The sequence below is a fragment of the Quyinboa sediminis genome (genome assembly GCF_042219855.1).
Taxonomy (GTDB): Bacteria; Bacteroidota; Bacteroidia; order Bacteroidales; family UBA5342; genus JBHJHP01.
This window is the reverse complement of record NZ_JBHJHP010000008.1, coordinates 173,014-230,684: the sequence shown is the minus strand read 5'-3', so window position 1 is coordinate 230,684 and position 57,671 is coordinate 173,014. Positions and strand designations below refer to the sequence as shown.

48 protein-coding genes (1 of these 48 running past the window's edge) are annotated in these 57,671 nt (G+C 38.3%); 23 read left to right on the top strand and 25 right to left on the bottom strand.

Annotation, left to right across the window (positions count from 1 at the left end; translation table 11 throughout):
* Positions 1 to 633: 633 nt before the first annotated feature.
* The 3 genes from ACE1EF_RS17550 (at position 634) to ACE1EF_RS17540 (ending at position 3,438) form a co-directional block, all read left to right on the top strand.
* Positions 634 to 1,635: a bile acid:sodium symporter family protein gene (locus ACE1EF_RS17550; protein ID WP_375722003.1), complete on the top strand. Its 1,002-nt coding sequence runs from the start codon at positions 634 to 636 to the stop codon at positions 1,633 to 1,635.
* Positions 1,632 to 2,915, top strand: a complete 1,284-nt coding sequence (locus ACE1EF_RS17545) for a 1-acyl-sn-glycerol-3-phosphate acyltransferase (RefSeq protein ID WP_375722002.1) — start codon at positions 1,632 to 1,634, stop codon at positions 2,913 to 2,915. Before ACE1EF_RS17550 ends, ACE1EF_RS17545 begins: the two co-directional genes overlap by 4 nt.
* Before the next feature lie 70 nt (positions 2,916 to 2,985).
* Positions 2,986 to 3,438 (top strand): CoA-binding protein, encoded by a 453-nt coding sequence (locus ACE1EF_RS17540; protein ID WP_375722001.1) that lies wholly within the window; start codon positions 2,986 to 2,988, stop codon positions 3,436 to 3,438.
* On the opposite strand, the gene ACE1EF_RS17535 is transcribed toward ACE1EF_RS17540, so the two are convergent.
* From ACE1EF_RS17535 to ACE1EF_RS17495, 9 genes are all read right to left on the bottom strand, one after another.
* Complete coding sequence (locus ACE1EF_RS17535; protein WP_375722000.1) at positions 3,439 to 4,179, bottom strand: head GIN domain-containing protein; 741 nt, start codon at positions 4,177 to 4,179, stop codon at positions 3,439 to 3,441. It abuts the gene before it with no gap.
* 106 nt (positions 4,180 to 4,285) lie between these two features.
* The gene (gene queA / locus ACE1EF_RS17530) at positions 4,286 to 5,338 is read right to left on the bottom strand and encodes a tRNA preQ1(34) S-adenosylmethionine ribosyltransferase-isomerase QueA (protein ID WP_375721999.1); all 1,053 of its coding nucleotides are present in this window, start codon (positions 5,336 to 5,338) and stop codon (positions 4,286 to 4,288) included.
* A gap of 62 nt (positions 5,339 to 5,400) precedes the next feature.
* Entirely contained in the window at positions 5,401 to 6,093 is a 693-nt protein-coding gene (gene truB, locus ACE1EF_RS17525) for a tRNA pseudouridine(55) synthase TruB (protein WP_375721998.1), read from the bottom strand.
* The gene (locus tag ACE1EF_RS17520) at positions 6,093 to 6,875 is read right to left on the bottom strand and encodes an undecaprenyl-diphosphate phosphatase (RefSeq protein WP_375721997.1); all 783 of its coding nucleotides are present in this window, start codon (positions 6,873 to 6,875) and stop codon (positions 6,093 to 6,095) included. Before ACE1EF_RS17520 ends, truB begins: the two co-directional genes overlap by 1 nt.
* Before the next feature lie 12 nt (positions 6,876 to 6,887).
* Positions 6,888 to 7,145 (bottom strand): DUF3098 domain-containing protein, encoded by a 258-nt coding sequence (locus ACE1EF_RS17515; RefSeq protein WP_375721996.1) that lies wholly within the window; start codon positions 7,143 to 7,145, stop codon positions 6,888 to 6,890.
* A gap of 16 nt (positions 7,146 to 7,161) precedes the next feature.
* The gene (locus ACE1EF_RS17510) at positions 7,162 to 8,040 is read right to left on the bottom strand and encodes a cell division protein FtsX (protein ID WP_375721995.1); all 879 of its coding nucleotides are present in this window, start codon (positions 8,038 to 8,040) and stop codon (positions 7,162 to 7,164) included.
* A gap of 31 nt (positions 8,041 to 8,071) precedes the next feature.
* Complete coding sequence (locus ACE1EF_RS17505) at positions 8,072 to 10,549, bottom strand: YfhO family protein (protein ID WP_375721994.1); 2,478 nt, start codon at positions 10,547 to 10,549, stop codon at positions 8,072 to 8,074.
* A 150-nt stretch (positions 10,550 to 10,699) separates the two neighbouring features.
* A complete protein-coding gene (gene wecB, locus ACE1EF_RS17500) occupies positions 10,700 to 11,779 on the bottom strand; it encodes a non-hydrolyzing UDP-N-acetylglucosamine 2-epimerase (RefSeq protein ID WP_375721993.1) in 1,080 nt (359 codons plus the stop codon).
* Positions 11,776 to 13,071, bottom strand: a complete 1,296-nt coding sequence (locus ACE1EF_RS17495) for a glycosyltransferase (protein ID WP_375721992.1) — start codon at positions 13,069 to 13,071, stop codon at positions 11,776 to 11,778. The genes wecB and ACE1EF_RS17495 overlap by 4 nt, the downstream gene beginning before the upstream one ends.
* Positions 13,072 to 13,079: 8 nt before the next feature.
* Between ACE1EF_RS17495 and ACE1EF_RS17490 the strand changes: the two genes are divergently transcribed.
* From ACE1EF_RS17490 to ACE1EF_RS17445, 10 genes are all read left to right on the top strand, one after another.
* Positions 13,080 to 14,339 (top strand): glycosyltransferase family 4 protein, encoded by a 1,260-nt coding sequence (locus ACE1EF_RS17490; RefSeq protein ID WP_375721991.1) that lies wholly within the window; start codon positions 13,080 to 13,082, stop codon positions 14,337 to 14,339.
* 127 nt (positions 14,340 to 14,466) lie between these two features.
* On the top strand, positions 14,467 to 16,608 hold the full coding sequence (locus ACE1EF_RS17485) for a Gfo/Idh/MocA family oxidoreductase (RefSeq protein WP_375721990.1): 2,142 nt from the start codon (positions 14,467 to 14,469) through the stop codon (positions 16,606 to 16,608).
* Between the two features lie 443 nt (positions 16,609 to 17,051).
* Entirely contained in the window at positions 17,052 to 17,954 is a 903-nt protein-coding gene (locus ACE1EF_RS17480; protein ID WP_375721989.1) for a phenylacetate--CoA ligase family protein, read from the top strand.
* A gap of 323 nt (positions 17,955 to 18,277) precedes the next feature.
* Positions 18,278 to 19,057 (top strand): glycosyltransferase, encoded by a 780-nt coding sequence (locus ACE1EF_RS17475; RefSeq protein ID WP_375721988.1) that lies wholly within the window; start codon positions 18,278 to 18,280, stop codon positions 19,055 to 19,057.
* An 18-nt stretch (positions 19,058 to 19,075) separates the two neighbouring features.
* Positions 19,076 to 20,056 (top strand): NAD-dependent 4,6-dehydratase LegB, encoded by a 981-nt coding sequence (locus ACE1EF_RS17470; protein ID WP_375721987.1) that lies wholly within the window; start codon positions 19,076 to 19,078, stop codon positions 20,054 to 20,056.
* A gap of 1 nt (position 20,057) precedes the next feature.
* Positions 20,058 to 20,915: an NAD-dependent epimerase/dehydratase family protein gene (locus tag ACE1EF_RS17465; RefSeq protein ID WP_375721986.1), complete on the top strand. Its 858-nt coding sequence runs from the start codon at positions 20,058 to 20,060 to the stop codon at positions 20,913 to 20,915.
* Between the two features lie 38 nt (positions 20,916 to 20,953).
* Positions 20,954 to 22,024, top strand: coding sequence for a nucleotidyltransferase family protein (locus ACE1EF_RS17460; protein ID WP_375721985.1), 1,071 nt, complete (start codon positions 20,954 to 20,956; stop codon positions 22,022 to 22,024).
* Entirely contained in the window at positions 22,017 to 22,949 is a 933-nt protein-coding gene (locus tag ACE1EF_RS17455; protein ID WP_375721984.1) for a class I SAM-dependent methyltransferase, read from the top strand. Before ACE1EF_RS17460 ends, ACE1EF_RS17455 begins: the two co-directional genes overlap by 8 nt.
* Entirely contained in the window at positions 22,942 to 24,249 is a 1,308-nt protein-coding gene (locus tag ACE1EF_RS17450; RefSeq protein WP_375721983.1) for an oligosaccharide flippase family protein, read from the top strand. Before ACE1EF_RS17455 ends, ACE1EF_RS17450 begins: the two co-directional genes overlap by 8 nt.
* A gap of 44 nt (positions 24,250 to 24,293) precedes the next feature.
* On the top strand, positions 24,294 to 26,495 hold the full coding sequence (locus ACE1EF_RS17445) for a heparinase II/III family protein (protein ID WP_375721982.1): 2,202 nt from the start codon (positions 24,294 to 24,296) through the stop codon (positions 26,493 to 26,495).
* Positions 26,496 to 26,578: 83 nt separating this feature from the next.
* Here the strand turns inward: ACE1EF_RS17445 and ispG are convergent, their stop codons facing one another.
* Positions 26,579 to 28,309 (bottom strand): (E)-4-hydroxy-3-methylbut-2-enyl-diphosphate synthase, encoded by a 1,731-nt coding sequence (ispG, locus tag ACE1EF_RS17440; protein WP_375721981.1) that lies wholly within the window; start codon positions 28,307 to 28,309, stop codon positions 26,579 to 26,581.
* 53 nt (positions 28,310 to 28,362) lie between these two features.
* Entirely contained in the window at positions 28,363 to 30,606 is a 2,244-nt protein-coding gene (locus ACE1EF_RS17435; RefSeq protein ID WP_375721980.1) for a RelA/SpoT family protein, read from the bottom strand.
* A 746-nt stretch (positions 30,607 to 31,352) separates the two neighbouring features.
* Here ACE1EF_RS17435 and ACE1EF_RS17430 point away from each other — a divergent pair.
* Positions 31,353 to 31,856, top strand: a complete 504-nt coding sequence (locus ACE1EF_RS17430) for an RNA polymerase sigma factor (protein ID WP_375721979.1) — start codon at positions 31,353 to 31,355, stop codon at positions 31,854 to 31,856.
* Positions 31,857 to 31,859: 3 nt separating this feature from the next.
* Positions 31,860 to 33,716, top strand: a complete 1,857-nt coding sequence (locus ACE1EF_RS17425; RefSeq protein ID WP_375721978.1) for a T9SS type A sorting domain-containing protein — start codon at positions 31,860 to 31,862, stop codon at positions 33,714 to 33,716.
* A 75-nt stretch (positions 33,717 to 33,791) separates the two neighbouring features.
* Here the strand turns inward: ACE1EF_RS17425 and ACE1EF_RS17420 are convergent, their stop codons facing one another.
* From ACE1EF_RS17420 to ACE1EF_RS17385, 8 genes are all read right to left on the bottom strand, one after another.
* A complete protein-coding gene (locus tag ACE1EF_RS17420) occupies positions 33,792 to 35,072 on the bottom strand; it encodes an MFS transporter (RefSeq protein WP_375721977.1) in 1,281 nt (426 codons plus the stop codon).
* Positions 35,056 to 36,366: a SpoIID/LytB domain-containing protein gene (locus ACE1EF_RS17415; protein ID WP_375721976.1), complete on the bottom strand. Its 1,311-nt coding sequence runs from the start codon at positions 36,364 to 36,366 to the stop codon at positions 35,056 to 35,058. The genes ACE1EF_RS17420 and ACE1EF_RS17415 overlap by 17 nt, the downstream gene beginning before the upstream one ends.
* Complete coding sequence (locus ACE1EF_RS17410) at positions 36,363 to 37,376, bottom strand: DUF4922 domain-containing protein (RefSeq protein ID WP_375721975.1); 1,014 nt, start codon at positions 37,374 to 37,376, stop codon at positions 36,363 to 36,365. The genes ACE1EF_RS17415 and ACE1EF_RS17410 overlap by 4 nt, the downstream gene beginning before the upstream one ends.
* Positions 37,348 to 38,622 (bottom strand): glycosyltransferase family 2 protein, encoded by a 1,275-nt coding sequence (locus ACE1EF_RS17405; protein WP_375721974.1) that lies wholly within the window; start codon positions 38,620 to 38,622, stop codon positions 37,348 to 37,350. The genes ACE1EF_RS17410 and ACE1EF_RS17405 overlap by 29 nt, the downstream gene beginning before the upstream one ends.
* Before the next feature lie 187 nt (positions 38,623 to 38,809).
* The gene (locus ACE1EF_RS17400; protein ID WP_375721973.1) at positions 38,810 to 40,354 is read right to left on the bottom strand and encodes a glycoside hydrolase family 10-like protein; all 1,545 of its coding nucleotides are present in this window, start codon (positions 40,352 to 40,354) and stop codon (positions 38,810 to 38,812) included.
* Positions 40,355 to 40,456: 102 nt separating this feature from the next.
* Positions 40,457 to 42,469 (bottom strand): helix-hairpin-helix domain-containing protein, encoded by a 2,013-nt coding sequence (locus tag ACE1EF_RS17395; RefSeq protein ID WP_375721972.1) that lies wholly within the window; start codon positions 42,467 to 42,469, stop codon positions 40,457 to 40,459.
* Positions 42,439 to 43,248: a PorV/PorQ family protein gene (locus ACE1EF_RS17390; protein ID WP_375721971.1), complete on the bottom strand. Its 810-nt coding sequence runs from the start codon at positions 43,246 to 43,248 to the stop codon at positions 42,439 to 42,441. Before ACE1EF_RS17390 ends, ACE1EF_RS17395 begins: the two co-directional genes overlap by 31 nt.
* Before the next feature lie 13 nt (positions 43,249 to 43,261).
* On the bottom strand, positions 43,262 to 43,963 hold the full coding sequence (locus ACE1EF_RS17385) for a ComF family protein (RefSeq protein ID WP_375721970.1): 702 nt from the start codon (positions 43,961 to 43,963) through the stop codon (positions 43,262 to 43,264).
* A gap of 66 nt (positions 43,964 to 44,029) precedes the next feature.
* On the opposite strand from ACE1EF_RS17385, the gene ACE1EF_RS17380 reads away from it, so the two are divergent.
* The 4 genes from ACE1EF_RS17380 to mtnP are packed head-to-tail and all read left to right on the top strand — an operon-like array spanning position 44,030 to position 47,192.
* Positions 44,030 to 44,899: a metal ABC transporter solute-binding protein, Zn/Mn family gene (locus ACE1EF_RS17380; protein ID WP_375721969.1), complete on the top strand. Its 870-nt coding sequence runs from the start codon at positions 44,030 to 44,032 to the stop codon at positions 44,897 to 44,899.
* A 1-nt stretch (position 44,900) separates the two neighbouring features.
* Positions 44,901 to 45,653, top strand: coding sequence for a metal ABC transporter ATP-binding protein (locus tag ACE1EF_RS17375; protein ID WP_375721968.1), 753 nt, complete (start codon positions 44,901 to 44,903; stop codon positions 45,651 to 45,653).
* Positions 45,646 to 46,455, top strand: a complete 810-nt coding sequence (locus tag ACE1EF_RS17370) for a metal ABC transporter permease (RefSeq protein WP_375721967.1) — start codon at positions 45,646 to 45,648, stop codon at positions 46,453 to 46,455. The genes ACE1EF_RS17375 and ACE1EF_RS17370 overlap by 8 nt, the downstream gene beginning before the upstream one ends.
* Complete coding sequence (gene mtnP, locus ACE1EF_RS17365) at positions 46,452 to 47,192, top strand: S-methyl-5'-thioadenosine phosphorylase (RefSeq protein ID WP_375721966.1); 741 nt, start codon at positions 46,452 to 46,454, stop codon at positions 47,190 to 47,192. The genes ACE1EF_RS17370 and mtnP overlap by 4 nt, the downstream gene beginning before the upstream one ends.
* On the opposite strand, the gene ACE1EF_RS17360 is transcribed toward mtnP, so the two are convergent.
* Positions 47,189 to 47,773 (bottom strand): HNH endonuclease, encoded by a 585-nt coding sequence (locus ACE1EF_RS17360; protein WP_375721965.1) that lies wholly within the window; start codon positions 47,771 to 47,773, stop codon positions 47,189 to 47,191. The genes mtnP and ACE1EF_RS17360 overlap by 4 nt on opposite strands.
* Before the next feature lie 85 nt (positions 47,774 to 47,858).
* On the opposite strand from ACE1EF_RS17360, the gene ACE1EF_RS17355 reads away from it, so the two are divergent.
* Both ACE1EF_RS17355 and ACE1EF_RS17350 read left to right on the top strand, forming a co-directional pair.
* The gene (locus ACE1EF_RS17355) at positions 47,859 to 49,139 is read left to right on the top strand and encodes a DUF2851 family protein (protein WP_375721964.1); all 1,281 of its coding nucleotides are present in this window, start codon (positions 47,859 to 47,861) and stop codon (positions 49,137 to 49,139) included.
* Positions 49,136 to 50,161: a potassium channel family protein gene (locus tag ACE1EF_RS17350; protein ID WP_375721963.1), complete on the top strand. Its 1,026-nt coding sequence runs from the start codon at positions 49,136 to 49,138 to the stop codon at positions 50,159 to 50,161. Before ACE1EF_RS17355 ends, ACE1EF_RS17350 begins: the two co-directional genes overlap by 4 nt.
* Here ACE1EF_RS17350 and ACE1EF_RS17345 read toward each other — a convergent pair whose 3' ends face one another.
* From ACE1EF_RS17345 to ACE1EF_RS17335, 3 genes are all read right to left on the bottom strand, one after another.
* Positions 50,162 to 51,241, bottom strand: coding sequence for an LptF/LptG family permease (locus tag ACE1EF_RS17345; protein ID WP_375721962.1), 1,080 nt, complete (start codon positions 51,239 to 51,241; stop codon positions 50,162 to 50,164).
* 9 nt (positions 51,242 to 51,250) lie between these two features.
* Positions 51,251 to 52,381 carry a tRNA guanosine(34) transglycosylase Tgt gene (tgt, locus tag ACE1EF_RS17340; RefSeq protein WP_375721961.1) on the bottom strand — a complete coding sequence of 377 codons (1,131 nt, stop codon included), beginning with the start codon at positions 52,379 to 52,381 and terminating at the stop codon, positions 51,251 to 51,253.
* A gap of 123 nt (positions 52,382 to 52,504) precedes the next feature.
* Positions 52,505 to 53,512: an aspartate-semialdehyde dehydrogenase gene (locus ACE1EF_RS17335; RefSeq protein WP_375721960.1), complete on the bottom strand. Its 1,008-nt coding sequence runs from the start codon at positions 53,510 to 53,512 to the stop codon at positions 52,505 to 52,507.
* A 115-nt stretch (positions 53,513 to 53,627) separates the two neighbouring features.
* On the opposite strand from ACE1EF_RS17335, the gene ACE1EF_RS17330 reads away from it, so the two are divergent.
* The gene (locus tag ACE1EF_RS17330) at positions 53,628 to 56,357 is read left to right on the top strand and encodes a lamin tail domain-containing protein (protein ID WP_375721959.1); all 2,730 of its coding nucleotides are present in this window, start codon (positions 53,628 to 53,630) and stop codon (positions 56,355 to 56,357) included.
* Positions 56,358 to 56,411: 54 nt separating this feature from the next.
* On the opposite strand, the gene ACE1EF_RS17325 is transcribed toward ACE1EF_RS17330, so the two are convergent.
* Both ACE1EF_RS17325 and ACE1EF_RS17320 read right to left on the bottom strand, forming a co-directional pair.
* Positions 56,412 to 56,816: a HEPN domain-containing protein gene (locus tag ACE1EF_RS17325; RefSeq protein ID WP_375721958.1), complete on the bottom strand. Its 405-nt coding sequence runs from the start codon at positions 56,814 to 56,816 to the stop codon at positions 56,412 to 56,414.
* Positions 56,813 to 57,133, bottom strand: coding sequence for a nucleotidyltransferase domain-containing protein (locus ACE1EF_RS17320; protein WP_375721957.1), 321 nt, complete (start codon positions 57,131 to 57,133; stop codon positions 56,813 to 56,815). The genes ACE1EF_RS17325 and ACE1EF_RS17320 overlap by 4 nt, the downstream gene beginning before the upstream one ends.
* 260 nt (positions 57,134 to 57,393) lie before the next feature.
* Between ACE1EF_RS17320 and gpmI the strand changes: the two genes are divergently transcribed.
* Positions 57,394 to 57,671, top strand: the start of a protein-coding gene (gpmI, locus tag ACE1EF_RS17315) for a 2,3-bisphosphoglycerate-independent phosphoglycerate mutase (RefSeq protein ID WP_375721956.1). 1,246 nt of this gene lie beyond the right edge of the window; the window shows 278 of its 1,524 coding nt (coding positions 1-278); it begins with the start codon at positions 57,394 to 57,396; its stop codon lies off the right edge, out of view.

Here is a 57,671-nt window from a genome sequence, read left to right as displayed (position 1 = left end):
TGAAAGTTGTTAATAATTCGCACCTGAAAATAACCTATTCCATACCCCGCAAGGGGAGTCGTAAATTATTACCGAACTCACCAAACCTGAATATCTGCTTAATGAATATCAACTCTTCTTTTAACTGTTTTGTTCTCATCATAATACAAATAGGGTATACCTCCTATTATAACAAACCTCTTAAACAATCGAAAAGGCCATCCTGTTGAGAATGGCCCTATATTATTAAACATACATTATTCACCATCCTCAACTCTTATAACCTAGAATTAGAATATCAAGAAGAAGGTTGATAATGTTTGTTGTTTGTCTCATTGTTATATTTAATTTTAGCGATGCAAATATACGGATTGTAATAAAAAGACCAAATATTTTTAATAATTTATATCAATAAATATTGTTTTGATTATAATTTATAACATAATCCCCCATCAAATGTTTATATTTAACCTGTTTATGCATCATAAAAAACAAGATAATTCATAAACGGCAGAAAACAGAATCATTGTATAAATATCAATTCTCATCGCAGAACTCACATTAATCAACTATGCACCAACATAATAACAGAATATTTTTTAATGTTGATAATTTTTATGATTTTTGTTTATTGACTTTCACAAGATAAGAGGGATGGAAGAATCGTTACGCCAACTGGATAGTGTAGTTTTAAATTTTAATGCCAGATCTGTTGATATTATGAACATTGCACTGGCACTAATTATGTTCGGGGTTGCTCTCGGAATAAAATTCAAAGATTTTAAAGAACTGTTTTACACCCCAAAACAGGTAATCACAGGCATCATATCGCAGTTCATTGCGTTACCAGCATTTACATTCTTACTGGTCATATTACTTAAACCATCACCTACGGTGGCCCTGGGAATGATACTTGTTGCAGCATGTCCGGGCGGAAATATTTCTAATTTTATTTCTGCAATGGCAAAAGGCAATACTGCATTATCAGTCACGCTGACAGCCATCGCTACCCTGGCTGCTATTTTCATGACTCCGCTTAACTTTTCATTCTGGGGCAGTATGTATATCGATTATTACAGTAAGGTGGCAGCAGAAGGCATACTCAGGCCAATAGAGATTGATATCTTTCAGGTATTTAAAACAGTTTTTATTTTATTAGGGATTCCGTTAATATTGGGATTACTGTTTGCTCATTATCTACCTAAAATCACCAAAAAAATTAAGTCGCCATTGCGTATTATCAGCATAATTATTTTTCTTGGATTTGTAGCAGGAGCACTGATTGCCAATTTTAAACACTTTCAAAATTACATCCACCTGATTTTTCTCATTGTGTTGCTTCACAATGGCCTTGCACTGCTTACAGGGTTCAGCATCTCCACCATTGCCAAAATCAACAGACCGGGCAGAAGATCCATTACCATTGAAACCGGTATCCAGAACTCAGGACTGGCACTGGCACTGATATTTAATCCTAAGATATTTCCACCTGAACTTCAACTTGGAGGAATGGCAATGATAGCTGCCTGGTGGGGCATCTGGCATATCATATCCGGCCTGACCGTTGCATTTTTTCTATCCAGAAAAGATGTGGCAAATGAACCTTCAAAATGGACACTTTCTTCCCTTTATGTTTTCAAACCCAAAGGGAAATGATACATCAAACGTCAAAACCTTACGCATTTTTCAAGGGTTATGTAAAAATTATACACCGGCTCTTTTACAGGCGTGTTTATATTTCAGGCCTGGAAAACATTCCCGTTGGTGATCCTATAATATTCGGCCCAAATCATCAGAATGCATTAATGGATCCCCTGGCTGTACTGTTAACAACGCCTCTCCAGCCGGTCTTTCTGGCAAGAGCCGATATTTTCCGGAGTGCGATAAACAGGCCAGTCCTGCGATTTCTGAAAATACTTCCGGTATACCGGGTAAGAGATGGCATAAAATCACTGGGAAATAACGACTCAACATTTAATGAGTCCATTGGAGTTCTGGAAGCAAACAAGCAGCTCGCTCTGTTTCCGGAAGCAAGACATCACGGTCAGAATTTTCTCCTTCCGTTAAAAAAAGGTATTCCAAGAATTGCACTACTGGCAGAAGAAAAAAACAACTTCAAACTTAATCTTAAGATCGTTCCTGTAGGAATTCATTACAGCGATTACTATGGATTCAACGCTGACTTATGGGTAAACTTTGGCAAGTCAATAGATGTTGACGGATTCAGGGAGGAGTTTAATTCAAATCCTCAAAAAGCCCATATTACACTTCGCGATAAAATAGCTGAGGGCATTAAGCCTCTGATATTAGATATTAAGGATACAGAGCACTACGATGAAATTGTTTTGCTGCTTAATTTACATGATGACACTCAATCAATAAAGAATTCACGTAATTATCTGACCAAAGCACAGGCTTTCGTTAAACATATAACAAAAGTAAAGCCTGAGATTAAAACAGAGCTTTTTAACGCAGCACAAGACTTACACTCAAAGTTGAAACAAGCAAAGCTACATGCAGAAGACTTATCTATAGCCAACAGAATTAACTTAGCAGTGATGACAGAACTTCTCATAGGTCTTCCTCTGTTCCTGGCAGGTTTTTTACCAACCGGCCTATTCAGACTCCCGGCATGGTTTCTTTATCGCAATCTCAAAGACCGGCAGTTTGAAAGCTCCTACAAATTTATCTTCATGTTAATAGGCGCTCCGGTTTCATATGCACTATTTGCCTTTCTAATAATGCCATTCTTTTTATTATCCAATACATGGATTTCATTTGCAGTATTTATAGCGTTATTCCCACTTGGATCATATTCCCTGAGATATATACGAATATTTAAACAATCATGGCAAAATCTGGCCAATGGAGGAAAAAGAAATGCATTGAAAAAGGATATAGATACTTTAAAAGAAATGTTAAAAAAACACCTTTAAGTCCCAAAAAATATTTTGTAAAGTTATTTTAAAGTTTAAACTTTGTAATACACATAAGCCTTGAATTACAATGACTAAACTTGAATTAATTAAAGAATTTTTAAGCAAGGACTCACCTATTGCAGTTGCCGGAGTTTCTAGAAATCCCAAGAAATTCGGGAGACAGGTATATGACAAGCTATCAACGCTTGACTATCAATTAATTCCTATCAATAAGTTTTGTGACAAATTGAATAACACAACGTGTTACCCGAACGTCAAATCATTACCTTCGGGAATTGACAAGTTGCTTATTCTGACTCCGAAGGAATTCACAGACGATGTTGTAAAAGAAGCGCATAAAAACGGCATACAAACAATTTGGGTACAACAAATGTGTGATACTGACAACACATTAAATCTGGCCAGCGAACTTGGCCTTAAAATGATATTAAATGAATGCATTTTTATGTTTGCTGAACCCAAAGGAATTCACAGACTACACAAAACAATAAAAATGGTTTTCGGGACTTTGCCCAAATAGCTATTTATCATTTTCGTCTTTAATCAAATCTTTTCCAAAGGCAGGATTGGGTTTGATCTCCTTTATTTCACCTCCAAGAGATGTTTTGAAATCTTTTTCAGATGGATCGCCTTTAATATTTATAATACCACCTACCGAAGCTTTTGCCTGAATGCTATCAGATGAGTACACGTTTATTGTTGATCCTGAATTACTTTTAACCTTGACATTCCCTGTCTTAAGTGCAAAGGCATCAACTTTTCCTCCCAGGTTAGCATTGGCATCAAATTGTTTTGCTTTTCCATAAATTTCTATGGTTGATGCTCCACTAGTAACAGCTTCAACCTCGCTAACTGTTGATTCTGCCTTAATAACACCACCTGTAATAGCATACAACTTAACCTTCTCGCCCCACAAAGGTCTTACTGTTTCAATGTATGCACCGGTATTCGCTTCAATATACTTTACCTGCTTGTAAGAAACATCAACCATAACAGTAACGTCCTGTAAAAGTTTAGCTTTCATTCTCACCTTTAAAGTCATATCCTCAACTTCAGTAATGACATCTTCCAGCGGTGCACCTTTAACTTTTACATGTGCTTCTTCAAGGTCATTATAGATCAGTTTAACATTTATACCGTGAGCCGCAATAACCCTGTTAAACGGATCAAGATTCCGGGTTTCTTCCCTAATACTATCTACCTGTGCACTTAAACCTGAAACAATGGTCATTAAAAAGAGTAGAGATAAAAGCTTTTTCATTTTTTTTATGTTTTATGGTACAAAACTACAAAGATTACAAGACTTTTAGAATAAAAAACCCGGTCACAAAAAACGTGCCGGGCATAAAAAATATCCTGTAATAAAATCAAATAACCAACATTGCATCGCCATAGGTACCAAAACGGTATTTTTCTTTTACGGCAATATTATATGCATTCATTACCTGTTCATAACCACCAAAGGCAGCTACCATCATTAACAAGGTAGAATAAGGCATATGAAAGTTTGAAACCATTGTATTAGCAACACTAAAATCATACGGCGGGAAAATAAACTTATTTGTCCATCCCTCGTAAGGTTTCAGGAAGCCATCCGTACTTACAGAACTTTCCAGTGTGCGCATAACAGTTGTACCCACGGCACATACATTCTTTTTGATTTTTTTTGTCTCGTTGACTTTATTTGCCACTTCATCACTAATAAAAATCTGTTCAGAATCCATTTTATGCTTTGTCAGGTCCTCCACATCAATCTCTCTGAAATTCCCTAATCCGGCATGAAGTGTTACAAAGCCAAATTCAGTCCCTTTAATTTCAAATCGCTTAAGCAATTCTCTGCTAAAATGCAAACCGGCGGTTGGAGCGACTACAGCACCTTCATGCTTAGCAAAAATCGTCTGGTACCTTTCTTCATCATCCGGCTCAACCTCCCTTTTCAGAATATGCTTTGGGATTGGCATCTCACCAAGGCCAAAGAGTTTCTCTTTAAACTCATCATAAGGCCCGTCATACAGAAAACGTAATGTTCTGCCGCGCGAGGTAGTATTATCAATAACTTCAGCAACAAGACTATCATCATCACCAAAATAGAGTTTATTTCCAATTCTGATTTTTCTGGCAGGATCCACCAACACATCCCATAGCCTGTTTTCTCTGTTCAGCTCACGTAACAGAAACACCTCGATTTTAGCACCTGTCTTTTCCTTGTTCCCATACAACCTGGCAGGAAAAACTTTGGTATCGTTAAAAATCAGTAAATCCTTGTCATCAAAATAATTGATGATCTCCTTAAATACTTTGTGTTCAATATCACCGGTTGCTTTGTTCAGAACAAGTAAGCGGGATTCATCACGATTATAAGCTGGATGTAAGGCAATAAGTTCATTTGGTAATTTGTACTTAAACTTCGAAAGTTTCATATTCTCCTATTCAATTTAATACGACTCACATATAAACAACAGGTGCTTTATACGTAAAGTTTTTATATTTGTTTCAAAATTTCTGTATTTTTTTCAAATTCCTCTACCGAAAGGGCATCGCTGAGGGAATAATCTCCAACACGGGTTCGTTGTAAAGCTATTAAATGACCACCAGACTTTAATTCTATGCCAATATCCCTGGCCAAAGCCCTGATGTACGTTCCCTTGCTGCACACAATTCGCAGGGTCAGAACCGGCAAATTGAAATCAAGAACTTCAATTTCATCTATCACCAGAATCTTAGGTCTCATTTCTACTTCTTCCCCTTTTCTTGCATACTTGTAAGCTCTTTTACCATTGATTTTAACTGCTGAAAACTCCGGGGGAATCTGCCTGATTTCACCTTTGAAATTCTCAAGCGCCAGGTCAACAGATTCTCTTGTGATATGCTCAAAAGGATACAACCGGTCCGTTTTAGTCTCAAGATCAAAAGAAGGCGTAGTTTCTCCAAGTTTGATAGTGGCAATATACTCTTTTACGCCGGCCTGATATGTTTCTATCTGCTTGGTTGCCTTTCCCGTGCACACCAGCATTACACCGGTTGCCAAAGGGTCCAGCGTTCCGGCATGTCCAACCTTTAGTTTCTTTACGCCCAGCTTCTGTTGTAATCTGATCCGGATTTTCTTAACAAGATCAAAAGAAGTCCATCCTAACGGTTTGTTCAGGACCAATACCTCACCCTCAATAAAATTCATTAAACGATGTTTAACTGATAACCCGATGCTAAAAGAATAAGAATAATCAAACCAACAACAATACGATAATAACCGAAAGCTTTAAATCCGTTCTTTGTTAAAAACGATATAAACGATTTTATGGCCAGCATTGCAACAATAAATGCAATGACATTACCAAAAATAAGGATGCCGATATTATCAGTCGTGATGGATTTATAATTTTCAAGCAATTTATACCCTGATGCTGCAAACATGGTAGGAACCGCAAGGAAAAAAGAAAACTCAGCTGCATTTTTCTTTGTCAGCTTTTGTGTCATACCCCCTATTATGGTTGATGCCGATCGTGACACACCCGGTATCATCGCTATAACCTGAAACAAACCAATTATAAACGATTTTTTATACGTTACTTCCTGATCTTTTTTACTGTTATCCTTAAACCAGGAATCCACAAAAACGAGTATGATTCCACCCAGCACCAGGGAAACAGCTACAACAACCACACTTTCAAGCAATTCATCAATAATATCACTGAATAATAATCCGAATACAGCGGCAGGAATAAAAGCTATAAACAGTTTATAATAAAACTTCAGACTCTGAAAAAATCTTTTCCAGTACAATACAACGACGGAAAGAATCGCTCCAAATTGTATATTAACGATAAATGCCCTTACAAATTCTGAATTCTCAATACCCAATATCTTTTGGGTAATAATCATATGCCCTGTTGAAGATATCGGAAGAAATTCAGTCAGTCCCTCAACAATAGCGATAATCAACGCCTCAATCCAATTCATACAGCAGGTCTGTTACTCAGCGTCCTGTTTAGGACGTTTCATAATAGCATATATTTCAAAAATGAAACCGGCAACTATTAATATCGGAGCCAAAGTAATTCTTCTGAAACTGTACAATTCATCTCCGTTAAAAACATTAGGATCTGTACTTCCACCACCTGACATCAGGATATACCCGAGAATTATGACCGCCAATCCAATAAGCATCAACACATAATTGTGTTTCGATAATGGAAGATTTCCTTTTGAATTAATTTCTGTTTTTTTCACTCTTTTATATTTAAATTTAAAAATAGAGTTCATCCGAACGCAACCTCAGATATTTATTTAATGCAAAATATGCTGACATCTGAGAAATAATAATTCCAATAAGCAACACCAGGCTATAAACCATCGCAATCAGATCAAGATCTTTCAGGCTGATTATGGCACTCAATTCATTCTGGATGGAATATATTGCTGCAGTTAGTAAAAGAATAGCAAGAACCGCTGCAATTAAGCCGTCCAGGATGATCCTGTTCACGAAAGGACGCCGGATAAATGATCTGGTAGCTCCCACCAACTGCATGGTATTAATTAAAAACCGTTGAGAGTATATGGCCAGACGAATGGTATTGTTTATGAGTGCCACACTGACAATAAATAAAAGCAAACAGAATAACAGCAAAACAATCGTTATTTTTCTCACGTTTTCGTTGACCAGGTTTACCAGGTCTTTTTGATAAATAACCTCTTTTATCTGTGGATAAGCCTTAAATTCATTTTCAATAACCAGAAGACTATCCGGATTTGCATATTCTGCTTTTAATTTCACCTCTATTGAAGCCAGCAAAGGATTATACCCAAGGAACTCTATAAAATCTTCACCCAGCTCATTCTGTAATTCTTCCGCAGCTTTCTCCTTATCAATATAATTCGTGGATTTAACATATTCTGTTGCATCCAGGTATTTCTGTATACGATGCACATCCACATCTTTCGCATCGTCTTTAAGAATAATGGAAAATCCAATATTTTCTCTGACATAGTCTGATATCTGGTCCCCGCTGAATATCAGAATACCCATAATCCCGATTAAAAAAAGAACCAGAGTTATACTGATTGTAACGGTAAAATGAGAATTTACCACACCAACTCTTTTTCGTCTGACTCTTCTTTTTGCCATTTTCTACTTTTAAAGCCTCAAAAATACGAAATTAATTCTTTCTGAAAAGTTCTTTACCTGCTGCTCCTATCAGTAAAAGGATCAGAAGTAATGAAGAGGCAAAAGATACTTTATTACCTACTGAGTACGATTTTGGTTCAAACCTGAATTCAATAACATGCTCTCCGGCACGCACCGGCAGAGCTCTGAGTACATAATCCGCATTCACATGCTCAACCGGTTTCCCGTCAATAAAGGCATCCCACCCTTTCGGATAATAGATTTCAGAAAATACAGCCAGTTGATCTGTTTTACTTTGAGATTTATATTTAAGATAATTTGTTCGGTATTCTTCAAGTTTGATTGTTGCGGAAGTGTCCCTCACGAATTCAAATCCACCGAGGACATCAGAGTACTGTTCATTAACTACTGCTTCCTTATCCGGCTTTAAGGTTTTCATGGCTAAAATCTCTGCATCTGCAGTTGGTACCAGTTCTATCTTTGTTACAAACCATGCGTGTCCGTAAGCATATTTATTGTATGCAGGGGCAGACTGAGGACTGAGAATAACATATTTCGTATTGAGCATATTCAAAATGGGAGTATGTTGAAATACATCCAGCTGCTCAGTTCTAATATTCTGGGCAATATATTGCATATCTTTGCTCATACTATGTTCAATCAGCTCCTGATACCGCCTCATTTTAGCACCGTCGTAACCACCAATAGAAAAATGATAATTGGAAGTGGACGCATCATTAAACGTTGAAACAGAAAGGTTCAATACTTTAAAGTCCGGATCTTTATCTTTTAAAATTATCTTGTCGGCATAGGTCTGTTCATATCCTATTCCGGGTTTATGGCGAACCAGATCTTTATTGCTTAAATAGCGTTGATCCACAAACCAGAGATCAGCAACAACCAAAACAGCCAGTAGTGTATAAAAATATTCCTTTTTAAATTTACCGCTCATCCAGGCCCATATACCGGCCAGCGCCACAGCAATAAACATGAAAGCACGGAAGGCATCGGAACGTAAGGCATGAATTCGACTGCTACGTAAAGATTCCAGTAGATTTGCGGGCAGCTGACTATCGTATTTACCGGAAAAATTACCAGCTATTGATGGAATAAGTGCAAATATAAGAGCCAGTCCTCCTGTGAGGCCAAAACTCCAGTAAAGTGCTTTTTTGAGTTTCGGCTTATCATATTCGCCCTTAATCAGAGCATTAATACCCAGTAGAGCCAATAAAGGCATTGTAAACTGTGCAATTACCATTAACATGGTAACGTCCCGAAACTTATCATACATCGGGAAATAGTCTATAAACAAGTGCGACAATGCCGGAAAGTATTTTCCCCATGAAAGCATGATTGAAAGTACAGTAGCAACAAGCAGCCACCATTTATACTTACCTTTCACAAGGAATAAACCAAGTATAAAGAGAAAACAAATGACAGCACCATGATACATAGGCCCGTCTGTGGTTGGTTTGCCACCCCAGTAAAACAGTGATCCCACCTGACGTTCGGCATCGTGCTGTGCATCCTTTGCAGAATTTCCTGACTGTATAAACTGCTGCTTTAATCCGGGCAACACCTGCTTTGTAAACTCAGATTCCGGTTTATAATCTGCAGCTCCTCCGGCTCTGAAATCAGGGATCATTAATGCAAAAGTTTCAGCTACACTATTGCTCCATGAAAGTATATAATCCTTATCTAATCCCCCGGTAGCAACTGTTTTATCCTTTGTCAATTCAGATTCACCACGGGTGGAGTATTTCAGATATTCGTATTGCGTATAAAGTCTTGAGAAATTACTCCCGAAAGCAAGCAGGACAGCCACCAGCAACAATCCTACATTTGTAAGAAATGAAGCATACGTTTTTTGCTTAATAGCTTCAACAAGTTCAAATATGCCATAAATAAGAACAATAATCCCTGTATAATATGTCATTTGCGGGTGACCCGACAATATCATCAATGATAAAAATACTCCTGCCATTGCAGCGCCCAAAATCCTTTTCCCCCTGAATGTGAGAATAAACCCGGCTACAAAACCTCCCATATAGGCGTAGGTATGCACCTTACTCATATGTCCTGCCTGCAAAAGCACAAATGTATTTGTAGTAAATCCAAAGGCGAGAGCACCAATCATACTTAACCAGGGATTTACACCAAATGAAATAAGCAAAACATAAAAAGACAACATCGCAATAATCAGATAACTGGATGGTCTTTTCCCAAATTCTATTATTCTGTTAACAAACCGGGTAAGATTTGCGGTATATCTGGTGGAAATAAAATATGCCGGCATCCCGGAGAATACTGCATTCGTCCAAAGCGGTTCTTCTCCGTATTCTTTCCTGAACTTTTCAATTTCACTGGATTTAGCCGTAGCAACCTTGGTATCATGTCCCATTAATGACTTCCCTTCGAGCAATCCGGGGAAATAAGCATATGAGATAAATATAAAAATTATTACCGGCAAACCGTAATTCAGGATTTTCTTAATTAGTGAATTATTCATTTTCAAATATTTGAATTAAGGATAAGTCTTTTTATTAGTGCTGATAAAACTGGATATCTGGTTCGTTGCCAAAATTAAATTAATAATGAGACAAATACATATATCACAAAGCAAAACATTAAATTTTTACCTTAAAAAATCTAAAAATCCTTACAATTTAAAAATTTCGTTTGCAATCTGTTGTGATGCATCACCATTACCATAAAGCTGGTGGGTAAAATTCTGCTCTTTTTTCATCATATTTTCTGCAGATCTCAATATCTGTTCAGTATCAGCTCCTGCCAAACAATTATATCCATTCCTGACAAGTTCCACCCATTCAGTTTCATCACGCATTGTAACGCAGTATTTCCTGAAAAAGAAAGCTTCCTTCTGAAGACCACCACTATCGGTTAAAATGATTTCTGAATTTTTAATAAGTTCCAGCATATCAAAATACCCAACCGGTTCAATGACTTTAAACTTGTAATCCAGTTGCCTCTGCGCCATTATTTTTTTTGTTCTGGGATGCAGCGGAACAATTACTTCAGTTATTTCAGTCAATGCATTCAGGGCCTCAACGATCGAAGCCAGCCTTTGCCCGTTATCCGTATTCTCTTGCCTGTGAATTGTAGCAAGCAAATATGTTTTACCATTCAGAGCTAAATTATCCAGAATATGTGATTTTTCTGCAGCTTTCGCACTGTAGAATAATGCAGCATCGTACATTACATCACCGGTTCTGATTATTTTGGATCCAAAATTAGAGAAACCCTCTTCGCACAGATTATTTACGGCAGTATCGGTCGGGCAGAATAACAGGTCGGAAATACGATCTGTCAAAATCCGGTTAACTTCCTCTGGCATAGCCATATTAAACGAACGCAGGCCTGCTTCAACATGAGCAACTTTAATTCCCAGTTTTTTCGCTGCAAGCGCTCCTGCTATAGTAGAATTTGTATCCCCGTAAACCATTAATGCATCCGGCTTTTCTTTTAACAGTATTTCTTCAATACCCTCCAGCATTCGTCCCGTCATCGCACCATGTGTTAATGAACTAATGCCAAGGTTATAGTCAGGATGGGGTATTTCCATTTCTTCAAAAAAAACTTCTGACATATTCTGATCGAAGTGTTGACCGGTATGTATAATTACCTCTGACATGTCCGTCTGACGTATGGCTCTGCTGACCGCTGCAGCCTTTACAAACTGCGGTCTGGCTCCAACAACTGTAATAATCTTCTTACTCATAGTACTGATTCAAAGAGTTCAACCATTTTTTTTGTTAACTCGGATCGCTCATAAATTTTTATATTTTCACTTTTACAAGTCAGACATTTATTCCTGAATGCCTTATAAAATGTGATTAAGTCTTTCTTCATTCCTTCCTGATCTTCAAAATCGCTGATACTTCCGGCACCGGTTTCTTTTAAAATATGTGCTAAATCACCATCTTTCGGTCCAATGGCAAAAATTGGCCGACCGGAGGCCAGGTACTCAAAAAACTTTCCGGTTAAAATCCCTTTCGCATTCGGAGTATTGTTCAAAGGTAAATAAAGAACGGCAGCCTTTTGTTCGGCAGCAATCACCTCATTATGGGGAATATAACTTATAAAATTCACATGCTTACTTAATCCGTATTTACCAATATCCCTCGTCACACTAACATCATTTTTCCCCACTAGTATGAGCTCAAAATCATCGCTGAAACCTTCTACATTTTCTATACAAAATGACAGAGATGCCCAGAAATCCGAATGATTTCTGTCTGCATTAATGCTTCCCACATGTACGATTGAAAACTTTTCGGGATACTGAATATGTTCTGTTGTTATATCAGCCTTATCATACCCATTGGTTATCACCTGAATATCGCGATCCACAATTTTTCTAAACTCAGTAGCCATGTTTTCACCTACCGCAACAACCTTATCTGCCTCGCTCAGCACTTTTCTTTCCAGCCTTTTATGCTTCAGATCCGCAAACCGGCTCACCTTAAGCTTGTCATAAAAATCAATCTGCGTCCATGGATCCCTGAAATCTGCCACCCATGGGATATTGGTTTTATGCGACACACGATTTCCTATGACGTGCATGGTGTGCGGCGGACCGGTAGAAACAATCAGATCAACAGGATTATCTTTCAGGTAATTAATTAAATACTTTGAAGCTGGTTTAATCCAGTATTTTTTTGCGTCAGGAATAAAAAGATTCCCACGGATCCAGACGGAGATCGTTTTAGCCACTGAATTACTGTTCTCTTCCTCCAGGAAACCCGCATTTAAAGTCGATTTTTTGGATTTTCCGGTGAATAGCTTATATAAGTTTAACGGCTCCCATATCTTCAACTTTTTTACGACTGCTTTATCCGGAACTTCATTGTTTAATGTATAATCCTGGACCGGCGCTTCCGGGTTCTCAGGTGTAAAGATGACCGGAGTCCAACCATTTTCGGGCAAATACCTGGCAAATTTCAACCAACGCTGAACACCGGCACCACCAGATGGTGGCCAGTAATATGTAATGATTAATACTTTTTTCATACCTGAGCATGCAAATTAAATTAATATTTACCATATATACCATCATATGGGATAATTATAAAATGTTTATAAATGAATTACTACTTTTGCGTGAAATTTATATGCTGATGAAAGTATTAATGGTTCTTGAAAGTGAATTTCCACCTGACGTAAGAGTTGAAAATGAGATTAATGCATTAAGTCAGGCTGGTCATGAAATTCATATTGCCTGTATAACCCTTAAAGGGCAGGACGAGTTAATAAAAAAAAGTAATTATACTATTCATCGAAAAAGGATATCAAAATTCATCCATAAATCAAGTGTTGGAGCTTTAAAATTCAGCTTCTACTTCAGATTCTGGGGAAAGTATCTGAGAGGGATTCTTGTGAAGCAGAAATTTGATGTTATTCATATTCATGATTTACCTTTGGTAAAGGTTGGCGTAACCCTAAAATCAGAGTTTAAACTAAAATTAATTACAGACTTACACGAAAACTGGCCTGCACTCCTAAGTTTATCTGAACACACAAAAAAGCCACTTGGACGTCTCTTATGTTCCATACCCCAATGGAAAGCATACGAAAAATATTATCTTCAATTCCCTGATCATATTATAGTAGTCATTGACGAAGCAAAAAACAGACTTAAAAAACTGGGGATATCAGATGAAAAAATCAGCGTTGTTTCCAATACTTTAAACACAGATCTGTTTGATTTTCCACCTCTAAATGCTGATAAAGATAGATTTACAATGATATATGGCGGTGGTGTTAATTATCACCGTGGATTGCAAACGGTTATCAGAGCCATCCCTGAACTCGTAAAGCAAATAAATAACCTTGAAGTGTGGATTATTGGTTCAGGAAGATACCTTGACACTTTAAAAGAAATGGCACAACAGGAAGGTATTGAAAAAAATGTAATTTTCTGGGGCTGGATGCCTCAAAAAGAGCTGTTGATAAAAATGAATCAATCGAATGTGGCGTTAATACCACATTTAAAAACAGAACACACCGACAACACCATTCCACACAAGTTATTCCAGTATATGTTTGCCGGTATTCCTATAATTTCGTCGAATTGTGACCCTCTTGTCCGAATAATTCAGGAAACCAAAAGTGGTTTAATCTTTGAAGATGGCAATACTTCAGATTTTTGCTCTCAAGTCATGAAAATATACACCAAAAGTGTAAATTTTGATCATAAGCTGGCCAAGGAAAAGATTATAACAAAGTACAATTGGGAGAACGATTCCAGGACTCTTACCGGCATTTATCAAACAATCTAATCTAACATGGATATGTAAATCATAATGGTTGCTCCTTACTTAAGGATTTGTTATGACTTTTGTGGAATTCTTTGTTATTTTTGTGTTCTTATAATAAAGTCACATTAAATAAATTTTCATCTCATACATGTACCAGGCAATTGTAAAGAAAGGAAAAGTTTTATCCGAAAATGTACCACCACCTATAGTTGGCAAGGGACGAATAATCATCAAGGTAGTCTACTCATGTATTTCATCAGGAACAGAGCTTTCAAGTGTTAAAGAGAGCGGAATCACTTTAACACAAAGGTTACTGAAGCAGCCCCAAAAAATTAAAGATGGCATTGAACTCCTAAAAGTAAATGGCATAAATAAAACTATCGGGATCATTAAAGGTATTCAGGAAGGAGGTTTACAGACCGGTTATTCGGCTGCTGGGATTATTATTGCCATAGGGGATGATATTGAAGGATTTGCTATCGGGGATCGGGTTGCCGCATCAGGAGGTGGTTTTGCGAATCATGCCGAATACATATCTGTCCCTGAAAATCTGGTAATGAAAATGCCTGAGAATGTCAGCTTCAAACATGCCTCAACAGTATCTCTGGGAGGAATTGCGATGCAAGGTATTAGGCGTGCAGAATTAATGCTTGGAGAGTATTGTGTTGTAACAGGCGCCGGAATTTTAGGATTGCTGACCATACAAATGTTAAAAGCTTCAGGGATCAGGGTTGCTGCAATTGATCCGGATATTAATCGTTTACAACTAGCTCAAAAATACGGAGCTGAAATTACGCTTGATCCCACAAGTGAAGATATCAAAGAGATGATCCAATCCTGGACAAACGGACATGGAACAGATGCCGTTATATTTACTGCGGCAACAAACAGCAGTTCACCGTTGTCACTGGCATTTCAGATGTGCAGAAAGAAAGGTCATGTGGTGTTGGTTGGCGTATCAGGAATGGAGATTGACAGAAAAGACATATATTCAAAGGAGCTGGATTTCCGGATCTCTACATCATACGGGCCTGGAAGATATGATGACAACTATGAAATTAAGGGCCTTGATTATCCTTATGCTTATGTAAGATGGACTGAAAACAGAAACATGTCTGAATATCTGAGATTAATTTCTTCGGGTCATATTCAGATTGAATCTATGATATCTGATGAGTTCCCTATCGAGAAAGTATCAGAAGCTTTTGAATCCTTAAGGAGCAATAAAAAACCAATTATATCGCTCCTCTTTTATGGTGAGCCGGAGGGTAATGAAGTAGAAAAATACTATTCTGTTGCAAAGAATGTATCTTTTCAACATTCAACCGTACAAAATGACAATGTCAATGTTGCTCTGGTGGGAGCCGGAAATTTTGCAATGTCCATGCATTTACCAAATATTAAAGCTTTAAACAAAAAATACAATCTATATTGTGTTGATAACAGAACAGGGATTAAGGCAAATAATATTGCACAACAATACGGAGCAAAATATGCAACTTCCGATCTGAAGGAAGTGCTTGATGATCCTGAGGTTGACCTAATATTAATTTCAACAAGACATGACAGTCATGCCGATCTGGTACTCAAAGCATTAAAAGCAGGCAAAAACGTTTTTGTTGAAAAACCTTTGTCAACCAATATTGACGAATTGGAAAGCATCAAGGAATTCTATGCAAAGCATGACGGTCCTAAACCTCTTTTAATGACAGGATTTAACCGTAGGTTTAGTCCAATATGTAAAGAGATTAAATCCCATACTGATAAACGAATCAATCCTCTTTTCATCCAGTACAGAATGAATGCCGGTTATATTGCAAAAGATCATTGGGTACATGAAAACGGAGGTAGAATTGTAGGAGAAGCATGCCACCTTATTGATCTCATGACATTTTTTACCGGTTCAAGAATATCAAGTATAAGCTGTGAATCTATAAGTCCTGTAACGGAGAAGGTTAGCTCCTCAGACAATAAATCCATCACTCTTAAATATGCAGACGGATCAGTTTGTAATATTCAATACTTTTCACAGGGGAATAAAAATTTATCCAAAGAATATATGGAAGTCCATTTTGATGGTAAATCCATTATAATGGATGACTATAAACGATTAAAAGGCTACGGTATTAAGATACATGAGTTTAATGATGACCAAAGTAAAAAAGGTCAGCGTGAAGAACTCCTGGAGTTATATGACTCCCTTAAATCAAAAGATAAATCATGGCCGATTGAACTCTGGGATATGATCCAGACTACCGAAACATCTATTCTGATTTCATCCAAATGCTGAATTTTCTTAAAAAAATATATTATAAACTTCCACAGTCTCTTTTCTGGGGTTACCCAACATATAAAAAAATAACAAAGCTTATAAAAGACACTGAATTTCAAAACAAGGACTTACTAAGCGAATTTCAGTTCAAGCAGTTAAAATCAATTGTTAACTACTGCTGGCATAATATTGAAGGGTATCATAATCATTGGAAAAGCAATGGGTTTGAACCTAAAATGCTTCAATCTCTATCAGATTTAGAAAAAATACCTTGTATAAGCCGGGAGATACTGAAAGACAATATTGGTTTTTTTTCTAACAAAAAGCTGAAAGGAATTCAACACATCACAACCGGAGGCTCCTCCGGAGAACCCTTTGGATTTTATCATCAAAATAAAAATATATTTATCGAACTCGCTTTTATACATGATTTATGGTCAAGGTTTTTACCTGAGATAAATATGAAGACCAAACGTGTTGCGCTCAGAGGTCATAAAATTGAGGGCTTATACTATATAAAACCTTCAAATGTAATGCTTCTCTCCTCATATTCTCTGGATGTTGAAAATGTAAAAATCATCCTTGAGGCTATCAGACAATACAATGCTCCAATTCTCCATGTCTATCCGTCCTCTGTTTACCTGCTGGCTAAAATCATTAAAGATAATCAATTAACGCTGTCTCATCACTTCAAACTGATTGCACTAAGTTCTGAACCATTAATGCAACATCAGAAGAATTTAATCAAAGATGTTTTTCATACCAACCTTTCCCATTGGTATGGACATACTGAAAAAGCTGTATTAGCGGGATATTGTGAAAAAGAAGATACGTTCCATATTTATCCCCAGTATGGAATAACTGAAATTCTGAATAGTGATGGAAGTCCAACTCCTGCCGGGAAAACAGGGGAAATTGTAGGAACCAGCTTCTGGAATCTTGCGACACCGTTTGTAAGGTACAAAACGCAGGATTTTGCCGAAGTTGGAGCTGATTCCTGCGCTTCGTGTGGAAGAAACTACAAAATACTGAACAGAATTGAAGGTAGATTACAGGATTATGTGATAGATAAAGATGGACATTTAATATCACTTACAGCATTGATTTTTGCCCAACATTTTAAAGCTTTTGAAAACATTGTTTCATTAAAACTGGAACAATATGAGAAGGGTATTGTAAATGTAAATATTGTTCCGGATAAACACTTCTCTCCGGCAGATCAGGCTGAAGTGAAACAGGTGATGCAGGATGTTACTGGCGGAAGGCTAACTGTAAACATTCATATTACAGATAAGATTGAAAGGACAAAAGCGGGGAAACAACCCTTTTTAAAACAGAACCTAAATGTAAATGAATACCTGTAATGAATGAAGGGAAAAAAATATTTATGTTTGGGCCGGGGCAGGGCCATAATATTAAGAAATGGCTGGACTATTTTAATAATAATGAAGAATATGAACTTACCTTCCTGTCTAATACTAAGTTCGGCTTTTCAACTTCCCAGGCAAAAATCCTGGAAAAAAAATCTCTGTTAAACCTTTTTTTTCTTATTCCCCGCATAAGAAAAACAAAATTTGATATTGCTATCATTCATGGTGGGTTCAACTGGAGAGTATTGTTTATATTGGTGTTCTTTCTTAAGTTTGAAAGAAGTGTCTTTATTCCCTGGGGAGTAAAGATTACCGAAATGGCTTCAGCCAAAAATATTGGAGGGTGGGTTTACAGGCTGTGTTTTAAAAAAATTCATACAATAACAAGCACCTACTCCATTGGAAAAGCATTTAATGAAAGACTACCAATGTTTAATGATAAATTACTTTTATTTTTTTGGGGTCTTGATTTTGATATTTTAAATAAGAAGGCATCTCTTACTGAGTTTACGAAAACGTTTTTAAACAGCATAAAAGAAAGTGATATCTTTATTTTTTATCCCCGATCGATAATTCGCATTACAAGGTTTGATCTGTTAATTGAAGCTATGAACATTATAAAATACGACTTACCTAAAAATACGAGGATTATTATCTGGCACGGTAATGTCACTGATTCTGAATATGAACATGAGTTAAAAGCTAAAGTGAATTCATATGGATTAGATACATATATCCGTTTTATCAAACATCCATATTTACCCGATCGTGATATATATGAAATTTGGAAAAGAACCGATTTTTCAATTAATATCATTGAATCAGATGGATTGAGTAGTCAATTCATGGAGGCATTAATATTTGAAAAACCAATTTTATTATCCGGAATATCAACATATACACCATTTAATGATTCATACAACCTAAAACTCGATTTCGTTGAAAACAATGTGAATGATGTTGTAAAAGGTTTAAAATATATGTTTTCATGTTACGGTGAATATAATCGCGAAATCCTTACCAAAAGAAGGGAATTCGCATTGAAACATTTTAACTTTGAAGAGAATGTGAATATATTGCTGCGCCGGTTGCAGTAAAATAAGACAATACAAACTATGAAGAATGTTTTAGTCACAGGTGCTGACGGATTTATCGGATCACACCTAACAGAATTGCTTCTGGAGCAAGGGTTTAAAGTTCGTGCATTATCGATGTATAATTCATTCAACTACTGGGGATGGCTGGAAGACTTAAGAAATAGTCCAGATCTGGAAATCGTTTCCGGCGATATCAGAGATCCACATTTTTGTAATACCATCGTAAAAGGCATGGATGCAGTATTCCATCTTGCGGCTCTGATCGCAATTCCGTATTCATATGTAGCACCGGATTCATATGTTGATACTAATATCAAGGGAACTTTAAATATTTGTCAGGCAGCAAAAGAAAATGGTGGAATAAGGGTAATTCACACCTCTACGTCAGAAGTTTATGGGACCGCACAATATGTGCCCATTGATGAAAAACATCCTAAACAACCTCAGAGTCCTTATTCAGCATCTAAAATTGGTGCAGATGCAATAGCGATGAGTTACTTTAACGCTTTTAATCTTCCGGTCACTATTGCAAGACCGTTTAACACATTTGGCCCCAGACAATCTGCGAGAGCCATAATACCAACTATAATTACGCAAATACTGAATGGCACAAAAGAAATTAAGCTCGGTGACCTTAGCCCAACACGCGATTTTAATTTTGTAACAGATACCTGTAATGGTTTTATTGAAATCTCTAAAACGGATAAAACAACCGGGCGCGAGATTAATATAGCTTCAAATTTTGAAGTATCAATGCGGGATACTTTGAATATTATTAAAGATATCATGGGCTCTGATATAGAATTCACAACTGACAACCAAAGGCTTAGGCCATCAAAATCAGAAGTATTCCGGCTATGGGGTGATAATACTCAAATCAAAACACTTACAGAATGGACCCCTCAATTTACACTAGAGGAAGGCTTAAGGGTTACCTGTGAATGGTTTTCAGATAAAAAGAATCTGGCGAAGTATAAATCTGATATTTACAATCTTTAAAATGAGAATTGCAATCACAGGAAGTTTTGGATTTATCGGGAAACATCTGAAAAATGCGATTCAGCTTAATTTTCCTGATTATAGCATTATTGAACTGGATATTAATAATGGTTATGATCTTACAAATAAAGATTCGCTGAATTCAATTTCTGATTTTGATTTACTGATTCATCTGGCTGGCAAATCTTTTGTACCCGAATCATTTAACATGCCACATGAATATTATTATACCAATGTGGTTAGTACTTTAAACGCATTGGAGTTGTGCAGAAAGAAGAATGCACGCTTCATATTTTTCAGTTCTTATGTATATGGTGAACCGGAATATTTGCCAATAGACGAAAATCATCCTCTAAAAGCATTTAATCCATATGCTCAAACTAAAATAATAGGTGAAGAGTTATGCAAAGGTTATCATCGTGATTTTAATATTCCTGTCCTAATATTCAGACCTTTCAATATTTATGGACCAGGACAGAATGAAAATTTTTTGATTCCTAAAATTATAAGTGAAGTTAAAAAAGGCAATACGTCAGTTAAGCTAAAAGATGCAAGACCCCGCAGAGATTTTATTTATATAACTGATGTTATTGATGCCATTATCAAAGCTTGCAGTACAGATTTTGATTATGAAACATTAAATATTGCCTCTGAAAAAAGTTATTCAGTAAAAGAATTAACCGATATCATAAAAATGGTATCTGAAAATACATCTTTACAATTCATATTTGATGAAAATACAGTACGCAAAAACGAAGTATTAGAAACTGTTGGATCGAATAAGAAAATAAAAAGTGTATTAAACTGGGAACCAAAGGTATCACTAAAAAAGGGTATAGAGTTATACTTAAATTCATAAAAGTCATCTGCTAAAATTAATTTTTGAATAAGGCAAAAATGGACGATAAAAAGATTAAGGCTATTTCAATTCAAAAGGATGCAAAAATTCTGGACGCACTTAAACAAATGGATCAGAGTACGAAAAAACTACTTTTGGTTTTTGATGGTATTGAGTTTTTAGGGCTTTTAAGTATTGGAGATATTCAAAGAGCCATAATAAACAATACGGATTTAAACGGTTCGTTAACCGGCATTCTGAGAAAAAAAATAACACTAAGTTATTCAACTGAATCTTTTGATGTTATAAAACAAAGAATGCTGGAATACAGAACTGAATGTATGCCTGTGATCGATACTGACGGAAACCTGAGTGATGTCTATTTTTGGGAAGATGTGTTCATTGATAAGGAAAAAAGCAAGTCACAAATAAAACGCCTTCCGGTACTAATTATGGCTGGAGGACAAGGAACCCGATTAAGACCAATGACAAACGTTCTACCAAAACCTCTGATACCCCTCGGTGAAAAAACCATTATTGAAGAGATTATGGACAGATTTTGTGAAGTTGGATGTAACGATTTTTTCCTGTCTGTGAACTACAAAGCAGAAATTATAAAACACTATTTTGAGACATTAAACAATCCTGATTATAATATTGAATATTTCCAGGAGGATCAACCTCTGGGAACTGCAGGTTCCTTGTTTCTTTTAAAAAATAAAATAGCTACAACTTTTTTTGTGTCAAATTGCGACATACTTATCGACCAGGACATCAGTGAGATATACGATTATCACAACCGCAATAAAAACGAACTTACCATGGTTGCTGCACTCAAACATTATAATATTCCATATGGAACAGTGGAAACAGTAGAAGATGGCTTATTAGATACAATTTCTGAAAAACCTGAGATTGTTTTTAAAATTAACACTGGATTCTACATCCTGGAACCACACCTTCTGAATGAGATCCCGGAAAATGAATTCTTTCATATAACAGAACTTATTGAAAAAATTAAAAAAAGAGGTGGTAAAGTTGGTGTGTTTCCAATAAGTGAGAAGTCATGGACAGATATTGGAGACTGGAAAGAGTATTTAGGATTAATAAATTTAAAGCAAAATGATTGATCGCTGTACTATATGCAATTCTGATGATATATCAGAATATAAATCGATAATCGGTCCATATACTGAATCTCCTTATACATTGTATAAATGTAACGCATGTCAATCATTTTTCTTTGATGAAGCTGAGCACAATATAGACTTAGCATCGCTTTACAATTTTGAGACTAAAAAACATGATTCTAAATTTGTCGTCAGAAAATACTGGACAGATGAAGTAAATTATATTATAAGGACATTAGAATCACCTAAAAAAAATCTTAAAGTTTTAGATGTAGGATGCAGAACTGGTGATTTTTTAATGCATTGGGATAAAAACCACGAGTTATATGGAGTTGAACTAAATGAGTTTAATGCTGGCATTGCTCAAGAAAGAGGACTGAATATATACTGCGATTTCATAGAAAATATAGAATTTGATAAGAAATTTGATGTCATAACCTGTTATGCTCTTCTGGAACATATCGCGAGACCGGTCAAATTATTGGAGAAACTGATCTCAATACTGGAAACAGACGGAATATTGGTAATTCTTATCCCTTCAATTGAAACAAAACTGGTAGAAAAACTACAAAAGAGAAATCTTCATTGGCATATGTTTACGCCACCTGAACATTTATCATTCTATTCCAGACAGTTTCTCGATCACTTTATGGTTAAGCATGGCATGAACCTAAATAAAAGAAAATATACATCGGGTGGATTAGCAGGAAGATATTCGAAGCGATCACCTTATTACGAAATTTTTAAGAACCCTGATTCAGAGCGCCTGGCATCCTATTATAACGCTACACTTGATATTAAGCCAAAACGGATTTACATTTGGCAAACCAAGATTCTAACTATACTGGAAAGATTCCTGCCAAATAAATATCCCTATTACGACCATATGTATTCTTACTATCGAAAAAGTTCAACGAATGTTTAAATCTCAGTTTAACACATTGGTTTTGAACGCAAAGCAAATTCTGAGCGATGTTGGGAAAATGGGGTTCTTCCATTTATTATCGGCAAATTTCTTTATTCAGATTATAACGTTCTCTTCGGGTTTATTTGTAGCATGGATTTTATCTCCGGAACAAATTGGGCAGATAAAGGTACTGCAAACATACAGTGGCCTGGCCATCATAATTGCAGGTCTTGGGTTTAATACCTCAACCTTAAAACTATGCTCTGAAAAAAGAGGATCTGAAGAAACCTATTATTTATTTAAAAAAGCAATACACTATACGGTAATCTCCACCATAGTAGCTTACCTGATATTTTCAGCGCTTGCATTCATGGGGCTGATTTCAGCAGACCCAATTATTAACAAGGTATTACCATTATATTTTATTGCCCTTTTCCCATTGACGCTCAACTACCTGCAAATTTCATACTTGCAGGCCTTAAAACGAATTAAAGAACTTGCTTCAATTCAGACTATCACAAAACTTATATCACTGTTTCTTATTATAGGACTTACATATTTCTTTGGTTTTAAGGGCTTTATATACAGTACTATTGCAGGGAGTACATTAACGTTTATCGTAATGTTCAGAAGAACCTGTATTAAGCAAGAAAACAGAAAGAAATTCAATTTCAAACATGCTTTCAGGACACACTGGTTTTATGCGAAATTTTCATTTCTGGCGAATGCCTTAAGCAATATTAGTTTATATCTGGATATATTCTTATTAAACTACTTTATTTCAGACCGAACAGAACTTGGATATTATAGTTTTGCCATTACCTTAATTATTGTTTTACGACTCTTCACAACTACTGTACAGCAAATTACAACACCCTATTTTTCCGAAAGATCAAATAATAAAGATGAATGGAAAAGAGTTTTCAAGAAATATAACCGGCTTCTGTTTCTTTTATCCATACTCATTGGAATAGCTGCATTCATAAGTATTAAGCCCGCATTACATTTAATGTTCTCAGGTAAATATGACAATTCGGTTATATATTTCAGATACTTAATTTTAGCATGGTTTTTCAGAAACATGTATGCACTCAGAGGAGTTGCACTATTAGGTTTGGGAAAAATTAACTTAAACTTTTATGCTTCACTAATTGCATTACCGGTTAATTCAGGATTAATGTACTATTTTATTACTCAGTATAATACAATAGGAGCAACGTACGGAAGCATAGCAGGTGCAATATTTTCATATTTGATCATGTACGCAATGTTTCAATCTGTACTTAATAATAATTTGTCTATAAAAAGAAAAACATAAATTTATACCAATAGACATACTTAACAGTAAAACCCGTTATCATAATGCCTTCAGCAGGATATTATATAAAACTGGCAAAGAAGATGCCATTGAAAAAGGTGATACCTCGCTTTTTTAGTTTTCTGCGCCGTATTCTATCTGAATATATTTATAAACTGAATCGCATTTTTTTTGCATATAAAACCCGTTCAGGTATTTCCTTGCTAAATTACACCCTGCCGCTACAGAACAATATTACTATTGATCCTGCAGTGCAGAATACGTTGTCTGATTACTATATTTCACACCGTTTTGATTTGTTAGGAAGTGGTTGGGTAGGTGTTGGGTATGGTGATGACTCATTGGGTCTCGAAGGATCGCATTATAGTATGAATGTGAAGATTGAGAATTTCGATAAAAAAGGAGAATGGCTACGTAAAATTCTGAGAAAAAACGATTTCAGGAAGTCTGCGTCTATATGGAAGATGATAAACGATGAGAACTATAAACCAATTGACTGGCAAAAAGACTTCAAGTCCGGATTCAGATGGAGCAATAAAACATATTTCAAAAACTGCAGAAAAAATATTGTAGGGGAACTTAAAGGTGTCGATATTAAAGTTCCATGGGAATTATCTCGTTTGCAGCATTTTACTCAACTGGCTTTATTTGCATATTCAACAAATTTAAAAGATAAATACATTTATGAATTCAGATGTCAGATTCTGGATTTTATTGCGACCAATCCACCACAAATGGGAGTATGCTGGACATGCACAATGGACGTTGCAATCAGGGTTACAAACATCCTGCTATCCTACTTTATGTTTAAGCCTTTGGATGATACCGGTATATTAGACGATGAATTTGAAAAAGTATTGGCTGAATCCGTTTTTGAGCATGGTAAACATATTTTCGATAATCTTGAATGGCACTATGAACTTACAAGCAATCATTATCTTTCAAATATTGCAGGATTACTGTTTGCTTCGGCATACCTGCAGGATGATAAAGATGTTAATAAATGGTTGAGTTTTTCGGCTAATGAATTAATTAATGAATTTGATAAACAGTTCTACACTGATGGCTCCTCATGTGAAGCCAGCACAAGCTATCACCGCCTTAGTGGAGAAATGGTTTTATATTCAACTGCTCTTCTGTCAGGACTTGGAAAACAAAAAACAGCTATCCTAAGAGATTTTAGCAGGTACAATTCAAAATTACCATCCAGATTGAGGTCAGAACAACAGTTTTCTATTGAAAATGATAAGTTTCAATTTCCTGAATGGTACATAAGCAGACTCTATAAGCTAAGCGAATTTACAAAAATCTGCACAAAACAAAATGGGGAGGTTGTACAAATTGGAGATAACGACAGTGGCAGATTTGTTAAACTGTCACCTGTTGGAAAACTTATCTCAGTGATAAAAGCAGAAGAAAAATATTTAAATCTGAAAGGATATGCTAAACTCATATCCGGCTATGCGAAAAACAACGAATTATTCTGGGATGAAAACATTTTAAATCATAGTACTTTTTTATGGTTATCAGAAAAATTATTTAAAAATAAAACAAACAGCTCATCAGATACACCAGAAAGTCAAATTATTGGCTTATTAGCCAATAACAGAATGCTGGATACTACAAGTGATTCCACAATAACATTCAAAACAGACGCAAATACCAGTAAAACGCTTAATTATATACATGAGTCAGCCATAAAAATCCCTGTAGAATTACTGGAAGAAATACAGTCAGACAAACAGCTTTATCAATACCCTGATTTTGGGCTTATCGTAATTAAATCCAGGCATTTATTCTTAAGTATAATGTTAGGACACAGAGCCAGAAAATATTGTAATTGGGGCCATTCGCATAACGATAAATTATCCGTTGAACTGATGATTGACAATAATACATTTTTTTCAGACCCAGGCACTTATCTCTATACACCAGTTAAAAACCAACGAATGAGGTTTATCTCGACGAGTGCGCATTCAACATGTTTTATAGATGACAAAGAGCAGACTGACTTTAAAGATATTTTTACGGTTAATCCTGACTATGATATTTCAATTAATGTGCTAAATAAGGATCAAATAGACTTAGTTCTTAAATATAAAGACATTGAGCACAGAAGAATTATAGAATTTAAGAACGAAGCTGTTTATATTACAGATCAATCAAATAAACCAATTAATGACAAGGCTATTAAATTCCCCTATTTTTCAAATGGTTATGGTAAATTAATGTATTCTGAAATCTAAGCCGATCAGACAAGATGATTGCCTTGTGAAAAACTTATACTGCAATAATCCATATTTTTAATTAAACCAGACATTACTGATATTTAATTAAGTTCTTCCACCCAATCCCCGTTCTCTTTAATAAGACTTATCAGTTTTTCAACTGCATCATCTTCAGGAATATTTTTTTCGATACATGTTTTGCCCTTATAAAGGCTGATCCGGCCTCTTCCAGCACCCACATAGCCATAATCAGCATCAGCCATCTCCCCGGGGCCGTTAACAATACATCCCATGATGCCAATCTTCAGGCCTTTAAGATGTGATGTTCTGGCTTTGATCCGGGCAATTGTTTTTTGCAGATCAAACAATGTTCTGCCACATCCCGGACATGAAATATAATCCGGTTTGGTCATTCGGTCCCGTGATGCCTGCAAAATAGAAAATGCTGTCTGCACCAATGTTTCCGGTGATTGATTTTCATCTTCAAGCCACAGTCCATCTCCTAAACCGTCTAAAAACAGAATACCTGCATCTGTTGCTGCTTTAAGCATGAAAGTTTCTTTGTCTCGTTCGGCATAAGATAATTTAAAAACAACCGGATTCTTAATGCCATTTTCCAACAATCTGAATCGCAGACTTCTTAATGCTGCATGAATGTTTTTATTCCCAGTAGATAATACCAAAACAGTTTTTTCATTCAGGCTAACCAAATCAGATTTATCAAAATCATCTTTCAATTCCACAAACGAAATCTCTTCGTTATCTGAATAAAGTCTGCTTTCCTTAAATATCAGATCCGGACGAAAATCACCTTTCTGTTCAACGGATCCAACCACAACCGGCACATTTTCTCCACCAACCTGCTTAACCGGATCAGAGATAATCTTTGAATAAATAAACGGATGATAAAGGGATGTAATAAACTCTTCCACCGTCGTGTGTCCCGCTCTTTCAGTTACGTAATCAACCAGCGTTTTGGCCACAGGAATTTCCAGTTCCGGGTCCTCACTTAATGAAACCCTGATTGTGTCCCCAATTCCATCCACCAATAGTGCACCAATTCCAACGGCAGATTTAATACGACCATCCTCGGCATCTCCGGCCTCGGTCACCCCAAGATGAAGCGGGTAATTCATTCCTTCCTGTTCCATTGTTTTTACCAGTAGTCTCACGGTATGAACCATAATCCTGGTGTTACTGGCTTTAATGGACAGTACAATATTATTAAACCCAACCTCGTTGGCAATACGCAGATACTCCATACACGATTCCACCATGCCCTCCGGTGTATCGCCATACCGGCTCATGATCCGATCGGATAAGGAACCATGGTTCACACCGATACGGATAGCAGTTCCGTTTTTCTGACAAAGGGCAAGAAAAGGCAAAAACTTGTATCTGATGTTGGCCAGTTCTTCTGTATATTCCTGTTCGGTATAATCGATGGATTTGAATTGCTTGGCGGGATCCACAAAATTTCCCGGATTGATCCGCACCTTATCAACTTTTTCTGCGGCTACGAGTGCAGCCCTGGGATTGAAATGAATATCGGCAACAACGGGCGTCTTGTACCCTCTGGCAATTAGCGCACTTTTAATTGTACCAAGATTCTCTGCCTCGCGCGTACCCTGCGCGGTCAACCTGACCAATTCCCCACCAGCTTCAATAATCCGGATGGCCTGGGCAACACTGGTTTCCGTATCATTTGTATCCGTGTTCGTCATCGACTGGATCCGGATTGGAGCCTTACCTCCGATGGTTAAATCTCCAATTTCAACTTCACTGGTTTCCCAACGCTTGTATCGTGTCAGATTTATATAATTGCCGGACATAATTTTCGGTTTTGTGCAAAGGTAATCAAAGATATTTAGCGGAAAATTTCCTGTTATTTCTGTGACAGCTGCGACTGTTCAACGCGCTGTACATTTGTAATACCTTTAATTTTTACAATTTTAAAAATCAGATTATTCACATCTTCCACATTGTGTACATACAAGTGAATAATGCCTTCAAAAACACCATCATGCGATCCGAAATGAACCTCCCTCATGTTCACATCCTGATCTTCTGAGATCACCTTGGATATCTGGCTGAGCATTCCCTGCTTATCTATGCCGTTGATTTTTATGATGGATAAAAATGAATGCAGTTTATGCGAGATCCAGGTTGCATCCACAATCTGGTTTCCGTAGTTCGACATTAGTTTTATAGCTTTCTCACACTGTCTTTTATGCAGCACTACATTATCATTTTCATCCACATAACCTATCACATCATCACCCGGAATTGGATTGCAACAGGTTGCCACCGTATAATCGATATCCGACTTATCATCAGTCAGCTGAATTGATTTGCGTTTGCTGATGGGCTGCGAATCCTGCTTCTTTTCAGGTGTCTGCTTATTCTTTTTATTCCCGAACTGTAAGCGCCAGTATTTGACTATTTTACTCTGTGTTTTTTCCCTGAGAATATCCTGTAGATTATCAATTTCAATGTTCTCCCGGCCGATATTGTACATCAGTTCTTCGCGGGTTTCCACATCAAAATAAGCCTCCAGCTTCTTCAGAATTCTGGAATTTGTGGTTAGTTTTAACTTATTCAGTTTTTCCTCAAGTCTTTTTTCTCCGGCTTTAATAAACTTCTTACGCTCATTTTTAAAGATCCCTTTTATCTTTGACTTGGCCCGTGCTGTTGTCACAAAACTGAGCCATTCTTCCTGAGGCTTTTGTTTACTGGAAGTAATGATTTCAACCTGGTCTCCACTCTTTAGTTTGTGACTTAGCGGAACAAGATTATGGTTCACTTTCGCACCAATACACTGTAACCCAAGTTCCGTGTGGATTTCAAAAGCAAAATCCAGTGCTGTTGCCCCCTGAGGAAGGACTTTCATTTCTCCCTTTGGCGTAAAAACCATTATCTCCTGTGAAAACAGATTGAGCTTGAAATCATTCATAAACTCAATAGCATTGCTTTCCGGTGTTTCCAGCAACTCCCTGATGGTTTTCAACCAGCGTTCCAGTTCCGTTTCATTCGAATCAGGTCCCGATTTGTACTTCCAGTGTGCCGCATAGCCTTTCTCCGCAATTTCATCCATCCGCTGACTTCTGATCTGGACCTCGAACCAGCGACCTTTTGGTCCCATAACAGTCATGTGCAATGCCTCATATCCATTGGCTTTAGGCACACTGATCCAGTCCCTGATGCGGTCCGGCTTTGGCCTGTATATGCTTGTTATGGCAGAATAGATATTCCAGCACTGTACTTTCTCATCAAGGTAAGTTTTGGGTTCAAACACGATTCTGGTAGCCATCAGGTCAAAAACTTCTTCAAAAGGAATGTCCTTCTGCTGCATCTTCTTCCATATGGAATAGACGGATTTAATCCGTTTTTTAATGGTAAAGTTAAAATCCAGAATTTTCAGTCGCTCCTCAATGGGCTTTGTAAACTGACGGAACAACTCATCGCGTTCTTCCTCTGAATGGCTTATTTTAGATGCCAGATCAGCGTAGGTGGCCGGATGTTCATATTTGAAAGCCAGATCTTCCAACTCACTTTTTATGTTGTACAAACCCAGTCTGTGACTCAATGGAGCATAGACAAACAAGGTTTCTGCCGCAATCTTATACTGCTTGTGCGGCGGCATGGAACCGAGTGTTCGCATGTTATGTAACCTGTCGGCTATTTTAATCAGGATCACCCTGATATCATCCGACATAGTCAACAAAAGTTTCCTGAAATTTTCGGCCTGTATGGAATCGGATTTAAAGGTGGTCGCACCGGCAATCTTGGTCAGCCCATCTACAATGGATGCTATTTTGGGATTAAACATCTGCTCCATCTCTTCAATGGTGTATTCCGTATCCTCCACCACATCGTGTAGCAAAGATGCCGATATGGAGGTTGCCCCAAGGCCTATCTCTTTAGCCACTATTTCAGCTACAGCTATCGGATGCATAATATAGGGCTCACCCGACCTGCGACGCATGCCATCGTGGGCCTGGTAGGCCAGCTGAAATGCCTTTTGAACAATAGCTATATTCCCGTTTGGGTTTACTGCTTTGTAGTAGTTCAAAAGATCATCAAACTGATCGTTTATGAGCTTTATTTCTTCCGGTTGAAAATCTGACATAACCCTTTTCTAAGCGCTAAAGTATGAAAAAAGATATATATATAACACTTGAAGTAAATAATGTTATTTCTTTCTTTTAAAAATTTAGGAATTAATAGAGAATCAGGTATCAGGTATCAGGAATCAGGACTTAGGAATCAGGACTTATGTCTTTACGTGATATAATGTAAGGAAAGAACTTGACTAAAGATTATATCTGATGAAGAGGACGACTTTATTTGACTCACCCCAAACCGTAGTTCTAACACATCAATTTCAAGACTGCCCTCTCTTTCACTCCACTCCTCTTCGTGACATAGAGGGACTGTTTCGACATAAAAACTGAACATAGTTATTCCAATTCTATTTGCCTGATTGCAATCATTGCTAAATACTTACAAATCTATTCCAATCGCACCCCTAATCAAATGTATCTGTACAGGCACCCTCCCTGGGACCGATTGAAAATCGGGGTTAGGGAGGGCAGGTTATACTTATATGTGCAGGTTTGAAAGAAACCAGGGAGGGTCAGGCAAATATTTATAACCCGTGGAGAGAGTAGGGTAAAAATGAATAAAACCTTAATTCTAATAGCATCTCGTTTTAATCCTTAAATATTTTAGCACAAACTATAGTGTCATTTAGAAGAACTTATTCGTGGATCGTTGTCTTGATTCTTGCATCTTGGTTCTTGTATCTAAAAATTTTACTTTTAATGTCACTTTTTTGTGACTTGTGGAACATATTACTGAGTTTGTTACTAAACAATGACGGATACCCAAAAGCAACATACCTTTTTAGCCTTACTGGAACCGGAGCATCAGGCCTTGTCTGACTATTGCAGGGCGGTACAACGGAACCGGCATAATGCTGAAGACTTAATGAGCGATACCTTGCTCGTTGCTTTTGAGAACCTTAACAAACTCCGTGACCGTTCTGCTTTTCGATCGTATCTTTTTGGAATTGCATGCCGGCTAAGCAAAAAGAGATACCGGAATGAGAAAAAATCGGGTGAATGGAATAATGAAAAAGCCAACAGCCTTATTTCAAATTCTTCCTCTCCTGATGCAAACCTTGATGTTCAGGCGCTTTATAACGCACTTGATCAACTTCCTGAAAAACAAAAGAACGCACTGATCCTTTTTGAGATCAACGGCTTTTCTATCCGTGAGGTCAGTGATATTCAAAACAGTTCGGAAGATGCAGTAAAGCAGCGCTTAAAACGCGGACGAGAAAAGTTAGCCAAACGACTTGGAGCAAAAAATGAGTAAGCCATGCAAAAGAATTTAAACCACATATTTGAGCAGGCTAAAAACCAAAAGCCATTGATTCCTTTTCAAGCGGAAAAGGTGGATAAAGCTATGGCTGATGCCCAAAGTCGCAGGCAACCCAAACTCCGATTTAACCATCAGGGATTACCTAAAAGCACCATCTTAAATCTTAAATTTTTTTCCATCATGACCGGCATCGCATTATTAATAAGCCTTGTAACAATTTTTTCACCTATCCAACAGAAAACAGAAAACGAAACTCATTCAGAACCTCAAATAGATTCTTCGGAAGTTATCTCTGAACAAATTCCGGAAGATGAAATAATGAAAGTAGAAACTGAATTGGTTGAAGACGATTCAAAAAAAGACTTAGAACCACCTTCAGAAAAAAGTTCAACTCCCGATGAAGCTGAATCAAATAATAGTACAAAAGAAAAAAAAGAAAGACTGACCTGTAAAATTGAAGATGTAGCAAATTTCCAAGACATCGGGACTCATCATAGAATGAAACTGATTCTTGGATTAAAGGTCGATTCTGATTTTATTGCCAGAATTCCTGTTATGAGTTCAAAACAGCTGGAAGCACTTGGATTTACAAACTTTACAAATGGAACAGTCTACTTCAATAAAGATAAAAGTGGATATTACAGGAGTCTTTACAAAACCCCTTCGTTTAACTTCACAAACTTTAATAAAAACAAACCCAGATTACTCATTGACAGCGTTCCTAAATGTACCTACAATGACTTTTACCCCGCATATATCATTTCAATTAATCCACATATTAGAAGAACACTAGCATATGTTGATTCTGTTAAAAATATAAATCTTGCTCCGATTTTGTTGCAACAAGGAACTAATCATCTGGCAAATGAAAATTTAATTGCTTTTTTTGTGCCAAATGAAAAATTTTGGCAAATTGTAGAGTCCGATAAATTAGCCAGAATGAATTCGGTCCCAGTAAACCATGAACTAAAAGAAATTTCAAGGCCCAAAACTGAGATTATGAAAGTGTTTGAAAAAACGCCTACAGTCAATTTAGACTCAACTGAATTAGTTAAATTCGGGTTCCGAAAAGCCAAAACTGATTCAACAATAACCTGGTATTATGATATGAAATCATATTCAGAAACGTTTATATACACAAATGAAACTCATAGTAGAGGCTCAACCAGAGGAATACACAGAATCAAAAACGAAATAGATTTTAATACCAATAACATCGAACCTGTCTGTATAACAACAATTGCTGATAAAGGCTTTCGACCATATATTAATAAAGAATTATTAAACATTGAAAACTCTGAGATTATAGATATAATACAAAATCTAGTACCTATTAAAATATCTTTTGACAATTTTGGACTTGGATATGATTTGCCAGAAAACCTAAAAAAGAGAATTCCAACAATTATTACAATGATCAATACAAGAATCTTCTGGTTCGAGCCTTCCGAAGAACTCTTCTCCCGTCTTCCTGATTCCATTGCCAATGAACTTCGCAAAGAGTATAATATAAATGTACTGGGCATAACAGATGATAAGACAGAAAAAGCAGAATGCAAATTTTTCCAGGCCTATTGTACGCCCATTCCGGGAGTTGGAATCATTGACCTTTTTCCCAATCCGGCAAACGATGTCATTAACATTACCATACCGCATACCGAAGATAATGAACTCACCATTCAGGCTGTGGACTTGTCAGGAAAACGAACCGGCATTCATAAAAAAATCGGATTGACTGGAACCGGTGAAGAAACTGTTGAGATGAATATTGGAGAACTGCAACCCGGAATGTACCTGTTTGTGTTTTCAAACCAGGATGGCATGAGCCATAGCCTGAGGTTTATAAAGAATTGATTGATAATTAGCTTAATCTTAATCACCGGGTGAATATTTAAAAACCAGCTATAATCATCCGGTGACTATGCGCCTTTACTCTTCCTTCATCCCGAATTTTGGATCAATATGCAGAAACCGAACCAGTAAAAAACCGGGAATGGTACATAACAGTACCCAGATAAAGAAATACTGATAGCCGATCTGTTCCTGTATCCAACCGGAAATCATTCCGGGTATCATCATGCCCAGGGCCATAAAACCGGTTGCAAATGCATAATGCGACGTTCGCAATTCCCCTTCACAAAAATGAATAAGATAAAGCGTAAAAGCTGTAAAGCCCAGGCCGTAACCGAACTGTTCTAGGGCAATCAAAATGCCGGTAATGGAAATATCTGAGGGTGGAAAGTAAGCGAGATAAACATAAGCCAGATTCGGAAGGTTCATCGCCATCACCATGGGCCACATCCAGTATTTCAATCCCTTTTTAGATGCCAGTATTCCACCCAGCAAACCACCTCCTACCAATGCCAGAACTCCAACAGTACCGTATAAAAAGCCAACCTGCTCCTTGTTGTACCCTAAACCGCCAACCGCGGGATCATCCATCAAAAAGGGGGCAGCAATTTTCCCAAGTTGTGCTTCGCCCAAACGATATAACAATATAAAAAGCAGACTGACTATGAACAATGGTTTTTTAAAAAATTCCCCCCACGTTTTAAAGTAAGAATCAAACAGATTACTGAAATTTAGTATCCTGCGTTTATCATCCAGTGAAGGTTTGGGAAAAATCGACAAGTGATAGATTGCAATTCCGAAATACACAACCCCGGTTCCAACAAAAATCAGCGTCCATGCCATTTTAGGATTTGACGTTCGATTGCCCAAAATACCTGCTAAAATAACAATGCCACCCTGAGCTGCAATCATGGCAATGCGGTAAGCGGTGTTGCGAATACCTACAAAAAAACTTTGCTCTTTTTGGGTCAGACCCAGCATATAAAAGCCATCAGCAGCAATATCATGAGTGGCTGAACTAAAAGCCAGCAGCCAAAATACAATCAGACTCCATTTAATATAATCGGGCAGTTGCAGGGACAGACCAAGTACCGCAAAACCTGCTCCCATCAGAATCTGGGTCATCACAATCCAAAACCGTTTTGTACTGATATTGTCTACTATCGGACCCCAGAACGGTTTTACTACCCATGGCACATAAAACCAACTGGTATAAAAGGCAATATCGGTATTCGACATGCCCAGATCCTTGTACAGAATAACCGACACCAGAATTACAACGGCATACGGCAGTCCCTGGTTGAAATATAAGGTAGGAACCCACGCCCATGGATTGACATGTTTAGTAGATTTTCTCAAGGCTGGTCTGTTTAAAATAATGGTTTAGAATTTCTTCAAAGGAATAACCTTTCTCCCCCATCACGGCGGCACCAATCTGGCACAATCCAACACCATGTCCCCAACCGGCACCATGCAATATAAATTGTGTTGATCCGGTAGTTTTGTCCGTTCTTTTATTCACCACAAAAGCCGAACTCAACAAATGTGACTCCGACAAGGCTTTCCGTATTTCCAGTTCTTTTCCTATAATAATTTCATTTTCCGAGCCTACAATTTTCAACCTGAATATTCTGCCTGAGGCTCCACGATCCATGGGGATCAGATCAACAATATCACCAACCTCCAAACCGATCTTTTTCTTAAGCAAACGCTTTACATCCAAAGCCGATAATTGCTCTTCCCACCTGAAAAAAGCAGGCGTTTCGCGGTCGTAATCATTCAATACCTGATCTAGAATTTTAGTATCGCTTGTATTACAAAAAGCGTCCACATCCTTTAAGATAAATGCATTGGCGCCTGCCTCATCAGAATAATTACCGGTATCAGTTCCTGTTCCGTCAAATACAGGTTGCAGATATGGTGGATTCTCTTCTTCCCAGCAGGTATCGAACCGTTCTGTTACACCTCCACAACATTTTGAAAACCGTGCGTCGCAAATTTCGTCTTCGTATTTCAACACCAAACCACGTGTCTCTTCAATAGCTTTCAGCGCCTTTTCATTCGTAATCCGGGTTATGCCCTGGTAACGCTGGCAGTGGTCGTCAGCGCAAACATCAAAACCCGTATGATCTTCGCGGTCATACCAGCGGATAATTTCATCAGAAGATGCAGAATTATGATTTCCCTGCAGTGGTTTAGGAATCAACTGCGCGATCAACCAGCTCCTTGACATTACGGCATGTGCTTTAAGCAGTGCATCTGATGCCAGGGCGCTCATTTCGGATGCAATCACGCTTTTAAGGTAATCTTCGAGGTTAATACGGTTTATCAACCTTACTTTCCCGTTCTCAGTTTTAAAACAAAGCTCTCCTTTAAACGTCAGATCCTCATTGCGTTCCCAGTGAAATCCAATGCCAAAAACCACATTTTTAACGGTAAAGGTTGCCGTGTCCTCCGGGGTAAGAATCAACACCTCCGGGTCATAAAAATAAATACCATTCACAACAAGTTTCTGTTTGTGAATGGTAATTACAAGATCATTTCTGAAGACATTCCCGCTACTGTAAAAGGTACCGTTTAAGCGAACCGCTATTTCATCAGCCCGTAATAATCCAACATCAATAACAGGTTCACGCCCGGGCTCCAATATCACGGCCAGATTTTTTTCAAACGTTTTGAAAACCGTTTAAGATCACTGTCAAAGCCGATGTCACTTCGGGTAACTTCCATGTATGCCTGTTTAATCATTTCCGGTGTGGCCTTATCAAAATCCTCTTCCCTGGGCAATATACAAATACCGCCCATATCAACGGCTGCCGGGCTTAGCAACAGGTTATCCTCGTGCGAACTGTAGTAACAATCCGGACGATGTTTATCCCTCGGAAGTACAATTACCTGCCATTGATCTTCGTTATGTGTCACAATGATATTAACCATAGGTTCCCCGTTATCCTTGTTAGGCAGGGCATCCATTAACGCTGCAAAAGCCATTTCAACCTCACCGGCCCACGGCGATTTTATGATAATACCATTTCTTAAATAATGTCTGAAGGTAGAGATATTAATTCTGTCAGTCACAAAAAACGGCTCTGTATAATTGAGTTTGGCAGCATCGCGTTCCACAGGTAAAATCCCGGTAGTAACAGCCTGAAAATGGAAATGATCCGGAGCTGAAGCGCCACATTTCGGCCCGTTATAAAAGATTGTCAGACATGGCAGCTGCTCTGCCAGTTCAAGCATATCGTGGAAATAAGGTTCAATAACCTGCCCCATATGGTTCATCAGCGGAATAGTGAAATGATGATGAAATATCGGATAAGGGTTCACCATTATCAGGTATTTATCTTTAAAGGGCACTCCCACCTGCATCGGAGGAAGATTTTCCTCGCATAAAAAGCATGGCCGCTCGCTTATAGACTTATCATCGACTTTGGCACTGGTAGACTTAATACGTTCGGCATTGTACTGTAAATATATTTTTACACCGTCTATCTCCAGTGTTCTTATCTTCATTTTTTTCAGGCTGCGATAGTTTTTCGACGCTAGCTGCCAGACGAACTTTTGCTGATCCAAAAGCGCAAAAACCATTTCCTGAAACTGTTCTCCTCCTGCAAAAGCTTCCAACATCTCCTTTTCAGCAATATGTTTCAGTGTTTCTTTCATCCCTCTCTTTTTTCCTGTTACATGAAATGCGTTTATTTAATTCAATCGTACGCAACCAGTCCTTATACCAGTTATTTTTATTTTCCTGGCTTACATTTAGACTGGCATCAGAATTTCCTTCCCATCGCCGGCATAAATATACCGGGTCATAGATGCGGGATGTTTTATACCGGCCTGATACGGCTAAAACAACAGCATAGTCCTCACCATAACTGGTGTTTGGAAATCTGATATCACGCAGGACAGGTGTAAAGAAAGCACGCGGAGCACCCAGGCCGTTGATACGAAGAGCGTTATTTGCACCATTTTCATCTGTCCATTCTTTATGATCAATAATACCAAGTGGCAGATCCTTCAGGTTGTAATCAACCATTTTATACGATCCAATCACCATAGCAGATTGATCATGGTAAAAAGTATTAATGATTCGTTCTAATGTTCCTTCATTTAAATAGAGATCATCGCTATCAAGCTGAACCAGAAACCTTCCACATTGTTCATGATCCAGAGCTTCATTCCAGCAGCCACCGATACCCAGACCCTGTGCGTCAGGAATATGATGAATGACCCTTTTATCTTTTTCAGCGATGGACTGAATCACTTCTGTTGTCCCATCATCAGAATGATTATCCACAACTATAATATTATATGGAAATTCTGCAGACTGTGACAGCACCGACCCAATAGCATCACCAATGGTCCTTACCCTGTTTTTAACCGGAATAACCACTGTTGCCTCAACCGGAAAATCACCGTCAAAATCCATTTTAATTTTCTTTGGATTTGTTAATCCGTTGATTGCTGTCAGATGCGCTGTACACACTTTTTCCAGCTCCTTCTGACGCGCCTCAGCATCGTGCTTCACATAGTCAAACTGCTTTTCCCCGCTCGATCTCCCATCTGTTACATCACATTTAAATAGGGGTTCCGGGATTCTTGACACAGCTCCTTTACGTGAGGCAAATAATCGTAATGAATAAAGCGATGCATAATTCATTTCATCAACCTGTGCAATCCACTCCTCAAATGTTGAACGTTTGTAAAGTTGTAAAACACCAAAATCAAAATTATCGCGTAAACTACCTGACTGATAATCCAGAACAGGTATTAATTCCTGTTGTTCTCCGGTATTTAACCAGTAATCCGAATAAACCATCTCTGCTCTCTGTGATTGCATCACATGCATCATACGGTTTAAACCATTGCCGACAATTTGCGGATTTTTCCGGTCTGCGATGATGGCCACAAAATCACTTTTTAAATATGTTCCAGACTTTTTTAAAGCGCTTGTACTATACGGATATTTAAATCCTGAAAGTAAAACGTCAGACTCATTCCGGGGTTGATCAGAAATTAAGATCCTTACATCAATCAAATTATCATCTGGTTCTATACAAATATCTGAAAAAAAAATTAAATCTGTACGCAACATTTTACTGATTTATTACAACCGGATTGCTAAGTTCACTTTCTCTGTTGAGCCTGTCTATTGTGGTGATCCTGTATATGTACTGATCTTTTCGGAGATTAAAAAGCGGAATACGAACAAGGTATTCAGGATGTTTTACAACATCATAAATATATTTCGGATCATTTTTATCTATTGCTTCACCTTTTTTGCACCTGTAAATTACATAAAATTTTGGTTCTGAAAAACCCTCCTTTACAAATGGCTCATCCCATGCAATAAGCATATTATTATCTTTCACTTTTTTAGCCTGTACATTAACCGGTGTAAAAGGTACATCACCTTTTATCCATGATATCTCCGGCATTAAAGCTTTATTTCTGTAATACGCATTTCTAAGAAACTGTGTAAAACCAATCGTTTCATTAAAAAAACGGGAACTGCTGAACCAGACACTGCCTTTCAGATTCGGATTATTCCTGACGTATCTTATCTGTTTGGGAAACTCAACCGGATTCTCCCATGCCGCGTCAGCTCCCTCCTGAGTAAGCCGGTAAAGCGCATGTCCTACAAATATATTCCTCTTAAATGCATGATCTCCCCACCAATCAGCCAGCGTTTTAAAGTCAGCTTTCGGATGACCAAACTGCCAGTAGATCTGGGGGACGAGGTAATCCACCCATCCCAGCCTTAACCACTTTATTACGTCGGCATATAAATCATCATAGGCCGTCACACCGGCATCCGTATCAGAACCATCCGGATCATCCTGCTTATTTCGCCATACACCAAAAGGACTGATACCAAACTGAATCCAGGGTTTAATATCCTTGATATCGCGGTTGATTTTAAAAATAAAAGCATCAACATTATTTCTTCGCCAGTCTGCCATACGGTCTTTGGTATAACCGTTATTGTATGTTTCAAACGTAACAGAATCGGGGATTTCAGTACCTTCAATGGGATAGGGGTAGAAATAATCATCAAAATGAATCCCGTCAATATCGTACCGGCTGACAACATCCTTAACAATTTCAGCCACAAAATCTCTCACAGCAGGAATTCCCGGATCCAGGTAGGTCTTGGTTCCATATTCCCATCCCCATTCCGGATGCTGTTCAAAAATGTGTCCCTTTACCAGTTCATCTTCAGGCTTCTGCTTTACCCTGAAAGGATTCAGCCAGGCATGCAATTCCATTCCCCTGTTATGGCAACCTTCAATAAAATAATCCAGGGGATCATATAACGGATTTGGTGCCTCACCCTGTATGCCTGATAAATACTGCGACCACGGTTCATAGTTCGACCGATAAATGGCATCACTTACCGGGCGAATCTGAAGAAAAACAGCATTCAGATTCAACGATTTAAAATCATCAAGCAACTGGTCTATTTCGCGCTGCTGCTGCCTGGCATTCATTCCGGGTTTCGATGGCCAGTCAATATTCAGCACTGTTGCCACCCAAACGCCACGCAATTCCCGCTTTGGAGAATCCTGCGCAACACCCACAGTACCAATAAGAAGAGTAAAAATTACAAAAAATAACCTTGCCGTGAGGTTTTGTTTCATCCTTGAGTCCCGTTTTGAAGAAAGCAAATATAGCGAAAACTTGTTGAGAGAAAAGGGACAGGAACGAATTTAATTGACAGGTTTTAAACAACTTACTTAGACCTAAAACTTTATTCTCAACTGAAAACGTAAATCTGTTTTTTTATTTCCTTCGATTTCCGTTACGCCACTGCCAGTTTTCTCCCTGTTATCGTAAATAAAACGGCCACACTTTATATACATTACAATGCGTTTCGATAACTTATAATTTAAGTTCATTAAAAAACGCACCCCCTGCCCATAATAAACCGGAACAGAAAAGGCATACAACACATCCGGCTCATAGGCGTAAACACCAGTATAATACGAGTCTGTACTAAAAAAAGCTAACCTTGCAGTCAGTCCTATATCAGGGTTTGGCAAATCCACTTTAATATCCTGCAGGAACATCCATCCGTTCTCCGGCGAACCGGAATAGCTATTACGAATATAATCGATTCTGCTTTGTAATGAGAGCCATTCCTGCACCTCAGATTTAAGACTAAACCTGACCGAAAACTTATCAAAGGGTTGAACGGTATTATAAGTAGCATCCGGATAATTTTTCTCCTTCTGTTCAAATTTAAACTTCAGATTCAGGTTTGTTGTGCGAGACAGTGCCCATGAAACGGCGGTAAGTGTTTCAAATCCGGAAGATGGATCATCCACATTAAACCGCGGAGCATCGAACCGGAAAAGATCCAGATAAGTCTGCACTTTTATCCCGGCAAAAGGAAGAAACTCCAATCCAAGATAAACACCTTTTTCATTTTCACTTTTCCCGGTTTCTGAAAATGGTGAACTGTATACAACCTGATAGCCTGCCGGAAAGGAACGGGCAACAAGCGATAATGATACTGTACTGAAGGGATACAAATTCAGCCCACCCAGACCGGCAAACTTACCGTTAAGATCGGATCCAATCTCTCCCCAGGCTATCAGATTCGTTCCGGTATATAACAAATCGACAGAGAATCCTTTATAGACTTTAGATGAAAATGCATCAGTTACAGCAGATACAGGATAATCAAACATAATGGCATGAATGCCCGATCCAAATTTCATTTTCCTGTAGCGTTTTGAAAACCGTGCACCTATAGCTGTCTGATCCAGATTGGCCTTCCTACTTTTTTCGCTTTCGGTTCTGTGATAACCGGTTTCATTCACGGAAGAAACAATTATTTGATCCTCTTCCTTCTTTAACGTAGCATCCTGCCTGCGATATGAGCCAAATACTGAAAGCTCCGCATCAAACAGATTAAATGTACCGGCTGCTCCCTGAAAATAGTTATATTCTGAGGCAGAAGAGTGTTTCGTAAAAACAGGACCTGACTTTACCCCGTTCATTACCATGGAAGATTTTCCGAATCCAAAGTTTTGCCAAAGATTAAGCCCCTGACCAAAATTCACCCTGTAATTGCCAACAAGCACATGCCTGACCAAACCGGTGTCCTTATATTCAGCAAAACATGAAGCATATTCAGGTCGTTGTAAGTTATTGTCCCAAAACGATTCACCGGCATCCTTTTCATACGTGAATCCAAAAGAATAATTCCCTGCTTCCGTTTGGTGCTTTAACAAAAGCTGAACAGGTGAACCTGCAAAGGTACCATCTACACTACCCTTTAGTGGTTCTGCCACACCGGATAATCTCAACAATGTTTCATGGTGCATAAAAACAGTATCTTTTTTATTAAACCTGCCGTATGCCGGTTCCTGCACTCTATTTACAGTCACAAAGTGAGACAGCCAGCGCACAGTCTGCTCATCAAATCCTTTGATTGCCATCAGTTCATAAACCGAGTACAAGGCTCCGTATTGATAAATATAATAATGCAGATTCTCAATCTGATACAAAGTCAGAAACCTGATGCGTTCCAATGCTTCCTTACTGGCTGAATTCAAATTCAGCGGATGCTCAGAGAGTTCAAACATGTATTCAATCCAATCTTCCGGCAGTTCATCTTCGCTGTTTGCCGCGATCTCCTCCATGACCTCCTCAAGGGTTGATCCAAACTCCTGCGCATGAATATGCTGAAACTGGAAGCTGGCAAGCAGAGGGATGATCAGAATACGTAACTTACAGAACAGTTCCATATTTTACCAATTTGTCTGATCATTGCACAGGAAACTCCAGGATGTAAGTTCCACTTAGAGTATGAAATGCCGGCAGATACTGCCAGTGGATAAGATGCGACACCAGCGGAAAAGTTAAAATTCTCAATGAGTTCATAACTGATCCCACATCTGATATCAGGCCTATCCCCATTCTTCCCTGAAATCTCTGTAAGCACACGAAATGAACCTGAAAGCTTCCAGTTCAGTCCGAACCTGTATCTTACCGGCACCTGAGTTCCCACATCATTTTCAAATTTTGAAGAAGGGATATTAATCAGATTAAAGCCAAGATCCAGGTTATCCGTAAGTTTGGCATTCAGACTTACATCGGCAGAAAACGTATACAACTCTTTTGTTTCCGGGTCGGGCCTGAATGCCAATAAATTAAACTGCACTGCCGCGCCAAATTTATCACCGAAAGTCCGCGAGTAGCCCATACCAAACCTTATCTCGTGGTAAACCGAATAGCCAAAGTGCTGAAAGGAAGAAAATACCGTACCTGTACTGACCGGGTAAACAAGACCAACAGAACTTACAGATAACTCTTTTAATGCAAACCTGGATTCATAGTTTATACCAACCTCCGGTTTTTCATAACGTGCTGTGAATGACGGATTATTGATAACCGACCAAAAGTCAAAATCTCCAACAGTGGCATGTGATAAAGCACCTGATGAGGCTCCGGCCGGAAAATAAAAATCGGAAGCGAGCATCGTATTGCATATCGCAATACTCAGCAATAACATGTATTTATTCATAATATCAGGTTTTTCAGGCCAATGCAAATGTCATTACACTAACCCGGGTATTTATAATATTTGCAAGAGGTAAAGCTGCTGCCTCAAGGGTTGAACCGGTAGTAATTACATCGTCAACCAGCAAAAGATGTTTGCCCTGCAGCAACTCCGGATCTGTAACTTCAAAAATGCCTTCCACATTTTCCCAGCGTTGATACCGTCCTTTTTTGGTCTGCGTTGGATTAAAAACCTTTCTAATTAAAACACTACTTAAAACCGGTTTTTGCAGGATATTGCCAATTCCGGCTGCCAGGCACTCACTTTGATTGTAGGTTCTTTTACGATATTTCTTAGGGTGTAAGGGGACCGGCAAAATGGCATCAATGCAGTTAAATCTTGAGTTTTCACTAATGCTTCGCCCCATCAACTCTCCCATATATACGCCCAACTCCTTTTGCCCGTTATATTTCAGGGCATGCATTAAATGCTGCACTTTATTTCCTTTTTCAAAACGCACATAAGCTGTAGCAGAAAAAATAACTGTCCTCCCCCAAAAAGATTGCTCCACAGGATTTCCTTCCATCACATCAAAATGTGTTTCAGGCAGATCGTATTCACATGAAAGACAGATAAATTTCTCATCGCCAAGCAATGGACGTGAGCAGGCAAAACAGAGGTCGGGAAACAGCAATGCTGTAAAATCCCTGAGATAATTTGAGATTAAATTTTTTTTCATTGTTTTAGGTTATAATTTTGCAACAAACAATGTAAAGGGTTGTTATAAAGTTACAATTTTTTTCATATGATGAAAAACCGTTTTTTTTCACTTATTATTTTAATCAGCATTATTACGTTTTTCTCAGCTTGTACTTCAAAAAAAGAACAAGGCATTACCATGTCAGTTTCTATACTTCCTCAAAAGCAGTGGCTTGACATATTAACAGACGGGAAAGTGCATGTAAATTGTTTGCTGCCACCCGGAAGTAATCCTGTAACTTACAGTCCCACACCGAAACAGATGAGAGATATGAACCATTCGGTTTATTACTTCTACATTGATCAGCTTGGGTTTGAGAATGTATGGTTACCGAAATTCAAGGATTTGAATGAAACCACCATGTTCATCAACACAACAGCTGGAATTGTAAGAATAGAAGGCCATCATCATGAAGATTCCCCTGCTGAGCATGAAGAATCGGATCCGCACTTATGGGTTTCACCCAAACAGGCTAAAAAAATGGTGGAGATTATGTATGCGATGCTGGGATATTCTGAACTTTTTAAACAGGCGTCACTGGATAGCGCTTATGCCATTCTGCAGCACGATTTAAACAAACTCGATTCATTATTTACTGAGGCAGCAGATAAGGCGAAAGAGAAAACTTTTGTAATTTATCATCCTGCCTTATCCTATATTGCACACGACTATGGGTTTGAACAAATCTCCATTGAGAAAGAAGGCAAGGAACCAACCGCAGCATATATCAGGCAACTGATTGACGAAATTAAAAACCGGCAGATTAAATATATCTTTATCCAGAAACAATTCGATAAAAGCAAAGCACAGATTATCGCTGATGAATCAGGAGCAAAACTTATTGAAATTGATCCGTTAGGCTATGATTACATGGCCGAATCTGAAAAACTGGCAAACTATTTAAAACAACTTTAGCATGTCAAAAATTCTGGAACTTAGTGATATTAGTGCCGGTTACGATAAAAAAAGAGCCATTGAAGGCATCTCCTTAACCATCAATCAAAATGACTTTATTGGTTTCATTGGCCCTAACGGCGGGGGTAAAACAACCCTGGTAAAGGTTATTGTGGGACTGCTGCAACCAGAGCGCGGTAAAATGCAGGCTTACCGTAACAATAAACCATCTGATAAGCTGAGGGTTGGATACCTGGCGCAGAAAAACCAGATCGACCAGCAGTTTCCAATTCGGGTAAGGGAAGTTGTGGCCTCCGGAACCAGTAAAAAATGGAGCATGAGATACAGTAAAAAAGATCTGAGAGAAACAGACGCACTTCTTGAGCAACTTCATCTTACACACCTTAAAGGAGCAGCCATCTCAGAAATCTCCGGTGGAGAGATGCAGCGGGCGTTATTGGGAAGGGCTATTATCTCGAACCCGGATCTTTTACTTTTGGATGAACCCAATACATATCTTGATCAACATTCTGAGGATATGTTATATTCTATTCTGAACGATTTGAATACACGAATGGCTATTATTTTGGTTTCACACGATCTGGGAATTATATCGAGTTATGTAAAAACCATTGCATGTATCAATTACACTATGCATTACCATCCCAATAATGAAATTACCGAAGAAATGCTGGAAAGTTATCAGTGTCCTGTTGAACTTATCACACACGGCAAGGTGCCTCATCGTGTATTAAAAACCCACATTCATGAATGATTTACTGAGTTTATTTGATTACCGGTTTTTCACGAATGCGCTTCTGGGTAGTCTTTTGGCAAGCATTTTATGCGGTATTATAGGCACCTACATCGTTGCTAAAAAAATGGTCTTTGTCAGTGGAGGATTATCACATGCCGCATTCGGAGGAATAGGCCTTGGATACTACCTTGGTTTTAACCCCATATTTTCGGGTGCTGCATTTGCCATCCTTGCCGGACTGGGCATTGAACACGTATCACACCGCTTTAAGTTCAGAAAAGACTCTGTTATTGCGGTGGCATGGTCCGCCGGTATGGCCGCCGGCATTCTGCTGGTTTCGCTGAAACCGGGATATTCTCCCGATCTGATGTCCTATCTTTTGGGCAACATTCTTACCATCAACTCGTCAGAACTGTGGTTGATGGCAGGACTGGTTCTTGTTACCACGCTTTTTTTTGTGTTTTACTATAATACAATACTGATCACCTCGTTTGACGAGGATTTTGCAAGGGTCAGACATATTCCTGTAAACCTTATTAACAGCCTGCTGATTATTTTAACGGCAGCAACCGTTGTCATAACAATCCGGGTTGTAGGTATTATTCTCATTCTTGCATTGCTCTCCATACCACAGGAAACAGCCAACCTGTTTACCCGTAATTTCAAAAAAATTATTTTCGGATCAATCATCATTGGCATCTTTGCCACTTTAAGCGGCCTTCTGATATCATATAATTTTGATTTGATTACAGGACCGGTTATCATATCTGTTCTGATTATTGTTTATGCGCTGGCGCGCTTACTAAAACGCCTGATATGAATCCTATAGCAATTATTGGTGGCTCGGGACTGGAAAATCCTGAAATTCTTACAAACGCAAGCGAAGAACATTCCGTCACGCCTTATGGAGATGTTCTATATACTAAGGGCTACATTGAAGGTAAAGAAGTGATATTGATTTCGAGACATGGCAAAAAACACACCATTTCTCCGACGCATGTCAATAACAGAGCTAATATCTGGCTCTTAAAAGAACTTGGATGTTCAGGAATTCTTGCCACGACTGCCTGTGGAAGTTTAAGAGAAGAGATACATCGTGGGGATTTTGTCGTGGCGGATCAGTTTATAGATATGACGAGACATCGCGCCACTACTTTTTATGATACCTTCAAACCGGGTGAGATGCATCACACACCGATGGCTGATCCCTTTGATGACGGCTTACGAAAGCTGTTAGTTGCAACCTGTAAAAGTATGCCTGTCAATTACCATCCGAAGGGCACTATTGTAACAATAGAAGGTCCCCGGTTTTCCACCCGGGCTGAATCAAACATGTTCAGATCCTGGGGAGCAGACATCATCAATATGTCCACAGCTCCTGAAGTTATTCTGGCTAATGAAGCAGGATTACCTTATGCAGCAATAGCCATGGCAACAGATTACGATTGCTGGAAAACAGACGAAGAACCTGTTACCTGGCAGGCTGTTATTGAAATATTTAAACAAAACACTGAAAACATGATAAAGATACTCTGCAGTGCAGTTGCGAACTGTTAATCCTTATCATCAATGGTGATGTGTTTCCAGTTTTCACCTTTTTTTATCCGGTTAACCTGAACCTCTGTAATACCAAACTCCTTGGCAAGAGTATGCACCTTGGTTTTACCTCTTTTCAGCTTTTTCTTTAACCTGATCACATCCGACTCACTAAGCTTTGCACGGCGCACAAGACCTAAGGTCCGTTTATGACCGGCAATAACTTTAGGGTTCTCCTGGTTATGTTTAACCAGCTCTGAACGGGTAACCCATTTCAGATTATCTGCTCTGTTGTTGCCCTTGTTATAATCAACATGACACACAAAATCATGCTCCGGTGATGGTTTTGACACAAAAGCCAAAGCCACCAGACGGTGAACAGATTTTGTCCGTAATTGATTATCGGCACCTTTAAACCTGAAGTAATGATACCCGGTACCATCCTTCCTCTGATTTGATGTACTCAAAATTTTCCAGTCATCATGTTTGGGTTTCCACCGACGAATCCGTCCAAAATCAGAAACCTCATACTTTTCGTCCGGATGAATATTTTCAAACCACACTGGCTTCCATTTTTCCCCTTTAATATCCTTTGCTCCCATAACACATTAATTTGATTATCAACGCATTTATACAAAAATTTAGATACTTTTTGTATATTTACCTCACACTCTAAATGATAAAACCATGAAAGAAGACTTACTCCAATTTGCCTGGCTCTATAAGCTATATTCGCAAGTGGAATTGCTAACTGACACTAATGAGAGAATAGAGGTTATTGATCCGGGTCAGCTAAACCACGATAGCGGGCCTGACTTCTTTAATGCTAAAGTCAAAATAGACGGCACCCTGTGGGTGGGGAACATTGAAATTCATGCCTGTTCCAGTGATTGGATAAGGCACAAACACCATACTAACAAACAGTATAACAATGTTATCCTGCATGTGGTTCACTCCTACGACCAGCCGACATACAATGAGCTAAAAAACCGAATCCCCACACTTGTAATGCAGATCTCATCCTCCCTTGTCAACGAATATAATTCTCTTTTAATGCGAGTAACCGCCATCCCCTGCGGTCAAAACCTGCACAATATAAAAGAAATATATTTATTTTCATGGCTCACTACTATATTATACGAAAAACTGGAAAAAAAGTATGCAACAATATGTGATTTATTGTTAAGAAATCACAACAACTGGAATGAAACATTTTATATTCTGCTTACCCGCAATTTTGGTTTTGGTATCAACAGTGAACCGTTTGAATTACTGGCAAAATCACTCCCTCTGAATATCATCCTAAAACACAGCGACAGCCTTTTTCAGGTTGAAGCGTTACTATTCGGGCAGGCTGGATTTCTGGATGAAATGCTGGCCGAAGACGACTATTACAACAGCCTTCGGAAAGAATATTTGTTTCTTGCTACCAAGTACCGGCTCAAACCACTTGAAAGGCATATGTGGCACTTTATGCGGTTACGGCCAAATAATTTCCCTACGGTCAGAATTGCACAACTGTGCAACTTACTGCATGGGCAGCAAGCTTTGCTCTCCGGAATACTGGAAGCCGGAAACCCGGATGAAATTTTTCAACTTATATCTGCAGAGGCCAATGACTATTGGGCAAATCATTACCGATTCAACATTGCCCCAAAAACGTCACCCGGAAAACGAAAGCTAGGTCAAACATCAAAAACACTGATTATACTGAACACCATAGTTCCTTTCTTATTCACCTATGGCAAGTCGGTTGGCAAGGATATATATGTCAGCAGATCACTGGCTTTACTGGAGAAAATAAAACCTGAAAAAAACAGCATTATAAACAGGTGGGGCACACATAATATTGTGCCGGAAAACGCTTTTCAATCGCAGGCTTTAATATATTTGTATAATAATTACTGCAAAGTAAAAAAATGCTTATCTTGTCAGATAGGACATCAAATCTTAACTAAGAAAGGATGAAGCGTGTAAAAACGGTAGTTGGTTTTAAGGACGTATTCATAACGCTTATTCTGGTGATTGGCCTTTTTGTTATTGGCACTACCGGGTATATGTTTATTGAAGGTTATTCCATAACCGATGCCCTTTATATGACCGTTATAACAGCAGCTACTGTTGGATACAGGGAGGTAAGCCCGTTACATGACACGGGTAAGTGGTTTACCATGTTTATCATCATCTACAGTATTTTTGTCATTGGTTATGCTGTTACGCATTTTACAAGGCTTCTGCTGGATGGTTACTTCAGACAAAAAATTAAAGACTATAACGTGAAAAAGCAGATTACAAAACTCAAGGATCATGTGATTGTTTGCGGCTATGGGCGAAACGGTTTTCAGGCTGTGGAAGAACTGGCAGACCACCATATTGATTTTATCGTGATTGAAAAACGGGATAATGTGGTTGAGCGGATCCGCGAAAATCCTGAGCGTTTATTTATCCAGGGTGATGCAGCGTCTGAAGAGGTGCTGAATGAAGCACAGATCATGAAAGCCAAGGCCTTAATTACGGCACTGCCGAATGATGCGGATAACATTTATGTGGTGCTTACCGCCCGGGAAATGAACCCAACCATAAAAATCATCAGCCGTGCGTCGGATTTTAAGTCAGATATGAAACTGAGAAGGGCCGGAGCCGACAATGTAATTATGCCGGACCGTATTGGCGGTCAGCGTATGGCCAAACTGGTGGCTCAACCCGATGTAGTTGAGTTCTGGGAATATGTTTTATTACAAAGCGCCAAAGATGTCAGCCTTGAAATGGTTCCCTGCGAACTGATGTCGGAAAATGTTCCGGGAACCAAAATCAAAGATCTGGGTCTGCGCGATAAAACGGGAGTAAATATTGTGGGGGTCAAAACAGAAGAAGGTAGTTTTGTTTTTAACCCATCTGCTGATTTCGAATTATCTCAAACGGATCAGTTATTTGTGTTGGGATCCCCTGAACAAATCAGAAAAATGAAAGAAATTCTGATAGCCCAGTAATTATTTAGGTGCGTATTTATAAAGGAAAGCGGCAATAAAAATATAAATGATATTGGGCAGCCAGACCGCCAGCAACATGTTCATTTCTCCATTGATAGCAAAGGTTGTTGATACAGTTGAAAAGAGAATGTAGGAAAAGCTCAGGAGCAAGCCTAGACCCATATGAAGCCCGGTACCTCCTTTTACTTTTCGTGAAGAAATGGAAACACCAATAAGGGTAAGAATAAAAGCTGAGAATGAATTGGCAAACCTGTTGTATTTCTCAATGACAAACTCCTCCACATTACCTACGCCCCTGTCTGTTTGCTTTTTGATATACTTTTCAAGTTCATTATTTGTCAGTGTTTCATAATACCGGTCGTAGGTATAAAAATCCTGTAATGTCAGGTCCAGCGTCGTATCAATCTCCTTCCCCATGACCACATCTTCCTTCCAGGGTTCAAAATTTCGGATTTCATAATCATTAAACTTCCACTTTCCTGTTTCTTCGTCAAACTTACCCGACGTGGCTTCTAATCTGGATACCAGCTTTTTGCCGTCAAAACGTTCAAGGTAGATATTTCGCGCTATCTTACTTCTGAAACTGAATCTGTTAATGGAAATGAACAGACCGGGTTCAATCTCCACATGAATATTCTGCGTATCTTCTTTTTTACGCTGCTTGTAATAGTTATCCTCAAAAATCAGCCGTTTCATATTAGCCGGAGGAATGACATAACTACTCAGCAAAAAGGTCATTAATGCAATAAAACCGGCACTGATCATATAAGGCCTCACCAGGCGTTTAAAGCTCACTCCTCCTGCAAGGATTGCAATAATCTCTGTATCGTATGCCAGTTTAGATGTAAAGTAGATAACCGATATAAACGTAAATAACGGACTGAAAAGGTTTGCAAAATAGGGTATAAAATTCAGGTAATAATCAAAAATAATAGCCTTGACGGGTGCATCGTTCTGGAGAAAATTATCCAGTTTTTCGGACAAATCAAATACTACAGCAATACCTATTATGAGTAATATGGCCAGAAAATAAGTTCCGAGAAACTTTTTAATGATGTATATGTCGATCTTTTTAAGCACCAGTCTGAATTATAGTCGTGTTGTTACTTTTTTCATCATTACGGTTTTCCATGAAGCAAAATCGCCCTCAAGAATATGTTTTCTGGCTTCTTTTACCAGCCAGAGATAAAACGCTAGATTATGGATGGAAGCAATCTGCATGCCTAAAATCTCCCCGCTAACAAATAAATGGCGGACATACGACCTGGAATAAATCCGGTCAACAAAGGCTGTTCCGCCCGGATCAAGCGGTGTGAAATCGTCGCTCCACTTTTTATTGCGCATATTCATGATCCCTTCACTGGTAAATATCATTCCATTGCGTCCGTTTCGTGTTGGCATCACACAGTCAAACATATCCACACCCAGAGAAATGCCTTCCAGGATATTAGCCGGCGTACCCACGCCCATAAGGTAGCGTGGTTTATCTTTTGGTAATACCTCATTCACCACGCTTATCATTTCATACATCACCTCTGCAGGTTCGCCAACCGATAAGCCTCCAATGGCATTACCTTCCCTGTTTTTAGAGGCGATAAACTCAGCGCTTTTGCGTCTCAGATCCGGATAACCTGCTCCCTGCACAATTGGGAAAAAGGTTTGTGAATGGCCGTATTTCGGTTCAGTACCGTCAAATTGATTTATGCCCCGATCCAGCCATCTATGGGTTAGCTCCAACGATTTCTTTGCATACGCTTTATCAGCATCTCCCGGAGGACATTCATCAAGAGCCATTATGATATCTGCACCGATTGTGCGCTGAATATCCACCACATTCTCCGGTGTAAACAAATGTTTAGAACCATCTATGTGTGATCTGAAAACGGCACCTTCCTCGGTTAGCTTACGATTATCTGCCAGCGAAAAAACCTGGTATCCTCCACTGTCCGTCAGAATGGGTTTCTTCCAACCATTAAACTGATGCAGTCCACCGGCTTTTTCAATTATTTCAAGCCCGGGCCGCAGATAAAGATGATAGGTATTCCCCAGAATAATCTGAGCCTGTACTTCATTTTCTAGCTCAGGAATATGTACCGCTTTTACGCTGCCCACAGTTCCCACAGGCATAAAAATTGGTGTTTCTATTTCACCATGATCAGTCTTAATAAGACCCGCTCGTGCACTGCTTTGTAAATCAGTTTGTATCAGTTGAAAATCCATAGATGATGCAAAGATAGAAGAATAACGAAAATTTTAACATCAGAAATACTTTATGTATGTTAAAATGAGGCATAAAAAAAGCTCCGGCATACTCCGGAGCTTTATATTAAGAACTTAATTTTACTACAATAATTTATGCTTAACCAGATACTCGGCAATCTGAACCGCATTTAATGCTGCACCTTTTTTTATCTGATCACCAACACACCAGAATGTTAAACCTTTAGGATTTGTCAGGTCTTTTCTCACTCTGCCTACAAATACATTATCTTCACTGGCACAGAACAGCGGCATCGGATACTTTTTGTTGGCAGGATCGTCCATCAGGGTGATTCCATCCGCTTTGCTGAACGCTTCATAAGCCTGTTCCAGGGAGATCTCATCTTCTGTTTCAATCCATACCGCTTCAGAATGGTTACGCATTACAGGAATACGTACACAGGTTGAGCTGACATCCACATCAGAATGCATGATTTTCTTGGTCTCGTTGTACATTTTCATTTCCTCTTTGGTGTAACCGTTATCGGTAAAAACATCCACCTGAGGAATGATATTCATGGCCAGCTGATACTGAAACTTTTCTACCGTTGCCTCTTCTCCGTTGGCAACCTGCTTAATCTGGTTTTCAAGTTCAGCCATTCCCATAGCCCCTGCTCCACTGGCAGCCTGGTAGGTAGCCACATGAATTTTCTTAATATGCGAAATATCTTCCAGCGGCTTAAGCGCAACTACCATCTGAATAGTTGTACAGTTTGGATTGGCAATGATGTTTCTCGGACGGTCATTTACATCTTCCGGATTCACTTCGGGAACTACCAACGGCACATCTTTATCCATTCTGAAGGCACTCGAATTGTCTATCATCACCGTTCCATGCTTTGTGATGGTGTCAGCAAAATCTTTCGACGTTCCCCCGCCTGCAGAAACCAGAGCTATATCAATACCTTTAAAATCGTCATTGTGTTTGAGTTCTTTTACAGTCAGCTTTTTACCCTTGAATTCATATACTTTTCCTGCACTACGTTCACTACCAAACAACACCAATTCATCAAGAGGGAAATTTCTTTCGTCAAGAACATTTAAGAATTCCTGACCTACGGCACCACTCACACCGACAATTGCTACTTTCATAATTTGTTTCTTTTTTAAAAGTGACTTAAATTGTAAAAAATTACTCAAAAAAACCTACTAATTTGGATTTGCAAAATTAGTGTTTTTTTCGATACCTGAACAAATGAAAAAGATTATGAAAATCAAATGTTTAATTTGGTTGCATATATTATTTGCAACACCACTGTTTCCACAATTTTCTTGGAGTGGAGATACTAACGATTTTACGTTTAATGACAACAAGATCCGGTTAAATGCAGAAGCTGTCAGTGGTGAGAAGATCATTTTCTCACCCTCTGAAATTATTAACAGTGCTACATGGGAAGCAAGCGTTGAGATGCAGTTCAATCCGTCATCTTCCAATTATTGCCGGATATACCTTGTTTGCGATCAGAATAATCCGGTATTGATTCGTAACGGGTATTTTGTGGAATGTGGTTCAACCGACGACGACCTGAAACTTTACAAACTAAACAATGGCATCGAAACGCTTTTGATTGATGGGGCTAATAGCAGGCTTGATAAGACAGAAAATGCCTTTCAGCTAAAAGTGACCAAAAGCAAAACCGGGATCTTTACACTTTACTATAAGGATGAGAGCTTACAGAACTTTCTGACAGAAGGTTCTGCAAAAGATCTTTCCATAGAACGTTCATCGTATTTCGGATTGCAATGTGTCTACACGTCAACCCGTTCAAAATTGCTCGGATTCAGTGATATATCAATATCGGGAGAAGCCTATATTGATTCTGTTCCACCCCAAATTGACAGTGCCCTAGTTTTCAATAGTCGCACTATTCATGCTTACTTCAATGAACCAATCACACTAAACAGAACAGAAATCTGGATTAATGACCAGAAAGTGTCAGAAGGGCAAATCTCAGTTACAGAGAATAAACTTGAAATTAAAATATCAGATAAGCTGAGCGGATACTTTGAAGTTCAGATCAAAAATCTTGAAGACGTATCCGGCAACATTTATACAGGTACTATTCTAACACATTATACAGAACCCAAAATCGAATTTGCTGAAATAACCGACTCCCAAACTGTTACGATGACCTGCAATTATCAACCGGATTTGAACCTGGCGACAACCGATAATTTCACCCTTGGTCTGGACAGCGTTTTACTTTTTTCCGGCTCTGATCCCAAAACGATTTTAATCAAACCTTTTAGTCCTCTGATTCCGGATAAAAAATACAATTTCGCCTTTATTGATCTGCCGCTGCTGAATGGCGATACAATTCCTGCATTTGATACCATCCTGTCTTATCATATTCCGGTGATGTTCGATGTGGTAATCAGCGAAGTTTTGGCTGATCCAACACCGGCACTGGGATATAGCAGTGAATTCATTGAACTGGTTAACCGATCCGCTTATTCCATCGATATTTCGGGCTGGACTTTAAAAATCAACGACAATGAGTTTCCTGTTCCTGACAGATTTCTTACGTCACATTCTTTCCTGGCTTTTTCAGATTACAATCTGGGTGTCAGCAATCAGATCATCAGCAGCAGGTTTCCATCCCTTCCAAATGATGCATGCACAATTGAACTACTCAACGAAAACGGACAAACCATCGACTATCTTAAATATAGGAGCGAGCTGCATCAGGAGCCGTTTAAAAAAGAGGGCGGCTGGTCGCTGGAACGCATTGATCCGGATAACAACCAAACCAATGGCAACTGGTGTTCCTGTATTAGAAATGACGGTGGGACCCCGGGACAAGTAAACAGCGTTGATATGGTAAATGAAGATTACCTTCCACCCTACGTATGTAATATCTTTCCGGTTCAGGAAAATGAAATAGAGATCTCTTTTAGTGAACCTGTTGATATCTCAACAATTCAAAATATGACGATGTCAAATGGCATCAAATCAGTGTTATCTCAACATGCCAACATAAAATGGAATATCATCTTATCCGAAACCCTGAAATCCGACAAGCTGTGCTGCATTGAGTTTAATGAAATTCGTGACTTCAATGACAACATAACAAACAGCGTCTTCAACATTGCAATGCCTGATAATATTGAAACGGGCGATCTGATTATCAACGAGCTAATGATCGATCCTTTAGAGTACGAACCGGAATACATCGAACTTTATAACACATCAGGAAAATTTTTAAACAGCAGCGACATCCGGGTTACTAAACGAAACGAAGAAGGTCTGCTGGAACCCTTAATTCCCCTTTGCGTTGAACCCTTTCTTATTCCACCCGAAAGTTATATTGTAATATCAGAATTCGGCTTAACGGATTTTGGCTATGAATTTCCTAAGGTAAATTACAAAGTAACTCAGATGTACAGTTTACCAAATGACGAAGGAAGCGTGGTATTAACTACGGCAACCGGATTCATTCTCGACGAAGTTGCCTATTCCGAATTGTGGCACCTTGCCGCATTGAAAGACACGAAGGGGATTTCGCTGGAACGTATTTCTCCGGATCAAGGATCATCCAATCCCGACAACTGGACATCGGCAGGCATAGCTCCGTCATATTCCAGTCCCGGAGCAATCAATCGGCAAAACAAGGAAATAGAAATCTTAAATGATGAACTCTTTTCTGTCTCAGATGAATACTTTACCCCAAACGGTGATGGAGACCGGGATGTTTTACAATTTATGGTTCATCACGAAACAGAATATACTGTCAGCATAGATGTATTTGATCGTAATGGAAGACAGGTTAAAACAATCTGTAACAATACGCCTGGGATCAATGCAAATATTTTTACGTGGAACGGGACAGATGGAAACGGATCTCTTTGTGAAGGAGGAATTTATATTGTGCTCTTTACTTTGAATTCAGTTACAAGATCAGAACGGTTAAAAAAAGTTGTCACCTTGAGCAGATAAAAAACCAATTAAATACCTGTTAATCAAAATTCTTGATATCAAAATATGGGCTAATTATTTTGATTTAATAATTTTATCAAGTTTGTGTCCTACAAGTTCTTTGATTTCAAACGCAAATTTTTTATACGCTAATGTCTCATCCTTGTCCGGGATATACATATCACCAGGATATCGGGCATCAACCCCAAAATCACTTAATTCTTTTGGATCAATATCTACAAAATCACCATCAAAATCAGAACACTCTGATAGTAAATATTCAATATTATGCGTTTTCTTGGTATCAATTCCGTTAGCAATTAAAAAAGCCCTAAGAAACTTTTCCACTGCTTGCTGACAATGAAAACAAACAGAGGAAGTTGCAATAATTTCATTTTCTGTAAGCTTTTCAACAACAAACAAGTCCTCCTCGGCTTTTGTTAACCACTGATTAATAAAATCCTTAGTAGCCTTATTCATAGTACAACCCCCTCTCTAAGAACCTGTTTAAGAATATGCCCTGTGATATCCTTCTTAAATTCTATTTCTTCCTCACTTTGAATCAAAATATCAGCTGGTATTTTATATTTTGCCAACTCTTTTCTTATCAATGCTTTAAGTGATCGTTTTTTTTGAACACCAATTGTTTCTTCGGTTATTACCAAAAAATCATAATCACTATCATTACTATTTTCTTTCCTTGCCCTGGAACCAAATAAAAGCACTTTGCTTCCGGGGATTAATCTACAGGTAGTTTCCTTAATAATTGATAATGATTCAGTTCTGTTATTGATCATTAGACGATCTTATTTGTTTAATTCAAAAATACTTAAATTTTTAGAATTTTATAAACCTATTATTTAATTACTTACGATGCAAATCTCGCAAAATTTATCAGAAAACACCCGTGATAAAGGACCAGAATAAAATTATGTTATAAATTTTTTGTAATCCAAACATTATATGCCACTGAATGTTATTAGGATAGTGCAGATTTTTGGCACGAAAACACTATTTTTGTGCCCGATTTGAGATGAGAATAATAAAACAAAATAAAATGAGTAAGAAAGCAATTTTGGTCATACTGGATGGCTGGGGATTAGGGAATCACTCTAAAAGTGATGTGATTTACAATACACCTACTCCAAACTGGGACAAACTGATTAGTACTTATCCAACATCACAACTTCTAGCTTCAGGCGAAAATGTTGGTCTGCCAGACGGACAGATGGGGAACTCTGAGGTTGGACACCTGAATATTGGTGCAGGCCGTGTAGTTTATCAGGATCTTGTAAAGATTAACAAAGCCTGCCGCGAAAACACTATTAAACAGAA

Bases quoted from the DNA above. Each gene is read 5' to 3' on its own strand.
- ACE1EF_RS17450 (WP_375721983.1), top strand. From the start codon at position 22,942: ATGTTTAAATCTCAGTTTAACACATTGGTTTTGAACGCAAAGCAAATT.
- ACE1EF_RS17455 (WP_375721984.1), top strand. From the start codon at position 22,017: ATGATTGATCGCTGTACTATATGCAATTCTGATGATATATCAGAATAT.
- ACE1EF_RS17360 (WP_375721965.1), bottom strand. From the start codon at position 47,773: ATGGGAGCAAAGGATATTAAAGGGGAAAAATGGAAGCCAGTGTGGTTT.
- ACE1EF_RS17320 (WP_375721957.1), bottom strand. From the start codon at position 57,133: ATGATCAATAACAGAACTGAATCATTATCAATTATTAAGGAAACTACC.
- ACE1EF_RS17490 (WP_375721991.1), top strand. From the start codon at position 13,080: ATGCAAATTAAATTAATATTTACCATATATACCATCATATGGGATAAT.
- ACE1EF_RS17445 (WP_375721982.1), top strand. From the start codon at position 24,294: ATGCCTTCAGCAGGATATTATATAAAACTGGCAAAGAAGATGCCATTG.
- truB (WP_375721998.1), bottom strand. From the start codon at position 6,093: ATGAATTTTATTGAGGGTGAGGTATTGGTCCTGAACAAACCGTTAGGA.
- ACE1EF_RS17355 (WP_375721964.1), top strand. From the start codon at position 47,859: ATGAAAGAAGACTTACTCCAATTTGCCTGGCTCTATAAGCTATATTCG.
- ACE1EF_RS17505 (WP_375721994.1), bottom strand. From the start codon at position 10,549: ATGAATAATTCACTAATTAAGAAAATCCTGAATTACGGTTTGCCGGTA.
- ACE1EF_RS17425 (WP_375721978.1), top strand. From the start codon at position 31,860: ATGCAAAAGAATTTAAACCACATATTTGAGCAGGCTAAAAACCAAAAG.
- ACE1EF_RS17475 (WP_375721988.1), top strand. From the start codon at position 18,278: ATGGCTTCAGCCAAAAATATTGGAGGGTGGGTTTACAGGCTGTGTTTT.
- ACE1EF_RS17545 (WP_375722002.1), top strand. From the start codon at position 1,632: ATGATACATCAAACGTCAAAACCTTACGCATTTTTCAAGGGTTATGTA.
- ACE1EF_RS17550 (WP_375722003.1), top strand. From the start codon at position 634: ATGGAAGAATCGTTACGCCAACTGGATAGTGTAGTTTTAAATTTTAAT.
- ACE1EF_RS17410 (WP_375721975.1), bottom strand. From the start codon at position 37,376: ATGAAAGAAACACTGAAACATATTGCTGAAAAGGAGATGTTGGAAGCT.
- mtnP (WP_375721966.1), top strand. From the start codon at position 46,452: ATGAATCCTATAGCAATTATTGGTGGCTCGGGACTGGAAAATCCTGAA.
- ACE1EF_RS17385 (WP_375721970.1), bottom strand. From the start codon at position 43,963: ATGAAAAAAAATTTAATCTCAAATTATCTCAGGGATTTTACAGCATTG.
- ACE1EF_RS17535 (WP_375722000.1), bottom strand. From the start codon at position 4,179: ATGAAAAAGCTTTTATCTCTACTCTTTTTAATGACCATTGTTTCAGGT.
- ACE1EF_RS17435 (WP_375721980.1), bottom strand. From the start codon at position 30,606: ATGTCAGATTTTCAACCGGAAGAAATAAAGCTCATAAACGATCAGTTT.
- ACE1EF_RS17520 (WP_375721997.1), bottom strand. From the start codon at position 6,875: ATGAATTGGATTGAGGCGTTGATTATCGCTATTGTTGAGGGACTGACT.
- ACE1EF_RS17375 (WP_375721968.1), top strand. From the start codon at position 44,901: ATGTCAAAAATTCTGGAACTTAGTGATATTAGTGCCGGTTACGATAAA.
- ACE1EF_RS17335 (WP_375721960.1), bottom strand. From the start codon at position 53,512: ATGAAAGTAGCAATTGTCGGTGTGAGTGGTGCCGTAGGTCAGGAATTC.
- ACE1EF_RS17470 (WP_375721987.1), top strand. From the start codon at position 19,076: ATGAAGAATGTTTTAGTCACAGGTGCTGACGGATTTATCGGATCACAC.
- wecB (WP_375721993.1), bottom strand. From the start codon at position 11,779: ATGAGTAAGAAGATTATTACAGTTGTTGGAGCCAGACCGCAGTTTGTA.
- ACE1EF_RS17480 (WP_375721989.1), top strand. From the start codon at position 17,052: ATGAAGACCAAACGTGTTGCGCTCAGAGGTCATAAAATTGAGGGCTTA.
- tgt (WP_375721961.1), bottom strand. From the start codon at position 52,381: ATGGATTTTCAACTGATACAAACTGATTTACAAAGCAGTGCACGAGCG.
- ACE1EF_RS17485 (WP_375721990.1), top strand. From the start codon at position 14,467: ATGTACCAGGCAATTGTAAAGAAAGGAAAAGTTTTATCCGAAAATGTA.
- ACE1EF_RS17390 (WP_375721971.1), bottom strand. From the start codon at position 43,248: ATGAATAAATACATGTTATTGCTGAGTATTGCGATATGCAATACGATG.
- ACE1EF_RS17540 (WP_375722001.1), top strand. From the start codon at position 2,986: ATGACTAAACTTGAATTAATTAAAGAATTTTTAAGCAAGGACTCACCT.
- ACE1EF_RS17495 (WP_375721992.1), bottom strand. From the start codon at position 13,071: ATGAAAAAAGTATTAATCATTACATATTACTGGCCACCATCTGGTGGT.
- queA (WP_375721999.1), bottom strand. From the start codon at position 5,338: ATGAAACTTTCGAAGTTTAAGTACAAATTACCAAATGAACTTATTGCC.
- ACE1EF_RS17510 (WP_375721995.1), bottom strand. From the start codon at position 8,040: ATGGCAAAAAGAAGAGTCAGACGAAAAAGAGTTGGTGTGGTAAATTCT.
- ACE1EF_RS17330 (WP_375721959.1), top strand. From the start codon at position 53,628: ATGAAAATCAAATGTTTAATTTGGTTGCATATATTATTTGCAACACCA.
- ACE1EF_RS17325 (WP_375721958.1), bottom strand. From the start codon at position 56,816: ATGAATAAGGCTACTAAGGATTTTATTAATCAGTGGTTAACAAAAGCC.
- ACE1EF_RS17465 (WP_375721986.1), top strand. From the start codon at position 20,058: ATGAGAATTGCAATCACAGGAAGTTTTGGATTTATCGGGAAACATCTG.
- ACE1EF_RS17380 (WP_375721969.1), top strand. From the start codon at position 44,030: ATGATGAAAAACCGTTTTTTTTCACTTATTATTTTAATCAGCATTATT.
- ACE1EF_RS17460 (WP_375721985.1), top strand. From the start codon at position 20,954: ATGGACGATAAAAAGATTAAGGCTATTTCAATTCAAAAGGATGCAAAA.
- ACE1EF_RS17350 (WP_375721963.1), top strand. From the start codon at position 49,136: ATGAAGCGTGTAAAAACGGTAGTTGGTTTTAAGGACGTATTCATAACG.
- ACE1EF_RS17430 (WP_375721979.1), top strand. From the start codon at position 31,353: ATGACGGATACCCAAAAGCAACATACCTTTTTAGCCTTACTGGAACCG.
- ispG (WP_375721981.1), bottom strand. From the start codon at position 28,309: ATGTCCGGCAATTATATAAATCTGACACGATACAAGCGTTGGGAAACC.
- ACE1EF_RS17400 (WP_375721973.1), bottom strand. From the start codon at position 40,354: ATGAAACAAAACCTCACGGCAAGGTTATTTTTTGTAATTTTTACTCTT.
- ACE1EF_RS17370 (WP_375721967.1), top strand. From the start codon at position 45,646: ATGAATGATTTACTGAGTTTATTTGATTACCGGTTTTTCACGAATGCG.
- ACE1EF_RS17395 (WP_375721972.1), bottom strand. From the start codon at position 42,469: ATGGAACTGTTCTGTAAGTTACGTATTCTGATCATCCCTCTGCTTGCC.